Raw genomic sequence first — 40,741 nt, 5'->3', positions numbered from 1 at the left:
CAAAGCACACTTCTCGCTTAAACGATAATTCTAAATACAAACAAAAAGGCCACTGAAGAGTGGCCTTTTTTATTGGCATTAAAGAAGGCTAACTCAAAAAATATTGAAACTATAAAGCAAGTAGTTTTTTTCAAATTACATTTTTTTTGGATAAAAAGAGAAAGACTGTCGGGTTATGGTTTTTTGACTGTAAGTGTTTGATATGTAATGGTAAATAATTTCTTTTTTTGGAGATAAGTTTTTTTGGCTGTTATGATTGCAATCATAAGATTAAGGGAAACTATTACTGAAATTTGTATAAGAAATTCTAAACAAAAAATATCATGTACAAATTATCAGTATTACTTGTCGCTATGTTTTTATTCATTTCATGTGGCAAAAAAGAACAAACAGGAGGTGATTTTTCTAAACCAACTACTGAGGATGCTGCAAAACCTGCAGATGCATCTACCTATGATCCTAATCGTGGAGAAGGAAAATATGATAAAGTTGATTTGGGAGCAACTTTGGATCAGGCTATGGCTACTGAAGGACAAAAAGTAGCCGAAGTAAAATGCACGTCATGTCACAAACCTACAGATGAAAAACTTGTTGGTCCTGGTTGGAAAGGTGTTACATCACGTCACAGACCGGAATGGATTATGAATTTTATCACGAATCCTGATCCGATGATTACCAAAGACCCTAAAATGCAGGCTCAATTAGAAATTTGCTTGGTTCGTATGCCGAACCAAGGATTGAATGATACTGAGGCAAGAAACATTTTAGAGTATATGCGTAAAAATGATGGAGTTAAATAAGCCTAAAACTAATGACAATTGAAATTCAGCAACTTTTAAAATTGTCACTCTAAACCAAATAATATCATGAAAAATAAATTTTTAAAAGCAATTTTAACTATTGCTTTGGGAAGTGCTTTGCTCACTTCTTGCAAGCCAAAAAACTCAGGAGATGCCGTTAGTGGCGATGCTGCTCAAAAAGCTTACGTGGCTCCTGGGAAATATGATGAGTTCTATAATTTTGTTTCCGGTGGTTTCAGCGGACAGATGAGTGTTTACGGAGTTCCGAGCGGACGTTTATTCCGGGTGATTCCTGTATTTTCTGTTGATCCCGAAAAGGGATATGGGTATAATGAAGAGACCAAACCGATGTTGAATACTTCACACGGTTTCGTGCCTTGGGATGATTTACACCACACCGAAATGTCACAAACTAATGGTGAAGTAGATGGACGTTGGGTTTTTGGTAATGCTAACAATACACCGCGTATCGCCCGTATCGACCTGAAAACATTTTCGACCAAGGAAATTATTGAATTGCCGAACAGTGCCGGAAACCACTCTTCTCCTTTTATTACCGAAAACACAGAATATGTAGTTGCCGGAACACGTTTTAGTGTCCCTGCAGACAATTCTAACGGAGATGTGCCGATTAATACTTATAAAGAAAATTTCAAAGGACATTTAAGTTTTGTAAAAGTGGGCAAAGAAGGCGATATGAGTATTGCTTTCCAAATCCAATGTCCGGGAGTGAATTTTGACCTGTCACATGCCGGTAAAGGGAAATCACACGGTTGGTTCTTCTTCTCTTGTTACAATACGGAACAAGCCAACACCCTTTTAGAAGTAAATGCTTCTCAAAAAGACAAGGACTTCATTATGGCAGTAAACTGGAAAAAAGCAGAAGAATATGTTAAAGCCGGTAAAGGAAAATTGGTTCCAACCAAGTATGCTCACAATGTGTATGATGAAAAAACACATACGGCAAAATCTGAAATTGTCGACAAAGTGTTGATTTTAGATTCCAAAGAATTGAAAGATATCTGTTATATGATTCCGTGTCCTAAATCACCTCACGGTTGTGACGTAGATCCTACCGGAGAATACATTGTAGGTTCCGGTAAATTAGCAGCTTTGATTCCGGTATTTAGTTTTGATAAATTACAAAATGCCATCAAAAACAAACAATTTGAAGGTGATTACGACGGTATTCCGGTAATCAAATACGAAGCAGCATTACACGGCGAAGTTCAAAAACCGGGTCTTGGACCATTACACACAGAATTTGACGGAAAAGGTAATGCCTACACCACATTCTTTGTGTCATCTGAAGTGGTGAAATGGGACATCAAATCCTTGAAAGTTTTAGACAGAGTACCTACGTATTACTCCGTAGGTCACCTTTGTATCCCTGGTGGTGACAGTAAAAAACCATTTGGTAAATACTTGATTGCTTATAACAAAATTACCAAAGATCGTTACTTGCCAACAGGACCGGAGTTAGCTCAATCAGCACAGATTTATGATATTAGCGGTGATAAAATGCAACTGATATTGGATTTTCCAACCATTGGAGAACCACACTATGCTCAGGCAGCACCAGCGGATATAATACGAAACAACGGCCAATTGAAATTCTACAAACTCGAGGATAATCACCACCCATTTGTGACCAAAGGCGAGAAAGATGCTAAAGTAGTTCGCAACGGAAAACGTGTTGATGTGTACATGACTTGTATCCGTTCTCACTTTGCACCGGATAACATTGAAGGAATCAAATTAGGAGATGAAGTATATTTCCACGTAACCAACTTGGAACAAGATTGGGATGTACCTCACGGATTTGCCATCAAAGGCGCCAGCAATGCCGAATTGTTAATCATGCCGGGTGAAACAACTACCTTAAAATGGGTGCCGGATCGAGTGGGTATTTCTCCATTCTATTGTACCGATTTCTGTAGTGCACTCCACCAAGAAATGCAAGGATACATCAGAGTGTCACCGGCAGGAAGTTCAGTTCCGATTACTTTTAGTGTTGGAACCAACTTACCGAAACCAACTGCCAAATAAAATTAACCAAAGGGAACAAGTTTTATTTGTTCCCTTTTTTTCTCTTTCTCATGAAAAAATATAAAATTTCTATAGTATCAAAGGTGTTACTTTTGATAGTAGCAGCTTTGTTTGTGGGTTCATTGTTCGTCCCAATGTGGCAAATACAGCTTGAGGCTCCACAATATCCGGAAGGCTTGGTGTTGCAGTTGCATGCCAATAAAATAGGAGGAGATGTAGATATTATCAATGGACTGAATCATTACATCGGTATGGCAACCTTGCATACCGAAAACTTCATAGAATTCAGTGTGTTGCCCTATGTTTTCGGAGCTTTTGCAGTCATTAGTTTGCTCTTAATATTTAATGCCAAAAGAAAAGCTGTTTTGTGGTTTTTGATAAGCTATATGTTATTTATTGTTTTAGCGGCAGTCGATTTCTACCGTTGGAATTATGATTACGGACACAATCTCAACCCCGATGCTGCTATTAAAGTACCGGGTATGGCATATCAGCCTCCCTTAATCGGATATAAACAATTGCTGAACTTCGGGGCTTATTCCATCCCTGATACGGGAGGATGGATGCTTACAGCAGCCGGACTATTATTGTTTGTAATTGTACTGAAAGAATATAAATTTAACAAAGAAAAATAACCTATGAAAAAGTCAGTCTTGGCCTTAGTGTTGCTGTTTGTCTTAGTATCTTGTGGAAACCGTGAACCTCAACCTATTAAATTGAATGTTGATTCTTGTGATTTCTGCAAAATGACAATTGCGAATGCACAGTTTGCAGCCGAATTGATTACCGATAAAGGACGCATATACAAGTTTGACGATTTTACCTGCATGATACAGTACACCAAAGAAAATTCGACGGCAAATAATGCGAAACTATTTGTAAACGATTATCTTACCGCAAATAAATTTATTCCGGTAGAACAGGCTTTTTTTCTGAAAGGAGGTACCATTCATGCTCCTATGGGTGGAAAAGCGGTTGCTTTCAGCAACAAGGCTGATGCCCAACAATACCAACCTAAATTACAAGCCGAAGCGGTCAACTGGAAAACACTTTATAATCCAAATTAAATGAAAACCATCCTCAGTTGTATATTTTCCCTTTTAATATTTTCCTTGACTGAAGCCCATACTATTCCGGTAGGAGCACAGTATCCTGTTAAACGAATCAAACAGGCTTTAGCTATGGCGAAAGACCGTGATACCGTTGTTGTCTATGGCGGAATCTATAAAGAAGGAAATATTGTTGTTGCCAAGAAGATTATTTTTCTGGGAAAAAATAACCCCATACTTGACGGGCAACATAAAGGAGAGGTTCTATCGGTGAAGGCTGATAGTGTGCTTGTAAAAGGTTTCCGGTTAGTGCGTTCGGGCTTTGCGGCTTTAGATGATCCTTGCGGCATTAAAGTGTATAACAAGACGTTTGTGCGTATCGAAAACAATTACCTGGAAGACAATTTCTTTGGAATTTACATTCAAAACGGAAGCAACTGTATTATAAAAAACAATACGATTATCGCCCATGGCAAAGAAGAACAACTGATAGGCAACGGGATTCACTGTTGGAAAAGTGCCAATTTGCAGATTACAGCCAATACAATACAAGGTCATCGCGATGGTATTTACTTTGAATTTGTAACCAATTCGGTAATTTGGCGCAACATATCTACGCAAAATATTCGTTACGGGTTGCATTTTATGTTTTCAAATGATGATGCTTATATCTCCAACATCTTTAAAAATAACGGAGCTGGTGTAGCTGTGATGTTTACTCGTGATGTTAAAATGTTTAACAATACTTTTGAAGAAAATTGGGGCGATTCAGCTTACGGTTTATTACTCAAAGAAATCTCGGACAGTTATATTTTCAACAACCGTTTTATTAAAAATACTTCAGCCATTTACCTCGAAGGCGCTTCGCGAATCAAGCTTGAAAAAAATGTTTTTGAAGCCAATGGCTGGGCGATGAAGGTACAGGCCAGCTGCATGGATAATGAGTTGGTCAACAATAATTTTTTGGGCAACACCTTCGATATCAGCACCAATGGTAGCTTGGTTTTAAACACTTTCAACAGTAACTATTGGGACAAATACGAAGGTTATGATTTAGACAAAAACGGGATAGGTGATGTGCCGTATCATCCCTTGAGTTTGTTTGCGGTATTGACCGAAAAAAATCCGTCTTCCATGATTCTTTTCCGGAGTTTTATGATTACGCTTTTGGATAAATCGGAAAAAGTATTGCCCAGTATCACCCCCGATAATTTTATAGATAATTCCCCATTAATGAAGTCTTTGCCCCTATGATTGAAATAAAAAATTGCCAAAAGAAATTTGGGAAACTACAGGTACTGCAAGACGTTAGCCTTACCTTTAATCAAGGTGAATGTATTGCGCTGATAGGCCCGAACGGTTGCGGAAAAACAACCTTAATAAAATCCATACTGGGTATGGTGTTGCCCGATAGCGGTTCGATTGAATATAATGGAAAATCGGTTTTGGGAGATTACCAGTATCGGGAACATATTGGCTACATGCCCCAAATAGGACGTTATCCGGATAATATGACCATTGGTCAGATTATTGAAATGATTAAACAAATTCGTCAAAGTGATCAACCTTTGGATGAAGATTTACTCAAAGCCTTTGAATTGGAAAAGATGTTCAACAAACAAATGCGAACACTTTCCGGTGGAACCACTCAAAAAGTGAGCGCAGTATTAGCCTTTTTGTTCAATCCCGAAGTCTTGATTTTGGATGAGCCTACAGCAGGTTTGGATCCATTGGCTTCCGAAATCTTAAAGGAAAAAATTATTGCTGAGAAACAAAAAGGGAAACTCATCTTAATCACATCGCATTTGCTGAGTGAATTGGATGATTTGATTACCGAAATCATTTTTATGCAGGATGGACAAGTTCATTTCCATAAAAAAGTAGCTGATTTAAAACAGCAAACCCAGGAAGAAAAAATCTCGAAAGCGATTGCTCAAATATTAAAACAACGGTCATGAACAGAATCATTAAAATAATACTACTCGATATTCTCAAGAACAAAATTGTATTGGCCTACACTTTGATTTTGGCTGCTTTATCTTGGAGTTCTTTTGCCTTAGAAGACAATTCCGCTAAAGGTTTACTGACCATTTTAAATGTAATTCTTTTCACTGTCCCTTTGGTTTCCATTCTTTTTGCCACCATTTATCTGTACAACAGCGCCGAGTTTATTGAGTTGCTCTTAAGTCAACCCATCAAACGAAAAAAAATATGGATGAGCCTTTTTTTGGGAGTGTCTTTGTCGATGATTTTGGCTTTCATTGTGGGGGCCGGAATACCTTTGTTGTGCAATGCTCCCGATAATTTGGGACTCATGATGGTCGTGGTCGGTTGTCTGATTTCAGTCATTTTTGTAGCCTTAGCCTTTTTAAGTTCCATATTAACCCGTGACAAAGCCAAAGGAATTGGTATTTCTATCATGACTTGGCTCTATTTTGCATTGCTTTTTGACGGTATGGTGTTGTTTTTATTATTTCAATTTTCAGATTATCCTATCGAAAAAATGATGGTAGGAGTGACAGCTTTGAGTCCGATAGATTTGGCTCGTATTCAAATATTGTTGCACTTAGATGTATCGGCTATGATGGGGTATACCGGAGCCATTTTTAAGGATTTTTTCGGTACGGGAGTGGGTTTGATTGCCTCTTTTCTACTACTTTGTTTGTGGGCAGTTATTCCTTTTTTCATTTCATTAAACCGATTTAAAAACAAAGATTTGTAACCAATGAAAACCGATATTCGCAATAGAAAAGACATTGAAAAGCTGGTTAATGCTTTTTATGATACAGTCAAAAAAGATTCTGTTATTGGCTATTTGTTTACTGATGTGGCTCAGGTCAATTGGGAATTGCATTTGCCTAAGATGTATAATTTTTGGGAGAATATTCTTTTCTTTACTGCCAATTATGAAGGAAATCCGATGGCTCGACATAAAGAACTTCACCAAAAAAGCCCTATGACCAAAGTGCATTTTCAACATTGGAATGAATTGTTTACTCAAACAGTGGACAAACTTTTCGAAGGGAAAAAAGCGGAAGAAATCAAAAACCGGGCGTTGAATATTTCTGATGTTATGATGTATAAAACGCTGTCACAATGAAGCATCACATTTTTCTCGTTTTACACTTACTGGCCGCTACCGTTTGGGTAGGAGGCCATTTGTTTTTATCCCTTCGTTTTTTGCCCGAAGCCCTGAAAAAAAAGGATCCGGAAGTGCTCAAAAACTTTAAAGACAAATTTGAACCGGTAGGGATGCCCTCCCTAATAATACTTTTGATAACAGGAATTCTGATGGCTTATGATTTTGACGTGACGGTTACCAAATGGTTTTCGTTTTCCAATGCTATTGAAAAAGTGGTTTCGTTAAAATTGATTTTAATGTTCACTTCCCTACTCATGGCTATCAATGCGCAAATTTTCGTTTTTCCGAAAGTTACTTCAGAGCGTTTGAAGCCGGTCGCCATTCAGATTGTTCTCATTACACTGATAGGAATAGCCATGTTGGTTTTGGGAAGTTTAGTCAGAGTGGGAGGGTTGTAGTTTTTTTGTTTTTCACAAAACCACCTCGGTTTTCAGTCCGTTTCAAAGAATGATCTACAATTAACAGCCCTACTGTAATCATGTTTTTCAATTCGCAAAAAGCCTTATTTAAGGCAAAATTTTCTTCTAGTAATTGTAGTTCTAACTCCCAATACGTTAATTCCATTTGACTATCCAACAAATCGACATCATTTCGGATTATACCCGCATTTTGCTGCATGATTTTTTGCAAATGGTCGCGTATAGAAGCCAGATATTTTTGATTCATGGTGCCGGGTTTTGGAAGAAATTCATGATGATTCACGACTGCTGTTTTTGGATTAATTTTCTTTTTTTGAGAAAGATATGTGTAAATGTTGTTTGAATATACTATGGCTTCCAAAAGCGAGTTCGATGCTAATCGGTTGGCGCCATGCAAACCGGTACGCGAACATTCACCGCAAGCAAATAAATTTTCAACCGAAGTTTGACCGTTGGTGTTCACCACAATTCCACCACACAAATAGTGCTGTGCCGGAATAACCGGAATCCATTGAGTTTCTACTGGTATGCTCAGGGCTTTACATCGGTCATAAATCATTGGGAAATGATTTTTAAAAGCTTTTATGTCCAATTGTGTACAATCGAGATATACACATTCGTCTCCTGATTTTTTGAGCTCCTGCTCTATACTTTGGGATACAATATCTCGCGAAGCCAAGTCGGCACGGTCATCATATTCGGTCATAAAACGTCGTCCGTCTTTGGTTCGTAAAACGGCACCAAAACCCCGCACCGCTTCCGAAATTAAAAACGTAGGGTTAACGTCTTTGTGGTATAAAGCCGTGGGATGAAATTGTATGAATTCCATATCCGCAATGATGGCATTGGCTCTTTTGGCCATGGCTATACCGTCTCCGGTAGCCACCGTTGGATTTGTGGTATGACCGTACACCTGACCAATACCTCCTGTTGCCAATAGCGTATAGGTTGATTGAATGGTAATTATTTCATTGGTGAGCTCATTTAACACCTTGGCACCCAGACAACAGTTGTCTTTCGTAACCAAATCCAATGCAAAATGATATTCATAAAATTCTATGTTTGGTTGGCGGTGAGCCTCAGCCACAATGGCCTTTTCTATTTCGTAACCGGTTTGATCTTTATGATGCACCACACGGTTGTTTGAATGACCACCTTCTTTTCCCAAATCTAAAGTTCCGTTTGCGGTTAAGTCAAATTGTGCCCCCCAATTCATAAGTTCTTGCAAGCGTTCCGGGCCTTGGGAGACTACCATTTTCACCACATCAGAATCACACAAACCGTCTCCGCATATCAGGGTGTCCTGAATATGCTTTTCAAAAGAATCTTCAATTTTATCGATAACCACAGCAATTCCACCTTGGGCGTATTTGGTATTGCATTCTTCTTCCACCGTTTTGGTAATGATAATCACTTTTCTTTGAGGAAACCGCTGCGCTATTTTTATAGCAAAACTCAATCCTGCGATGCCCGAACCGATTACTAAGTAGTCACACTTTTTCATGATTTGGATAATTCAAGCATTCTTGTAATGGGGACCAAGGCTTTTTTGATAACGGATTCCGGTACTGTAATTTCCGGACTTTCATGTACCAGACAATCATATACTTTTTGCAATGTATTGACCTTCATAAAGGCACATTCACTGCAGGCACAGGTATTGTCTTCTTTGGAAGGAGCCGGAATTAAAAGCTTATCAGGTACTTCCTGTTGCATTTTGTATAAAATTCCTGCTTCGGTGCCCACAATAAATTCGGTTTTGGGACTGTTTTTTACATGAGTTATCATACCGGCAGTAGAACCAACATAAGCTGCGGTTTCCAGTATAACGGTTTCCGATTCGGGATGGGCAATGATTTCGGCTTTGGGATGTTGCTTATGTAAGGCTATCAATTTTTCTAATGAAAAAGCCTCATGTACAATGCATGAGCCATCCCACAATAACATGTTTCGCCCGGTTTGTTGGTTGATGTAATTCCCCAGGTTTTTATCGGGAGCAAAAATAATCGGAATGTTTTTGGGTACAGATTGTACTATTTTAACCGCATTTGACGAAGTACATACGATATCACTCATCGCCTTGATTTCTGCAGAACAATTAACGTAAGTGATAACCAAATGATCAGGATGCGCTTCTATAAATTTTTTGAATAGTGAGGGAGGACAAGAATCAGCTAATGAACATCCTGCAGTGAGATCGGGCAGAATTACTTTTTTATTCGGATTTAAAATCTTGGCAGTTTCGGCCATAAAGTGTACCCCGGCAAACAAGATAATCGAGGCAGCTGTTCTTTCCGCTTCCTGCGATAATCCCAAACTGTCACCCACATAATCGGCTATTTCCTGAATGGCAGGTTCCTGATAATAGTGTGCCAGAATAACAGCATTCTTTTCTTTTTTCAGAGCCAGAATTTTTTTCTTCAGTATTTCCATAACATTTTAATTGTGACCTTTAAGCGTTAAGTGTCCACAAAATAACTCACGAAAAACCGCATATTCTATGACTTTAATCATACAAGGGTATGGTGTTATCTTCTTAATATTGAGAATAAATTAATTACAAAAAAAAGATAGAATATGAATACATTAGAACACCCTACAGTAGGAGAATTAGTAGCACAGGACTTCAGAACGGCTGCAGTATTTTCTAAATATGGTATTGATTTTTGCTGTAAAGGGCATAAGACTTTAACTGAAGCTTGTGCCAAAAAAGGATTGGATGCCGACTTAATTCAGGATGAGATAGATGTGGTCTTGGCATCAAAATCAGATCTTGGCGTTGATTTTGTTTCCTGGCCGGTAGATTTGTTGATTGACTATATTGAAAAGACCCATCATCGATATGTGGAAGAAAAATCAACCAGTCTGCTTTTCTTTTTGGATAAGCTTTGTAAAGTACACGGACAAAGACATCCGGAGTTGTTTGAAATTGCCACTCATTTCAGAATTTGTGCCGGCGAATTGGCACAACACATGAAAAAAGAGGAATTAATTTTATTTCCTTTTGTCAAAAAAATGTATTACGCTTTGAAAGATAATTCATCAATGGAGCAGCCTCATTTTGGCACCGTCGACAATCCTATTGCAATGATGCGAGAAGAACATGAAAACGAAGGAGAACGTTTCAGAAAAATAGCGGCTTTAACCGACGAGTACACACCACCGGCTGATGCTTGTGAAACATATAGAGTAACTTTTGCCATGCTACAGGAATTTGAAAGAGACCTGCACAAACACATCCATTTGGAAAACAATATAGTGTTCCCGAAAGCGAAAGCCATGGAGGAACGCTTTTCTATAGTGTAAATAACTTTGCTGTAAAACCAACGATATGGAAAAATATGTTATCAAAAGAAATGGCGATTACAGGCTTTTTGAAGGATATAAAATAAAGGATGCTATTGCCAAAAGTTTTGCCAGTGTCTCCCTTCCTAATGATGCCTCTGTTTTCAGAGCAGTGATGGATACTGTTAAAAGCAAAGATACTTGGGCGGTTGAAGAACTTCAAGATTTGATTGAGAAAATCCTTTTTGACAAAAGTTATTTTACGGTGATGCGTTCGTTTATGCTCTATCGGCATACGCGTAAATTGCAACGGGAACACGTGCAGGGACTGAATGATGATACAACTTATGTCGACAGCACACAAACCATAGAAGAGTATATCAATCAAACGGATTGGCGTATCAATGCTAATGCCAATACTTCCTATTCCAATGCCGGATTGGTCAACAATGTAGCCGGAAAAATTATCGCCAACTATTGGTTGGATAAAGTATACACTAAAGAAGAAGGTTACGCACATAGAAACGGAGACATTCACATTCACGATTTAGACTGCCTGACGGGTTATTGTGCGGGTTGGAGTTTACGTGTGCTACTCAACGAAGGATTCAACGGCGTACGCGGTAGAGTGGAGAGTAGACCTCCCTCGCATTTCCGTGAAGCCTTGGGACAGATGGCTAATTTTTTAGGTATACTGCAAAGTGAATGGGCAGGAGCGCAAGCTTTCAGCTCGTTTGATACCTATTTGGCGCCTTATGTTTTTAAAGACGATTTGTCCTTTGAAGAGGTGCTTAAAGCGGTGCGAAGTTTTGTATACAATTTGAATGTGCCGGCACGTTGGGGACAATCGCCTTTTACCAATATTACCCTGGATTGGGTAGTTCCCGATGATTTGAAAGAACAAATTCCGACCCGAAATGACCATCATTTATTTGAAAAGAATGCGAGTGAGAAGTTATTGCAAAGAGCAAACGAAAGAGGCGTAGCAACTGTAACCGAATTGCGGTATGAGCATTTTCAAAAGGAAATGAACCTAATCAATAAAGCCTATTATACTGTGATGACTGAAGGCGATGCCAATGGTCAGCCTTTTACGTTTCCCATTCCAACGGTTAACATTACCGAAGACTTTGATTGGGAAGGTGAAAACACCGAGTTGCTTTTTGAAAATACCGCTAAAATAGGTTCTTCTTATTTTCAGAATTTTATTGGGAGCCAATATGTTTTGGACGAAAATGGGCAGCGTGTAGAAAATCCGAATGCTTATAAACCAAATGCTGTTCGCAGTATGTGTTGTCGTTTGCAATTGGATTTACGCGAATTACTCAAACGTGGCAACGGCTTGTTCGGCAGTGCTGAAATGACCGGAAGTATTGGTGTGGTTACCCTCAATATGGCACGACTAGGCTATTTGTATGAAGGTGATGAGGAAGAATTGTATATGGCTTTAGACCGGTTGTTATTTCTTTCAAAAGAAACCTTGGAAAAGAAACGGCAGTTTATTCAGGAACTGTATGACCGCGGATTGTTTCCGTATACCAAACGGTATTTACCACATTTCAGAAATCATTTTTCTACCATTGGCGTCAATGGCATGAACGAAATGATTCGCAATTTTACAGCGGATAAGCATGATATTACAACACCGTTTGGTTTTGAATTCTCGATGAAACTGTTAGACCACATTCGCAACAGGATGAAACAGTTTCAGGAAGCTACCGGAAATTTATACAATCTTGAAGCTACACCGGCCGAAGGTACCACGTATCGTTTTGCCAAAGAAGACAAAAAACGTTTTCCCAATATGCTGCAAGCGGGTATGGGAGAGAATATTTATTATACGAACAGTTCTCAAATTCCGGTTGATTTTACACAAGACCCATTTGAAGCTTTACTGTTGCAGGATCAGCTGCAGTGTCAATATACGGGAGGAACCGTGCTGCATTTGTATATGAACGAAAGAATCAGTTCTCCCGAAGCATGTAAGAACTTTGTCAAAACGGTCTTAACCAATTTCAAACTGCCTTACATTACGGTAACTCCGGTATTTAGTGTTTGTCCGGTGCACGGCTATTTGAACGGAGAACACGAATATTGTCCGAAATGTGATGACCAACTCATACAAACCTTAAATCATACAGCAGATGCAAACAACTAATCAAATTTTAGAAACGAACCAGCATTTGAGAACCAAATGTTTGGTCTACACTCGTGTTATGGGCTATCATCGCCCGGTAGAAAGTTTTAATATCGGGAAGAAAGGGGAGCACAAACAGCGCATTCATTTCAAGGAAGTGAAATGCTGAGTAAACCTATTGCCGATATTACTCCTTTCACATTATTGGATTATCCGCATCATTCAGCCTGCATTCTTTGGTATGCAGGCTGTAATATGCGTTGTCTGTATTGTTATAATCCCGAAATTGTTTTGGGTAAAGGCACAATCGATTTTTCAAGTGTGATTACCTTTCTTAATCACCGTAAAGGTTTATTGGATGCTGTGGTCTTTAGCGGAGGTGAATGTTTGATGCACAAAGCCATTTGTCATCACATAAATGAAATCAAAAAACTTGGATTTTTAGTTAAAATCGATACAAATGGATCCAAACCTCAACTATTGGAGCAATTGATAAAAGAGCAGCAGATTGATTATGTTGCTCTCGATTTTAAAGCCCCACAAGAAAAGTTTAAAACCATCACGCAGTCAAATCGCTATGCCGCTTTTGAACAATCATTGACACTGCTCTTGCAATCCGATATCCCATTTGAAGTTCGTACTACGGTCCACTCCCAATTGCTTTCTGAAAAAGACCTGCAGTATATGACGACATTTTTAGAGGCAAGAGGATATCAGGGTAACTATCATATTCAATCTTTCCGGAACAATGTTGATACTCTGGGACAATTGGGTTTCTCGCCGCAAATGCAGGAAAAACAGGTTGCTTCAACAACTTCAAAAATCAAGATAGTTTATCGATAGCTGATTTCCATTTCATTTTTCGGAATTACTATTTCGCTTAATTTGATTTTGTAGTCATCTAATTGTTCCAGAATTTCTTTTTTCTTTCCTGAAAAATAGGCAGAGGTTTGCATCAGGTTTTCATAATAGGTTATTCCTTCCGAAAGATTGCTTCTGAAGTTTTCCCATTTTTTTATCTGATTTGAAGCCACCTCACTGCTGAAATTTGAAATTTCTTTTTTCAGATAATCAACGTACATTTTTAGCTCCTTAATGATCACTACAGGTCGATTGATTTCAGTGATGATATTTGTATTGCCATAGATGTGTTTGACCATTTCCAATAAGGTTACTTCTTTGTCAAAGTAAGCCAGGTTTGGCCCGGGACAAATGACCACTCCTTGTTGTTGTCCTTTGATGGGGATACTGTTTTCCAGATAAGCCGAGTTTACCAAACCTACACACAGACACGATTTTTCAGTGATTTTATTCTTTTTATCTTCAAAATCTTTAGCGGTCAGATTGGATTTAATTTTTTCAAGTTCCTCTAATTTAATATCCTGATATTTTTTGGATGCTGTACAGGTTCCTTTTACATCGTATTCTTTGCTTAAAGCCAACAGTTTCTTCGGGCAGGAACTTCCTGCTTTATTTTGTTCAATACGAAGCTTTTTCCATGTGTCATTGGAAACTCCTTTTACGGAGTTAAAAGGAACACCCAAAGGGGAGATATTACTGAGATAAAAATCATCTTCTTTGGCATTGAGTAATAATTTTCGGGTTTCGCTGTCAACCGAGCTCGCTTCAGGAACCAATAAAAATGGGGACCCCCAACCTATGGAGTCTAATTGGTAATGTTCCAGCAAAAAAGCATGCTCTTCTGCAGTTCCTACACCTCCCTGAGCAGTTATTTTTAAAGGTAGCGGTTGCTCGGGGACTGACATCCCTTTTTGGCTTAAAGCTTTCACCAACAAGCTGTGGGCGGATTGAATTAATTCTTCTTTTTTTAGTCTGAATTCTTCTAATATTGGTCCCAACAGAAATCCGTCAGTGGCAAAGGCATGTCCTCCGCAATTTAGGCCTGATTCGATGCGGTATTCAGAGACCCACAATCCTTTTTTAGCTAAAAAATTACCTTGTATCATTGCCGAACGAAAATCACTTACTTTCAGAATGATTTTCTTTTTTAGATTGGAATAAGCATCAGGGAAAAAATCACTGAAATTTTCAAAATAGCTGTACAATCGTGGGTTCATACCGGCAGAAAGTACCACTGATGAGTCTAAATTACTATTGGCAAATCCTCTGAGTGAAGCATGAGCATCATTAAATTCAACGGGCAATTGCACATCGTTTTCAAAATTATCCTTGTCGACTTTGGTCATGATGTTGACATCAATATCACCGGGCACTAATTGTTCTTCGAGCAAGTTCTTGAGGTTAGTTTTCGAGTGAGAGTCTTCCTTAAGATAACTTTCTAATTTTTCTTTCAGCTCTGATTTATAAGGCAACATCGTAATAAAGTTTTCCAGAGTAGTTTTACTTTCTGTTAACTCACTTTTGAATTTTTCAAATTTTTCTTTTACTATACGGTCTACTAAATTCAAATAACTGGTAATTCTTGCTGCCCTGTAATCGTGCACTTTTTGAGATATTTCCTGATAAGGAACGGCAAATTTTTTGCTGTAAAAAGCTCTCATTTTTTCGATTAATTCATCATCTGTAATAGAGATTACAGATGAAATGCCATATTGTGCCACTCGAATCGGACTGTCAATGGTATAGGCTAACCCCATAACAGGAATATGAAAAGAATGAAGGGATGTTTTTTTCATAAGTTGAAAGTAAAAATATTAATTGGCGAAACTCATCAAATTAACTCAGGAATACGATGATAAATGTCATGTTATGATTTTCTCTTTTAATTTAATTAATAATGTATAGCTAATGAGGTATAAACCGGTTAGTAATCCCAATCCTGAGAGCACAAAGAACAAATAAATCAAATGCAGTGATTCCTGAAATGCACCAAAGGAAATCATTTCGCGACCCAATTGCCAATATCCTTTTTTTACTCCCATGACTAATAAAAGAATCCAAAACAGCAGGAAGGAAAAGTGAAAAATTTTCATCCCGATTTCAATGTTGTACCGATTTTTTTGAGTAATGTTTTTATTTTTTTCCAATATGTAAGTTATGGAGGCTAACAGAATCAAAGTGTTAATACCAATAGTGCTTCCCATAGAATGAGCCACGGTAATATGGGTGCCGTGTGTAAACAGATTAACAGCAGGAATTGAAATCAGTAAAGCTAAAATGATGTTGAGTAACACCCAGAAATCTGCCAGACGGATTAATCTTCGTGCCAAAGGAAAATCGACCAGATTTCTTTGTTTGGCACTTGTTTTCCAGTCATAAATGATAGAAAATAAAATAATCCACTCACTCATACTGATGGCGTATGCCAAATACCGTATCCAAGGAACAGACGGAACAATGTAGGTATGATGTGCCCAACCCAACATCAGATTGGTCAATCCCAGAAAGTAAAAGAAAAAAGCCTTTGAGGAAAACGCATAGCTGTTGTCTTCGTTTATCTTTGACATTACATACAATGCGGTACCATATACCAGCATATTCCAAGAGCCTACATAGGAACCGCCGGCTTTCCATTGCAACATTAGGTTTTGTACAAATTGGCCTTTGAAATAAGGCAGCATCCAAAGATGAGCTTCGGTGAAATGGTATATCATAAAAAAAATTCCGGTACCCCACATCCAGTAATAAACCGGCCACGATTTAAATTGAGGTAATACAGTTTTACAATATGTGATAGCCAACAATATCCAACCCAGCATAATAGGAAAATAAAAGTAGATCGGAAACTCCAAATATTCTTTTCCTCCAAAATGTTGTGTCAGATAGGCATAGGTTATCCCTATTCCGGAAAGGAAAAATATCCAAAAATGCCATCGAATGTGATTCCCCCCGAATCTTGACGATTGAGAAGAGAGAATGTAATAATACACCCCACCAATGGCTGAAAGTACAATCCAGGAGATGACAAATAAAGTGTGAAGAGGACGCATGGCGCTAAACGGAACTAACGATTTGATAAAATCGGGAATCAGATATTGTAAACCGGCTAAAAAACCACAGAGTAAGGCCAACATTAGGCAAATCAATCCTAAAGCCAAAAAGGATAAGGCATATTTTTGATTTTTCATGGTGTATTGGTTTTAATGGAAACCCAACCGTTGGATTCAACAACTGCTCCCCGGTTAGGATATTGGCCGGTTTGATCAACTTCTTTAAGAAAGGCTACCAGCGCCTCTTTTTCTGTTTCCGAAAAATGAAATAAAGGCATCGCTTTTACACCACTGTTGAGCATGGCTTTAATTTGCGGCGCTCCTTTACCTTGTTGGGAGTAGATATTGGTTAAATCGGGACCAAGATAACCACCCAGTCCGTATAGTTGATGACAACTGTTGCAATTGTACTGTTGCCACAATCGCTCTCCGGCCAATGCCTTTTGGGATAAATGAACCGTGCCAAAACAAGAAGTTTGTGTATAAATCCAGAAGTTGTAACACATAAAACCACCAACCAATAGCGATAAAATGAGTTGATAGCGAAACTGATTTTTCATGAAAATGCAATGCGGATAAAAAGAGTTGTTTAAATCATCACAAAAAAAGCGTGAACGACAACTTCACGCTTTTCCACTTTAAAAAAGAAAAACAACAGATGAATTAATAATTATTTCGCTTTTGGTAAAAGAACATCGCCAATCACATGAATGATACCATTTGAAGTAGGAATAGAGGCTACGATTTCGGAACCATTAACAAAGGTTTTGTCTCCTTTTTTAGTAATGGTAACCTTGCCGCCATAAACCATATCAAACTGTTGACCATCTTGCATGTATTCGGTTTTTAAAGCTCCTACATAAGTATGGTATCCCAAGATGTTAGCTAACTTTTCTTTGTTTTCTGGTTTTAGTAAATCTTCTACAGTGCCTTTGGGTAGTTTGTCAAAAGCTGCATTGGTTGGAGCAAATACAGTAAATGGTCCGGCATTGGAGAGCGCATCCACTAAATCAGCGGCTTTTACAGCAGTAACTAAAGTTGTGTGATCTTTACTGCCAATAGCAGTTTGTACAATATTAGGACTTGAGGTTTCATCTTTCACACCCGATTGTCCTGTGGCTTCGGTTGGAGTTGTGTTTTCTGAAGTTGTTTGAGCTGGTGCTTCATCGGTTTGTTTGCATCCGAAAGCCATAAAAAAGCCGGCTAATAACAAAAGTTTAATTGAATTTTTCATAATAATAAATACTTGGTTTATACCAACAAAGTACCTAATTATGAAATGGTTATTTTATGAGTCCAATCATAAAAGAGGTTGAAATTTTACTTTTTTTATAGAATAAAAAGTGGTAATCAAAATTCCCAATACCAAGAGTATGGCAATGCCAAAAAGCATTTGGTTGACAAACGGAATTACGGTATAACTGAACGAGGCTATTCCCTGAATTGCCAAAACAATTTCGTTTAACAGCACACCTACTGAAAAGAGAATGATACCGTATTTGATTTTTTGATTGCTGTGAAATAAGGAGTTTGCATAGATATAAAACAGTAAGAACAAAGAAATTATTGCCAAAAGGACCAAATGCAGATACGCAATAACAATAGGGCGAAATCCAAAAGCCAGTTGACTTACCGAAGGTATAGTAGAACCTAACTGCAGCAATAGTTTTACACTTAGTGCAAAAGCAACAAACAATAAAATATAACGCAAGAAAAACGGATAGTTTTCAAGCATTTCAAGTTTCCTTTTCGAAAGGATATAAAGTAACCGAAACCACGAATATACTTGGGTAAAAGCCGCAATAACGGTAATGATATAGAGCCATAAAGGTAAATTAAGCCAAAGCGTAGATAAGAAGTAAGCCGGGATACAGGATGCAAAAAACAATTTGAATGAAGTTTGGTAAAATGAGCTTTCTTCTTTTTTTAAGTTAAAAAAATCAAACAGCAATCCCATGCATCCAAAAAAGAACCAGCCGTTATATTGAAAATGCAGGTAATAATAAATGGATGCCAAATACTCATCCTGATAAACATTTTTAGTAGCCATCATATAGGCGAGATAAAAAGTTCCTGCAGAAGACAGTATATTAAAACCAACGGCAGATTTGAACCAGTTAACAGCCAACAGTTTTTGATTTAAGGGTTTCACGTCTTTAAAGAAGGAATAACCAAAAACGTAAGCTACTAAAATGGAAGCGGTTGAAAAAAAGATAGAATACAAACCATATCCCTGTAAAATAAAAGAAATGAGCATTCCGTAAGAACAAACCAAATTGGCTATAATAATTTTATTGTACTTGGTACTGTTAAATTCTTTTAGCCTTTTTTGTAAAAAATGAATCAGTAAAACCATCAAGGTATGACTAATCCAACCGCCAAAGGCAAAATGAGAATGCGAATGCTGTAAGCTTTTTTGATTGAAGTAAGGAAACTCAAATCCTATTTTATAACGCATCAATAATCCTAATGAGGCAACAATACAAAGATTGATTAGAGAAAATTTAAGCCAAAATTTTGTGGTAAACATTTTAAAAAAATATTTTGTGATTGATGATTTCCACCTTATTCGTTTTACTCATCTTAGTCAAAGCTCTGATGACGGTTTCCACTCGTAAACCGGTAAAATTAGCAATCTCCTGACGGGTAAACGGTACCAACTCTTTGGTGTTACAGTCATTCCTTTTGTTGGCATTCAAGAAAGCCAGAATTCTGAATTCGGGTTTTTGATTTACAATATCTTTAGTGGTCATCGATTTGGAATGAATTCGTCGTGCCATTAATTGTAAAAACTTTTTTTGAATGGATGGATATTCATCCAAAATTTTGAGAAATTTATCTTTAGAAAGCTTAATAATCTTACTATCCTGAAATGCTACTGCGGAAGCCGGGTAGGCTTGCTCTATCATCAGCGGAGGTTCACCAAAACTTTGGCCATCCGAAAAATAGCCTTGTGTAAATTCCTTGCCTTCGTCATTAGTGTTGAACATTTTGACACTCCCTTCTATGATTTGGAAATAAAAATTGGCCATGTCTTCTTCATAAAAAATTATCTCATTTTTTTTGTACTCTTTTGCTATGGCACCCCAAGTAAACAATAAATCGATGTCTATTTGCATGTTTGATTTATAGAGTTTTTAAGCTGAATTCCTTTAATGCAAAAAGGGAAAAGCTAAGGTTAGACAAAAATAATTTTTATAAAAATACTAAAATTATGACCTTAATCATATTAAAAGCTAAAATTTGAACTGTAAATTTGTAACATTAAAATTACAGAGTCTGAACTTTTGTTTGATTTTTCTAATGCATAGATTTTCAGAGCTTTCGTATTGATATGAGAAGAATAGTCGTCATAATTGCTTTAACCCTCTTTTTAAAACCGGTTTTTCCGGTGATAGAGTACATCGTAAATTATGACTATATAGCTAAGGTACTCTGTGTAAATAAAGACAAACCCATGATGCACTGTAACGGGAAATGTCATTTAATGAAACAATTGGCGAAGGAAGCCGAAAACGAAAAACCGATTGTTCCTAATAAAAAAGGAAGTGTACAGGAAACGGAAATGGTTTTCTGTTTGTATGGACCAACTTTTGAACTACCAAAAATATATTTTAATTCCATTCCGAAAATAAACACATATTATGCTGACTTTTATGATTATGCAGCTACACTAAGTGTGTTTCACCCTCCTGCCGTTTAAATCAATTGTATTCAGTGGTCAAATGACTTTTGATGTGATTTGACAGGACACTTGTGTCCAAAAACTCTCGGAACTATTTTCCGATAGGGAATGTATTAATTTAAATAAACAAAAAAAATGAAACGTTTACATACGATTATGGCTATTATAGCCACCGGAATTCTATTATCTCTAACTTCCTGCTCCAGCAGTACTGATGAAGCTGTCATTGATGAGCTGGCGAATATTTCTAAGTTTCAGGAAATAACAAATGCTACTCATACCTTGGAATTATATTCTCATTTGGGAAGCCTTGAACAAGGATATAATGAAATATCCATTCGCATTAAGGATAATGCAACCCACACTTATGTCAAAAATGCGGAGGTGAGCTGGATGCCTTTAATGCACATGTCTATGATGACTCATTCCTGTCCAAAATCAGCAGTTGAAAAAGTTACCGCTGACGGAACGCTTTATGAAGGTTATATAGTATTTCAAATGCCTCAAAATGATACTGAATATTGGGATTTGCAAATCAATTATACGATAGACGGTACTGACTATAGCACTACAGCTGTCATTGATGTTCCTGCTTCTGCTGAACGAAGAGTAAATACTTTTACCGGATCAGACGGGGTGAAATACATCGTAGCTTATGTCGAACCCCACCACCCAAAAGTAGCAGTGAACGACATGACAGTAGGGATTTTTAAAATGCAGGATATGATGCATTTCCCGGTGGTTGATGGCTATAGTTTACAAATTGACCCGAGGATGCCGAGTATGGGGAATCATGGTTCGCCTAATAATGTGGCAGCGACTCAAGCTGCACCGGGAGGATTGTATACGGGTAAAATGTCGTTGACCATGACCGGGTATTGGAAAATAAACCTGCAATTAATCAGCCCTGAAGGCACAGTGTTGAAAGGGGAAGCTGTTTCCGATGCTGTGACCGAAAGCAGTCTTTATTTTGACTTTGAATTTTAAACAACAGTAACTACTCATAAAAGGTCATTTGGGATTGACCATATGACCTTTTTAATTTTTTTTACAATGAAAAGATATTTGTTGTGTTTTCTTTTGGGTCCTATTGTGGCCGTTATGGCGCAGGAAACACCAAAAGATACCGTTAAGCCATTAGAGCTAAAAGAAATAATAGTTATTGGTAAAAAGACCCCTTTAGCCGAAAGACAATCAAAGACATTATCCTCTATTGATGAATACCTTCAAAAGTCAATGAAGGTTGGTATGATTAAAAGAGGCGCCTATGCCTGGGAACCCATCATCAACAGTATGGCTACCGAAAGAACTTTGGTTACTATTGACGGCATGCGCATTTTTGGTGCTTGTACTGATAAAATGGATCCGATAACATCGTATGTTGAGGTTTCAAATTTGTCTGAAGCAACCGTTTGTTCCGGACAGGAAGGCGCTTGTTATGGCAGTACCATAGGTGGTTCGGTGGATTTGAAAAGGAATCCGAATGCCTTTAGCAATAAGAAATGGGATTTTAATTTTAATTCAGGTTTTGAATCGAATAACAGACAAAAAATTATAGGAGCTTCTGTTACGTATGCCGACAGTTTGTTTTATTTTGACACCGATTTTATGTCGCGCAATGCCGATAATTACAAAGCAGGAAATGACAGGGAAATTTTGTTTTCTCAGTTTAAAAAAATCAACTTTTCCGGAACTTCCGGTTTTAAGTTGGCTAAAAATCATTTGGTTGAAGCCTCCGTTATTTATGATAAAGCTACCAATGTGGGCTATCCGGCTCTACCTATGGATGTGTCATTGGCCGAGGCACTCATTACTTCCTTAAAATGGGATTATGTTCCAATACAATCTATCGTGAACGATTGGGAAACCAAAATTTATTTTAATACCATAACCCACCGAATGGATGATACCCATCGTCCATCAGTTCCTATACACATGGACATGCCGGGTTGGAGCTCAACCTATGGTTATTATTCTAAAGTCAAAGCAGTAGCTGCCAATCATCATTGGGTATTCAACCTGAGTGCTTTTTACAACCAGTCTAAAGCCGAAATGACCATGTATCCGCAAGATCCGAACGAGAATCCGATGTTTATGTATACCTGGCCTGATGTGCGGACTTTTTACCAAGGTTTTTATGCGGAAGATGATTATGCTTTTACATGTCATTCAGGACTTAAGGTTTCGGGAGCTGTTGGTTTGCACAGCAACAAGGTGGCCAGCACGTTTGGATTGGAAAGCCTTCAGATTTTTTATCCCGATATGAAAGCAGAGCGACAACGCATACTGAAAAGTTTGGCCTTGAATTATCATTACGGTAAAGATATTGTTACCTATGGTTTAGGGATTGCTTATGGCGAAAGAGCGCCTTCGGTTTCTGAGGGCTACGGATTTTACTTGTACAACAGCTTTGATAATTATGACCAAATAGGAAATCCCAACCTGAAAAATGAAAAATCGGTTGAAGGAAATGGGTTTGTCGGATTCCAAAGCAAAAAAGGTTCTGTTAAAGTAACGGCTTCTTATTTTCATATTGTCAATTATATTATTGCCCAGCCTCATGCCGATTTGGTGCCGATGACTATAGGAGCAAATGGCGTAAAAGTCTACAATGCCGTGCCTTATGCTACTATTTGGAACGTTGGTTGGAATGCAGCATACAAACTTACTCCCGAACTCAAATGGAAGGGGCAGGTGCTTTACACTTATGGCAAAGATTCTAAAGAAGTTAATTTACCTTTTATCAGTCCACTTAGCTATACCACAGATTTGGTGTATCATACTAACAAATATTCAGCAGAACTCAGTCTGCAAGGCAATGCCACTCAAACCCGTTACAGTCCCTATTACGGAGAAGACAGAACACCGGATTATGCTTTGATTAACGCCGGTTTTGGATATAATTTTAAAATCGGTTCCTGTAGTTTTGGATTGCGAGCCGGTGTTGAGAATCTTTTGGACACGTATTACACCACGTATTCAGATTGGAACAATATTCCACGTATGGGGCGTAATTTTTATACCGATTTGGTTGTGAAATTTTAGTGTTTTGCGTGTTGCTTTATTGGGTTTGTTCGGGTGTTAAGGGCTAATTAAAGGAGCAAAACTATCCCTACAGGCGGGAAAACTATCAGTGCAGGTACGAAAACTATCCCTGCAGGTGGGAAAACTATCAGTGCAGGCGGGAAAACTATCAGTGCAGGTGCGAAAACTATCGGTGCAGGTGCGAAAACTATCGGTGCAGGTGCGAAAACTATCAGTGTAGGTGGGAAAACTATCCCTGCAGGTGGGAAAACTATCAGTGCGGGTGCGAAAACTATCCCTGCAGGTAGGAAAACTATCAGTGTAGGCGTGAAAACTATCGGGAAGGGTGCTTTTGTTTTGAAATTTGATAGTATTAAAAAAAGGAAAGCCTGTCAATCAAACGATTTACAGGCTTTTGATTTGTTCTAAAGTTTTTTTAGTGAAGTTGGGGAGGGTAGCTGCGTTCAGCTCCACCGTTCCATACCTGCAAATGCAATTGGCTGTCTTTGACAAGACAGGCGGCTATAAATGAAAAAATCCATTCAAGTAAACTTGATGGATTTTTATCATTTACATCCGCATTGCAATTGCGAGTGATGTGGAGTCGGGGAGAGTCGAACTCCCGTCCAAACAAGCAACTAAAGAGCTTTCTACACGTTTAGTCTCTGATTCAATTTTCGACATTAGGCTGTGCCAAAGACCGCGACCCAATGCTTAGCTCTATGAGTGTCAGAAAGGATTCAGAACATTACCTTTCCTAGGTTTACTTTTACGGTTCCCCTAAACCAGCCGCCATAAACCAAGGCTTCTGAGGAGAATCCAGCTTCTCGTCCTTGACGAGACTAGGCAAATCTTACTATGATTCAGATTAAGCAGCTAAAGCGTAATTATTTTCGCCGTTTATAAGTTTGTACCTTTGGATTTACGAGCCAAAAGTACAAGGCTCGACGTGCTTACTGTTCAATTCGACTTGCTGTCAAAACCAGTCGACCCCAATAACAGTTTTTGCTTTCGCAAAAATTATGCCGTAAAGGTAAGGCAAAAAATCAGCATTTGCTATTCTTCACCGTCCTGATTCAATTTAAAGGGATAGTCTCCGAATAATGCAGCCAGATTTTTAGTTTGGTATGTTTTTTTGGTGAACTTATTTGACAGGGCAATGATGGTTACTTTTTCTTTTCTCAAATTCAGGAAGGATGAGGTATTGCCGTGCCACCAGCCGTTGTGATAGTAAAAGGGTTCTCCTTTTTCAAAGCAGGTCATTCTTACGCCTAAGCCATAGTTTCGGATGCCTTTGCATTCATTGCTGTATCCGGTGTATATTTTTTTTATTAAATCAGGGTTCAGGAAGAACGGGGCGTAACGGGCTTTGTCAAATTTGAGTAAATCTCTCGGAGTGGAATAAATGTTTTTATCGCCATAAATTCCGTCTAAGTAATCTACCCCGATTTCTACGTTATTTCCTTTATATGATGGCGCTACATTCCCACGGTCTTTGGTAATGTCAAATACAAAAGTATGGGTCATCCCCAGCGGAGAGAAAATCATTTCTTTCATCGCTTCGGGGTATTTTAACCCGGTTACTTTTTCGATAATTAATGCCAACATGGCATAGTTGGTGTTGCAATAACTGAAGTGCGTATCTGTTTTGGTCTCCAATGGGATTTGTTTGTCGACCATAACTTTGACAATATCTTCATTGGTTAGTGTTTGTTTTTTGTCCCAATTCCCGTTTTCATAAGTGAAATAGGCATAGTTTTTCATCCCACTTCTGTGGTTCAGTAAGGTTTGCACCGTTACATCGGGATAAGGGAAATTTTTGATGATGGTATTTACTTTTTGATTCAGTGTGATTTTTTTGGTATCAACCAACATTAACACGGCGGTGGAAGTCAAAACTTTACTTACTGAGGCAATGTGCAAAGGAGTGTCTTTGGTGATTTTTTCATCGGTGCTTTTATTGGCATACCCCATGTAATTTTCATAAATAATCTGCCCGTTTTTGGCTACTAAAAAAGCAACGTTATCATTCTTTTCAGACCATATTTTTTCGAAGAAACGTTCTGCACCGTATTTTTTATCGGCGATATAATCAGCAGTAAGTTTGGGCATTTCTTCCTGTAAGGGTTGCATCACGGGAATCCCTTCTTTATTGACTTTAAGGATGCCTTCTTCTGTTTTTTCTTGTTTGGTACAGGAAATAAAAAGTAGTGTTGCGGTTAGTAAAACGGCTATATGTCGGGTTAAATTCAGCGTCATTTTTTAAATAATTGGATAACAAATATAAGTATTCAGTCTAAGGTTTGCATCGCTTTTTTTGAAAGCTATCAACAGGTTTTTCACAATTGCAAACGATGATTTTGTAAAGAGTTAATTGTCAACTTACGTTTTACAAAAAGAGAATGGTTATTTCTTGAAAAAAGTTTTGAAAACGTTTCGCATACTACTACTTTTGGCGGGAAATAAAATTTGCTACAATGAAATTTGGAATCATAAAAGAACGAAAAAATCCACCTGACAGAAGAGTTGTTTTTACCCCGGAAGAATTGGTACGTTTACAACAAGAGCATCCCGAAGCAGTGGTAAGGGTTGAGAGCTCGGATATTCGCGTTTTCAAAGATGAGGAATACAAAAATCTCGGTATTGAGGTGGCCGAAGATATATCGGATTGTGATGTGTTTTTTGGAGTAAAAGAAATTCCTGTGGATTATCTGATTCCAAATAAAAAGTATTTTTTCTTTTCACATACCATTAAAAAGCAAGCCCATAACCGAAAGTTGTTGCAGGCCATTTTGGCTAAAAACATTGAGCTCTATGATCATGAAACCATAGTGGATGCCAACAACAGAAGGTTGATTGGTTTTGGACGTTATGCCGGAATCGTGGGAGCGTATAATGGTTTCAGAGCTTTTGGAATTAAATATGAGTTATTCAATTTGCCAAAGGCGGAAACGTTGCACAGCCAAGCTGATTTGATTGAACGATTAAAACGCCCGGTGTTGCCTAACATTAAAATTGTTTTGACCGGTCACGGTAAAGTAGGCATGGGGGCTAAGGAAATGCTGGACGGAATGAAAATAAAACAGGTTTCGGTGGAGGATTTTTTAAACAAAATTTATACACAGCCCGTTTACACTCAAATTGACGTACTGGATTACAACAAGCGTTTGGACGGTCAGGTTTTAGACAATACTGATTTTTACAAAAATCCGCAGGAATACACTTCTGATTTTGAACGGTTCAGTAAAGTAGCTGATATATTTATAGCTGGTCATTTTCACGGAAACGGTTCGCCCGATATCTTAACCCGCGAAATGCTTCAGGCGGTAGATTGTAAAATTAAAGTAGTTGCCGATATTTCTTGTGATGTGGACGGTCCGATAGCCTGTACCATCAAAGCTTCTACTATTGCCGATCCATTCTTTGGGTATTTGCCAAGCGAAAATAAAGAAGTGCCTTATACCCACCCGGGCTCAGTTATGGTCATGTCGGTGGATAATTTGCCTTGCGAGTTGCCTAAAGATGCCAGTGAAGGATTTGGTGAGATGTTCATGCAACATGTGATTCCTGCCTTTTTTAATGGGGATAAGGACGGTATACTGCAACGGGCTAAAATTACCGAACAGGGTAAACTTACACCTCGTTTTGCTTATCTTCAGGATTATGTAGACGGTAAATAACAGATTAGTATCAAAAAGGAAATCTCGAGTAACATCGGGATTTTTTTTATGGAAATTGTTTTAAGAAATCGATTTCGTTAATAACTAATTAAAAGGAATAGTGAGCTAAAACTATTATAAATGTATTTTTAGACTCAAAAATTAAATAATAACTACATAAATCAAAAACGCTTTGATATGAAAAAGTTTCAACTTTTGGGACTGTTGTTTTTAGGAACGCTACTGAATGCCCAAAATGTACAATCTCCTTCGAAAAATATTTCGGTTGATTTTAAACTAATTGAGAACGGGCAACCCGCTTATAGTGTGTATTATAAAAACAAAGCGGTTGTCCTTTTAAGTTATTTAGGTATCAAGCTGAAAGGAGGGGGAGATTTGACGGCTGATTTTTCTTTGGACAATTCCTCTAGCCGAGCTGTTAATGAAACGTGGCAACCAGTTTTAGGAGAACAAGCGAATATAAAAAATAGTTATAATGAGTTAACCGTTTCGCTAAGTCAAAATAAATCAGGACGAAAAATGAATATCATTTTCCGGGTTTTTGATGAAGGTGTTGCTTTTCGTTATGATTTTCCGAAACAGGCCAACTTAAATTATTTTATTATTTCGGATGAGGTATCGGAGTTTAATTTGACCGGTGACCATACTGTTTTCTGGTTGCCGGGTGATTTTGACAGCCAGGAATACCCTTATGCAGAAACAAAGTTTTCTGAAATTAACACCGATAATATTGACAAAAATAACGGTATTGCTTTAAAATCAATAGCAGGGAAATATGTAGTGCAGTCACCCCTGATGATGAAAACCGCAGAGAAGCTTTATCTGAATATTTTTGAAGCGGCGGTAGTGAATTACCCGGTAATGCATTTGGATGCTGATGTGCAGAATTACGTTTTAAAATCGCATTTGGTTCCCAATGCTATCGGAGATAAAGCTTATTTGCAAACTCCTTGCGTATCGCCTTGGCGGACTGTAATGGTGAGTGATGATGCGCGTGATATTGTAGGGTCAAAGATGATTTTGAATTTAAATGAGCCATCTAAAATTGATGATACTTCCTGGATAAAGCCTATGAAATATGTTGGTGTTTGGTGGGAAATGCATGTAGGGAAGTCGACTTGGGATTATGCCGGTTCTCAAAATGCTCAAAACGCGGCTGATGGTCAACTGAAACCTTCCGGGAAGCATGGTGCTACCACCGAAAACACCAAAAGATATATTGATTTTGCTGCTAAAAACGGTTTTGACGGTGTCTTGGTGGAAGGCTGGAACACAGGCTGGGAGGATTGGTTTGGCAATTGGAAAGAAGAAGTGTTTGACTTTACGACGCCCTATCCGGATTTTGATTTGCAAGCGGTAAACGATTATGCCAAATTAAAAGGAATTAAAATGATTATGCACAACGAAACTTCGGGTTCGGTTGCCAATTATGAAAGACATTTGGACCGAGCTTTGGAATTGATGACTCAATATGGTTATCCGGCAGTAAAAACAGGTTATGTGGGACGCATCATACCACGTGGCGAATTTCATGACGGACAAACGATGGTCAATCATTTTAACTATGTAGCTCGCAGAGCTGCGGATTATAAAGTAATGGTGAACTCGCATGAAAGCTCACGTCCGACAGGCTATAGCAGAACTTATCCGAATTACATTGCTGCTGAAGCTGCCCGCGGAACAGAATTCAACGCCTGGAGTTCGGGCAATCCCCCGATGCATGAAACCATTTTACCTTTTACAAGATTATTGGGAGGACCGATGGATTATACACCAGGTATCTTTGAAATCAAAATGAATGTTTATGATTCCAAGAAAACAGAACAGGTTCATACCACATTGGCTAAACAATTGGCCTTATATGTTACGATGTACTCTCCTTTGCAGATGGCTGCGGATTTACCTGAAAATTATGAAAAATATCCCGATGCTTTTCAGTTTATCAAAGACGTTGCAGTAGATTGGCAAGAAAGTAACTATTTAGAGGCTGAGCCGGGAGATTATTTAACGGTTGTTCGAAAAGACAAAAAATCAGAAAATTGGTTTTTGGGTGCCATAACCGATGAAAATGCGCGTAACACAGAAATTAAATTGGACTTTTTAACCCCGAAGAAAAAGTATCAAGCCATTGTTTATCAGGATGGTCCAGATGCAGATTGGCAGAAAAATCCAAAATCCTATACTGTAAAAACAATACAAGTAACGTCAAAATCCAAAATAAAGTTACATTTGGCTAACGGAGGAGGGACGGCTATCAGTTTCAAACCGATTAATTAAACCAATCAAACTAACCAACCAACCAAACCAAAATTATGACATCCGAACAAACTAAAACCAATTGGGCCCAATTTATTCCCTTAGTGACTGTATTTTTCTTTTGGGGATTTGTAGCAGCCAGTAATGACATTTTAATTCCGGTTTTCAAAAAAGCTTTTGATTTAACCCAAGGACAAAGTCAGCTCGTATCGGTAGCATTTTATGTTGCTTATACTGTAGGTTCTATAATTTACATGATAATATCCTATTTGACCAAAGGAGATTTAATAAACCGAATCGGATATAAAAACTCTTTAGCTTTAGGACTTGTTATTTCTGCCTTGGGAACGCTGTTGTTCTATCCGGCAGCAAATTCAGGTTCTTTTCCGTTAATGCTTTCCGGATTGTTTATTGTGGCTTTGGGATTCTCATTACAACAAACTGTGGCCAATCCGTTAGCCATTGCTTTAGGACCTATCACTACCGGATCACAACGATTGACTTTGGCAGGCGGTGTGAATAACTTAGGTACGACCATCGGTCCGTTGATAGTGAGTTTTGCCATTTTTGGTTCAGCCACTTCAAGTAATACCGATATGAGTATAGAAAGTGTTAAGATACCTTATTTGGTGTTGGGAGGAGCATTCTTATTGGTGGCTGTTTTATTGAAGATGTCTTCATTGCCCGATAAACCACAAGCGGTTGTTGCAACCGAAGACAGTACAAGCAACAATAGAAGTTCAGCGTTAAAGTACCCACAATTGATTCTGGGAATGATAGGGATTTTTGTTTATGTTGGTGTTGAAGTCTCAACTGCCAGTAATTTACCGGCTTACATGGAAAAAGGTTTAGGCTATATGACTAAGGATATTGCCCCTTTTATTTCCCTGTATTGGGCAAGTTTGATGATTGGTCGTTGGACCGGTGCCATTGAAGCCTTTACTGATAATATGAACAAACAAAGGATATTACGCTTTATTGCGCCCTATTTAGCTTTTGGAGTTTTCTTAGGGGTTAATAAATTTATGGATCATGATTTGTCTCATTTTTATATTTATGCGTTAATTATTATTGTATTGATTATTGCGGATATGGCCAGTAAAGGGAGTCCTGCAAAAATGCTTTTGATTTTCTCTGTTTTGGGAATTTTGGCTTTGCTAATAGGGATGTCAACGTCTGGGATGACCAGTGTTTATGCCTTTACTTCAGTAGGATTGTTTTGCAGTACGTTATGGCCTTGTATTTTTACGTTAGCCATCAGTGGTTTAGGAAAACATACCAGTCAAGGCAGTAGTTTTTTGATTATGATGATTATGGGAGGTGGAATTATAAGCTGGTTGCAAGGTTATTTGGCTGATATGACTAATATTCATTCCAGTTATATTGTTGGTGTAATTTGTTTTGCCTATTTGGCATTTTACGCATGGAAAGTTACCGGTATTTTGAAAAATCAAGGGATTGATTTTGAGAATAAAATAGAAGGTGGACACTAAAGATATATAAATCAAAAATCCCGCTAGGTGTTACCACTTCGCGGGATTCTCGAACCCTAACCAAACATCTAAAACCAATCTAACCTTTTATTTTTGACCTTCAATTTTTGTTTTGGTACCATCTGCTTTATAGTAATAGTACTCATCACTGTTGTTTGAAGAAGTATTGTAATCGTCATTGTCTCTATCATCATTGTCATTGTGTTGGTAGTAATTATAAGTGTATCCTCGATTTCTTCCTTTCACACTTCCAATCATATCTACGATATCACCTCTTCGATTGTATATTAATTGCATCCCTCCAATTTGAGTCAATGACCAACGGTTGTATTTCATATAAACTGTACCAATTCGGCTTACTCGGTCTCGGCTATCATAGTTGATGAACGTGTTGCCAACTCTTCTGATTCTGCCAAAACTGTCGTGCTCAATCAAAACACCATAATTTACAGCTTTTCTTGAAGTTGCCGCAGTTGTCTGTTTTCCGGCAGTTTTATAATAGTAATCTCCTTGGCTGTCTTGTGGACGGGTATTAAAATCAAAGTCACCATTTGGGAAAACAAAAAACTCAATTCCTCTTTCTGTAAATGAGATTGGCTCATTAAGGTCAAATCTGTTTCTCCTATCTTCATCTGAATTTTTGATTACTGCTGATGCTTTCGCTGCACTTCCTGACAGTAAAATGACAGCTACTAAAAGTGTAATTTTTTTCATGATCAAACTAATTTTGAGTTTTTGCTTACTCTTTCGATTTTCAGCATCTTCGAACAAAATAATTTTGTTATGATGGGTATTTCAATCAGTGTGCCATAAATCGGTTTTCAATTCTTAAGATTTGATTAAGGATTGCTAATTAAAAGATAATCAGCGGTTTGTGTTTCTGTATAATCTTGTTTTTTTATCAAACAATATGAGGTAAAATTTATGGTAGCATTGTTTTTTTAGTACATTTGTTGCTGAATTTTGAATGAAACCTAAAAAACAATATTGATTATTCAATGAAAAACCTACTTCTTTCATTTGCCATTTTATTTATGGTCGGACAAAGTTTCGGTCAACAGTATATATCTTATTACGGCACCGTGGTAGAACAATGTTCCCAAACCAACGTCACTAATGATTTGACTGAATTTCAGGCTCTAGGTCTGAAGAAGCGCGGTACAACTGCACTCCAAAATACATTGACATGGTTAGAAAACAAATATTTAAGCTATGGATATACTGCTTCACAGATAGAAGAACAGTCTTATACCAACTCAGGTTACACTTGTAAAAATTTGATTGTGACCAAGGTTGGGACTGTTTATCCTAATACTTATGTGATTGTTTGCGGACATTACGATTCTACCGGAGGCACTGGGACCAATGACAATGGAAGTGGAGTGGCATGTATATTAGAAACAGCGCGTTTGTTGCAAAACATCCCCACGGAATATTCAATAAAATTCATTAATTTCAGCGGTGAGGAAGACGGGTTACTGGGCAGTCAAAGCTATGTAACCAATCGTGTTAATAATACGAATCCGAAAATGAATATACGTTTGGTATTGAATTTAGACGAAGTGGGTGGAGTAGCCGGTATGACAAATGATACGATTACTTGTGAGAGAGACACCAATAATAATCCCTCTACCAATAATGCGCAATCGAGCATTATGACCAACGAATTGATAACTTGTGTAGGATTGTATTCTCCTTTAAATACATATTTATCATATGCTTATGCATCCGATTATATGTCATTTCAAAGCAATAATGAAATCATTACCGGACTTTTCGAAACCAACGAAACCACTCATAAACACACCAATACCGATTTACTCATATACATGGATCCGGTTTATAACTATAATGTAGCCAAAGCCACTATAGGAGCGACCATGCATTTTGCGGTTGCCGCTACCAGTTTAGAAAGCAGCACATTTGAAAACGAAAATCAGGTCAGCTTTTATCCGAGTCCGGCTATGGATACGTTGCATATTAATCTGGGTACTCTGACCGATACACAATATTTGTTTTCATTAATTGATTTACAAGGAAAAGTGGTCTTACAAAAGCAAATAAACAATGCTCAGTTAATTGAAACAGTCACCTTGGAAAATATTACTAAAGGAATGTATCTGGCGATTTTGGAAACGTCTTCAAAAAGAATCACGAAGAAAATTATGATTGAATAATTTTATTTCAGAAGTAAAAAGCCTCTCATAACGAGAGGCTTTTTTATTTTTTATAATTTGTCTTTCAAGTAAAATCCAGTAATCGATTTTTTGTTTTTTACCAAATCTTCCGGAGTTCCAATTGCGAGGAGTTGTCCACCGTTTTCACCGCCTTCCGGTCCTAAATCGATTATCCAATCGGCACATTTTATCAAATCCAGATTGTGCTCGATAACGATGATGGAATGACCTTTTTCAATCAAAGCATCAAATGAAGCTAATAGCTTTTTAATGTCATGAAAATGTAAACCGGTTGTTGGCTCATCAAAAACAAATAAAGCTTTTTCTTTGGTAGCTCCCTTAACCAAAAATGATGCTAACTTGATGCGTTGTGCTTCACCACCGGAAAGAGTTGAGGAGGATTGTCCCAATTGTACATATCCTAACCCTACATCTTGTAAAGGTTGCAGCTTCTGAATGATTTTGGTTTGCTTATTTTCGGCAAAGAACATAATGGCATCATCAATAGTCATTGTTAGGATATCATCTATATTTTTACCTTCAAAAGTTACTTCCAGTACTTCTTTCTTAAAACGTTTGCCACCACAAGTATCACAAGGCAATGAAACGTCAGCCATAAACACCATTTCAACATTTATAGAGCCTTCTCCCTTACAGGTTTCACATCGACCGCCATCTACATTAAAAGAAAAATGTTTAGCCTGATAGCCACGTACTTTTGACAGCTTTTCTTTGGCATACAAATCTCGAATATCATCATAAGCTTTGATATAAGTTACCGGATTGGAACGGGAACTTCTTCCGATAGGGTTTTGATCCACATATTCAATGTGTTTGATATGCGAAAAACTTCCGGTTAATTCGGTGAACTGACCGGCTTTGTCTCCAATACCTTCTATCTTTTTTTGTACAGCAGGAAAAAGAATTTTCTTTACTAAGGTACTCTTTCCACTTCCCGAAACACCGGTAATAACGGTTAAACTTTCTAGTGGAAATGCCACGTCTATATTTTGCAGGTTATTTTCACGGGCGCCTTTGATTTCGATATAATTATTTGATTTTCTTCTTTTCTTCGGAATGGAAATTTCTAATTGTCCATTCAGATATTTTGCAGTTAAAGAATCCGATTTTAGGATTTCTGTAAAAGTACCTTCGGCTACCAATTCCCCTCCGAAAGTTCCCGCTTCAGGACCAATATCTATAATTCGGTCAGCTGCCTTCATAATATCCTCGTCATGTTCCACAACAATAACGGTATTCCCTAAATCGCGCAGGTTTTTCAGTACTTTTATCAAACGTTCCGTATCTTTTGGATGCAAACCAATACTGGGTTCGTCCAAGATATACATCGAACCCACCAAACTGCTTCCCAATGAAGTAGCCAGATTAATACGTTGTGATTCACCACCTGAAAGAGTGGCGGAATTGCGATTCAAAGTCAAGTAATCCAATCCTACATCGCTCAGAAAAGCCAACCGGTTATTGATTTCAATTAAAAGTCGTTTGGCCACTTTGGCATCGTATTCAGAAAGCGTCAATTCTTTAAAAAAAGGAATCAAACTTTTGATTGACATATCAACCAATTCTGAAATGGTTTTGCCGCCAACGGCAATATAGTTGGCTTCTTTGCGTAAACGTTTGCCTTTGCAAGTTGTACACTTGGTTTTACCTCGATAACGCGAGAGCATCACTCGGTTTTGAATTTTATAATTTTTCTCTTCGAGTTCTCTAAAAAAGTCATCCAATCCTGTGAAGTAGCTGTTGCCTTTCCAAATTAAATCCCGTTGCTCTTCGTTTAATTCAAAATACGGTTTATGAATAGGGAAGTCAAATTTGTAGGCATTGTTGACCAATTGGTCACGGTACCAACTCATGCTTTCACCACGCCAGGGAAATATAGCATTTTCATATACAGAAAGAGAGGTGTTAGGAATAACCAATTCTTCATCAACACCAATTATGTTGCCGTATCCTTCACAAGTAGGACAGGCGCCATAAGGATTGTTGAAACTGAAAAGATGAATGTTTGGCTCCAAAAAAGTCATACCGTCCAACTCAAAATTGGTACTGAATTCCAGACGTTTATTCGTTTGCAATTCCTGTAAATAACAAATCCCTTTGCCTTCAAAGAAAGCTGTCTGAACAGCATCTGCCAAACGGTTAAAAAACTCTTCCTCTTGTTTTACTACAATTCGGTCAATAATCAAAAGAATGTCTTTGTTATCTAACGAATGTTGCTCAATTTCATCTAAACGAACCATTTCATTATCAACCAAAATACGGGCAAACCCCTGTTGTAGTAAGACTTTCAGTTTGTCTTCGAGTTTTCTGCCTTCCTCTAAATGAATAGGAGCAAGCAGGAGCCACTTGCTGTCGGGGGTAAATGTTTTTACTTTGGAGGTAACATCGGTGACTGTATCTTTTTTGACTTCATTACCCGAAATCGGCGAATAGGTTTTTCCTACCCGGGCAAAAAGTAATTTTAAATAATCATAAATTTCAGTGGAAGTCCCAACGGTTGACCTCGCATTAGTGGTATTCACTTTTTGCTCAATGGCAATAGCCGGAGCAATGCCTTTGATGTATTCCACTTTTGGTTTGTCCAATCTTCCCAAAAACTGGCGAGCATATGAGGATAAGCTTTCCACATAGCGTCTTTGTCCTTCAGCATACAAGGTGTCAAAAGCCAAACTGGATTTTCCGGAACCTGAAAGTCCGGTAATGACAACCAATTCGTTACGTGGTATGACCACATTCAAATTTTTTAAATTGTGGATTTGAGCACCTTTGATTAAGATGTTTTTCTTGGGTTCCAATGTAGCTATTTCAGTACTTTTCATAGTAAAAAAGGGAATGAGCACAAAGATAATCAATTAGTAACTGGGATTAAAATTATATCTAAAACCATATAAAATTGAAGCTTGTGAGATCCAAATTGCGCTTATTTTGTTAATTTTTCAATATAAATTTGTTTATTTGTTTAAAATTATGTTAAATTTGATTCATAAATAATTCACAAACAAAAATTAGCCTATAGCAAAACATTACTTTTTAGATTAAAAACTCTCTTTTTTAACCCTTACTAAAAGGTAATATTATGGCTAAATCACAACTTCCAGATGCTTTATTGGTAGATAAGTATGTTGCCGGCGATGAAAATGCTTTGGCTATACTTGTTAACAGACATCAGTCAAAAATTTACGGATACATCTATTCGAAAGTGTCGGATAGAGATATAACTGAAGATATTTTTCAGGAAACCTTTTTTAAGGTAATCCATACTCTCAAAGCAAAAAAGTACTATAATGAAGAAGGAAAGTTTCTTTCTTGGGTATTGCGTATTGCCAGTAATCTCATTATCGACAAATTCAGAAGTGATAAAAAAATGCCTTTGAACAGAGATACTGAGGATATGTCAGTCTTTGCTACTATACGCGACAATTCTATGAATATTGAATCCCGCTTGATAAAAAATCAGGTTGAAATTGATTTGAAAAATATTATTGAGGAATTGCCTCATGATCAAAAAGAGGTGGTGATGATGCGTTATTATCTGGATATGAGTTTCAAAGAAATCTCAGATTTTACAGGAGTAAGTGTTAATACGACTTTGGGACGTATGCGTTATGCCATGACTAATTTGAGAAAGGTAATTGAAAAAAATAAAATTTATTTGCCTTCGTAAACAATAAAAAGTAATTTTTTGCGTTATGCTATTGTATCTAACCAATATTATAGTTTTTATGGCAAAACTTTACTCTAAACGAAAATTAGCAAACAAAACCATGTTGCCCAAAAAAGAAACCATTCGACTAATACTTCAATATTCTTGTGCATTGAGTATTATGAAGGTGGGTAACATGAACTTCGATACAATAGCTAATTAAACAAACCGCCTGGTATAAATTTACTGGGCGGTTTGTTTTTATTCTCAAAATCCCTCGAAAACACCCAATCCGAAAAGTGCAAAATCGTATTTTACGGGATCATCGGCATCTAGTTGACGCAGATTTTGGTCTAATTCATTTAAAGCTTTAGCATCATTTTGTTTGCGGGTCAATAAGCCAAGCTTTCGGGCTACATTTCCGGAATGAACATCCAGTGGACAGGAAAGGGCGGACATTGGAATGCTTTTCCAAATACCAAAATCTACTCCAGCATTATCTTTTCGGCACATCCAACGCAAATACATATTTAATCTCTTGGCTGCAGAACCTTGCAATGGGTCGGAAATATGTTTGGTCGTTCGGGTTCCATGCTCTATTTCAAAGAATATTTTTTTAAATGCAGCAATATTTTCCTGAGTAGAAGAGAGGTGTTTACTTGTTGTAAAAGCATCTTCTAATCCATTATAATTGTTGTAAATATGTTGCAACCCTTTTATAAATGTAACACAATCTTGCCCGTTAAATGTTCTGTGAACAAAGTTTTCCATCAGTTCTAAATGACGTTCTTCATGGTTTATCACAAAATCGTAGGGTGAATTTCCCATAAAAGTAATCAATTTTTGTGCATTGTTGATAATCATTTTCCGATTCCCCCAAGTTATAGTTGCGGTCAAAAATCCGGCAATTTCGATATCCTCCTTTAATGAAAATTGATGTGGAATCTGAATGGGATCACTTTCAATAAACCTTGGATTGTTGTAAAGTATTACTTTTTCATCCAAAAACTCTTTGAGTTCGCTTTTAGTCATGACCGGTTAGTTTTTGAGAGTAAAAACCATCAGCTAAGTTATTACTTCGTTGTTGTGGCATCAGATGAAAATTGGTTTCAAAATAAATTAATTGTACCGAATTGACACACGGTAATTTTCCATTTCCATTCATCCAAAACAAGGAAGAGTCGACAGGGGTATTAAATTTCATATTGCCTCGGCTATCGCCTTTAAATTCTAATTGATACTTGGTATTCGGCTCAGGAATTAAAATGTTTTTGAAATGGAAAACACTGTTGTTTGCTAAAAAAGGATTTACGGTTAAAGCCTTGAATGAGACCGGTAAAAATAACAATATACCAATGACTGCAATACTCAAAATTTCTAAAAGTATGATGTGACGAACCTTTTTTAATAACAAGGCTAGTAAGAGTAAACCAAAAAATAATGTGAAGTAAACATAAAAACGATATTGAGGGGAACTGCAACAAAGTAATCCCAACAGAATTATAAATGCAGCATAAATGGTCCAAATTGTTTTTGGAAGTCGGTACTTGTAAATGAGAATCGGTCCCAATATAACAAAAACTACTGTGGTTATGGCAATGATACTATTGATACCATTATTGAAAAAATACAGTCCTATAAAATCCCAAAAAGAGGCATTTTCAAACCTGCTGTTCGGGAGGTAAAATGAATGCATCATACTTTTGCTAAAAAAGAAATCCATAATTTCCGTTGGAATTTTATAATTCAAATCAGGAAATGGTTGAAAAGCCAATGGAAATAAAGGATAACCGGTCAGCGTAATATTTTTGATCACTGCAATTAAAACGGTAACCGTTGTAATCAACTTAATTTGGACAGAACGTTGATTGACGGTTTTATAGTTGCTAAAGAAAATAGACAACGGGAAAAGCAATAGTATTACCGCCGTAATTTTAATAAATGAAGCGAATACAGCTAAAACAACTATCTTATTAAATACTTCCCGTTTGTTGCTTTCATTCTTTTCCAGAAAAAGGGAAAAAATAAGAAAGCTCAGTACATAAACAGGAAAATCAGGGGAAGGGGCATTGACGAATTGAAATAAAAAAACATAAGTCAACGGAAATAGACCAAAAAGTAGATCTGTTTTATTCCGATGCATGATAAATTGTTGCAACTTTCGAAAGGCAAAAAAATTCGCCAGCAACAAACAAAAGCCATTCAAATCATTGAATCGATCGTAAAGAAATGAAAAATTATAAACACTTTGTGCAATATGCCAAGCGCTCGTTTGACCAAAAAATAAATGCAGGTTGGCTAACCCTTTTACAAAACCATATTCATTTAACCATTTGATAGTCTGTATGTAATAAGTTTCATTGTCTATGATGTAGGGAAGTGTCGCACTTTGAGCCAATATCAAAAAACTACTGCTGATAAAAAGCCATTTAATTGATTTAGAAAATGAATGGAATTCTGTTAAGGCTATTTGAAACAGATACTTAAGTTCGGTTTTGTTTTGGTACCCAAAAAAAACTGAAATCAAGAATAATACAATGTGGAAGGTGAGCGAAATAGGTCCAAAGAATGCCCAGCTACTCGCCAAAAGTGTTACCCCGAACAACCCCAATATCGGGGTAAAAACAACATCAGCGGTAGAAATTTTTAACCATTTCGAAAGACCACTCCCTAAACTGACACAGGTCAAAAAAATGTAAACCCAGCTTAACAGAATTAGCAGCATGATATCATATAATTTGCCCGTCTTTCATAACCAGCTTTCGATCGGCCATATTAGCCAATTCCTCATTATGGGTTACTATGACAAAAGTTTGACCAAATTCTTCCCGGAGTTTAAAAAACAATTGGTGTAAATTTTCAGCCGAAGCTGTGTCTAAATTACCGGAAGGTTCATCTGCAAAAATCACGGCAGGTTTGTTAATTAAAGCACGCGCTACCGCAACACGTTGCTGTTCTCCTCCTGATAGTTCGTTTGGTTTGTGATGACATCTTTCGGCCAAGCCTAAGTAATCCAACAAACGTTTGGCCTCTTTTTCAGTTTCTGCCTTTTCCTTTCCCGCTATGTAAGCCGGTATACAAACGTTTTCCAAAGCGGTGAATTCAGGTAGTAATTGATGAAATTGAAAAATAAACCCCAAATGCAGGTTTCTGAATTTTGACAAGGCTTTGTCACTCAAACTCAATATATCTTCATCATTGATTTTCAGTATGGTTTCTTTTGATTTTGCAGCATTGTCCAAAGTGCCCAGAATTTGTAACAAAGTAGTTTTTCCTGCGCCTGAAGCACCTACTATAGAAACAATTTCTCCTTTTTTTATGTGTAAATCAACGCCTTTTAAAACGTGTAAAGTATCGTAATATTTGTGAATATTTTTGGCAATTATCATTCAATTCAATTTTTCACAAAGTAACAAAGTATTTTGTTTTGTTATACGGAATAGGAATTATTTATAGTTGAATAGTTTATAAATTGGTGTTAAATTAATTTATTTGTTTAATAAAAGTGTAAATTTGTTAAACAAAAAAATTAATTCTTATGAACACTACCATTGAAAAAGAATTATTTGAACTGATAGGCGACAATCATCAAATGACTTCTGCGGAAACGCCACTTAGACCCGATGCTTTTATAAAATCAGATGAAGAAAAGATGTTTAATATAGAAAACCATTTTTACGCTATAATGGAAGAAATGGGATTAGACATGACTGATGATAGTTTAAAAGGAACGCCACACAGAGTAGCTAAAATGTTTATTCAGGAAATTTTCTCCGGACTTAACCCTGCCAATAAACCTAAAGTTTCGGTTTTTGAAAATTCGTATCACTATGATAAAATGCTGGTGGAAGCCAATATTAGTTTTAATTCTACTTGTGAACATCATTTTTTACCCATCATAGGGAAAGCGCATATTGGCTATGTTTCCAGCGGAAAAGTGATTGGTTTATCCAAACTAAACCGAATCGTC

At 37.4% G+C, this 40,741-nt stretch carries 36 protein-coding genes and 1 other RNA gene (1 of these 37 running past the window's edge); 22 read left to right on the top strand and 15 right to left on the bottom strand.

Features of this window, described 5'->3' with window-relative positions; all coding sequences use genetic code 11:
* Nucleotides 1-323 precede the first annotated feature (323 nt).
* The 9 genes from ACSVH6_RS11510 to ACSVH6_RS11470 all read left to right on the top strand — a co-directional run bounded on the left by ACSVH6_RS11510 (nt 324) and on the right by ACSVH6_RS11470 (nt 7,438).
* A complete protein-coding gene (locus ACSVH6_RS11510; protein WP_438078627.1) occupies nt 324-800 on the top strand; it encodes a c-type cytochrome in 477 nt (158 codons plus the stop codon).
* 66 nt (nt 801-866) lie between these two features.
* On the top strand, nt 867-2,849 hold the full coding sequence (gene nosZ / locus ACSVH6_RS11505) for a Sec-dependent nitrous-oxide reductase (RefSeq protein ID WP_438078626.1): 1,983 nt from the start codon (nt 867-869) through the stop codon (nt 2,847-2,849).
* Between the two features lie 50 nt (nt 2,850-2,899).
* Nucleotides 2,900-3,484: a hypothetical protein gene (locus ACSVH6_RS11500; protein WP_438078624.1), complete on the top strand. Its 585-nt coding sequence runs from the start codon at nt 2,900-2,902 to the stop codon at nt 3,482-3,484.
* 3 nt (nt 3,485-3,487) lie between these two features.
* Complete coding sequence (locus ACSVH6_RS11495; RefSeq protein WP_438078622.1) at nt 3,488-3,916, top strand: nitrous oxide reductase accessory protein NosL; 429 nt, start codon at nt 3,488-3,490, stop codon at nt 3,914-3,916.
* Entirely contained in the window at nt 3,917-5,152 is a 1,236-nt protein-coding gene (locus ACSVH6_RS11490) for a nitrous oxide reductase family maturation protein NosD (RefSeq protein ID WP_438078620.1), read from the top strand. It abuts the gene before it with no gap.
* Nucleotides 5,149-5,856, top strand: a complete 708-nt coding sequence (locus ACSVH6_RS11485) for an ABC transporter ATP-binding protein (protein ID WP_438078618.1) — start codon at nt 5,149-5,151, stop codon at nt 5,854-5,856. Before ACSVH6_RS11490 ends, ACSVH6_RS11485 begins: the two co-directional genes overlap by 4 nt.
* Nucleotides 5,853-6,620 (top strand): ABC transporter permease subunit, encoded by a 768-nt coding sequence (locus ACSVH6_RS11480; protein ID WP_438078616.1) that lies wholly within the window; start codon nt 5,853-5,855, stop codon nt 6,618-6,620. The genes ACSVH6_RS11485 and ACSVH6_RS11480 overlap by 4 nt, the downstream gene beginning before the upstream one ends.
* Nucleotides 6,621-6,623: 3 nt before the next feature.
* Entirely contained in the window at nt 6,624-6,998 is a 375-nt protein-coding gene (locus ACSVH6_RS11475) for a group III truncated hemoglobin (protein WP_438078614.1), read from the top strand.
* On the top strand, nt 6,995-7,438 hold the full coding sequence (locus tag ACSVH6_RS11470) for a copper resistance protein CopD (RefSeq protein WP_438078613.1): 444 nt from the start codon (nt 6,995-6,997) through the stop codon (nt 7,436-7,438). The genes ACSVH6_RS11475 and ACSVH6_RS11470 overlap by 4 nt, the downstream gene beginning before the upstream one ends.
* Here ACSVH6_RS11470 and nadB read toward each other — a convergent pair.
* On the bottom strand, nt 7,419-8,963 hold the full coding sequence (nadB, locus tag ACSVH6_RS11465) for an L-aspartate oxidase (protein ID WP_438078611.1): 1,545 nt from the start codon (nt 8,961-8,963) through the stop codon (nt 7,419-7,421). The two genes, ACSVH6_RS11470 and nadB, sit on opposite strands and share 20 nt — an antisense overlap.
* A complete protein-coding gene (nadA, locus tag ACSVH6_RS11460) occupies nt 8,960-9,892 on the bottom strand; it encodes a quinolinate synthase NadA (protein WP_438078609.1) in 933 nt (310 codons plus the stop codon). The genes nadB and nadA overlap by 4 nt, the downstream gene beginning before the upstream one ends.
* Nucleotides 9,893-10,036: 144 nt before the next feature.
* On the opposite strand from nadA, the gene ric reads away from it, so the two are divergent.
* From ric to ACSVH6_RS11440, 4 genes are read left to right on the top strand one after another with little or no spacing between them, the layout of a single operon-like run.
* The gene (gene ric, locus ACSVH6_RS11455) at nt 10,037-10,765 is read left to right on the top strand and encodes an iron-sulfur cluster repair di-iron protein (RefSeq protein WP_438078607.1); all 729 of its coding nucleotides are present in this window, start codon (nt 10,037-10,039) and stop codon (nt 10,763-10,765) included.
* A gap of 25 nt (nt 10,766-10,790) precedes the next feature.
* Entirely contained in the window at nt 10,791-12,902 is a 2,112-nt protein-coding gene (locus ACSVH6_RS11450; RefSeq protein WP_438078605.1) for a ribonucleoside triphosphate reductase, read from the top strand.
* Nucleotides 12,889-13,050, top strand: a complete 162-nt coding sequence (gene nrdD, locus ACSVH6_RS11445) for an anaerobic ribonucleoside-triphosphate reductase (RefSeq protein ID WP_438078603.1) — start codon at nt 12,889-12,891, stop codon at nt 13,048-13,050. The genes ACSVH6_RS11450 and nrdD overlap by 14 nt, the downstream gene beginning before the upstream one ends.
* Nucleotides 13,044-13,724, top strand: a complete 681-nt coding sequence (locus ACSVH6_RS11440) for an anaerobic ribonucleoside-triphosphate reductase activating protein (protein ID WP_438078601.1) — start codon at nt 13,044-13,046, stop codon at nt 13,722-13,724. The genes nrdD and ACSVH6_RS11440 overlap by 7 nt, the downstream gene beginning before the upstream one ends.
* On the opposite strand, the gene ACSVH6_RS11435 is transcribed toward ACSVH6_RS11440, so the two are convergent.
* From ACSVH6_RS11435 to ACSVH6_RS11410, 6 genes are all read right to left on the bottom strand, one after another.
* Nucleotides 13,715-15,538, bottom strand: a complete 1,824-nt coding sequence (locus ACSVH6_RS11435) for a hypothetical protein (protein ID WP_438078599.1) — start codon at nt 15,536-15,538, stop codon at nt 13,715-13,717. The two genes, ACSVH6_RS11440 and ACSVH6_RS11435, sit on opposite strands and share 10 nt — an antisense overlap.
* 66 nt (nt 15,539-15,604) lie before the next feature.
* Entirely contained in the window at nt 15,605-16,930 is a 1,326-nt protein-coding gene (locus tag ACSVH6_RS11430) for a cbb3-type cytochrome c oxidase subunit I (protein ID WP_438078597.1), read from the bottom strand.
* Nucleotides 16,927-17,352, bottom strand: a complete 426-nt coding sequence (locus tag ACSVH6_RS11425; RefSeq protein ID WP_438078595.1) for a c-type cytochrome — start codon at nt 17,350-17,352, stop codon at nt 16,927-16,929. Before ACSVH6_RS11425 ends, ACSVH6_RS11430 begins: the two co-directional genes overlap by 4 nt.
* Nucleotides 17,353-17,462: 110 nt before the next feature.
* The gene (locus ACSVH6_RS11420; RefSeq protein WP_438078593.1) at nt 17,463-18,026 is read right to left on the bottom strand and encodes a fasciclin domain-containing protein; all 564 of its coding nucleotides are present in this window, start codon (nt 18,024-18,026) and stop codon (nt 17,463-17,465) included.
* Between the two features lie 66 nt (nt 18,027-18,092).
* Nucleotides 18,093-19,322 carry a hypothetical protein gene (locus ACSVH6_RS11415; RefSeq protein ID WP_438078591.1) on the bottom strand — a complete coding sequence of 410 codons (1,230 nt, stop codon included), beginning with the start codon at nt 19,320-19,322 and terminating at the stop codon, nt 18,093-18,095.
* Nucleotide 19,323: 1 nt separating this feature from the next.
* Complete coding sequence (locus ACSVH6_RS11410) at nt 19,324-19,911, bottom strand: Crp/Fnr family transcriptional regulator (RefSeq protein WP_438078589.1); 588 nt, start codon at nt 19,909-19,911, stop codon at nt 19,324-19,326.
* Nucleotides 19,912-20,126: 215 nt separating this feature from the next.
* Between ACSVH6_RS11410 and ACSVH6_RS11405 the strand changes: the two genes are divergently transcribed.
* The 3 genes from ACSVH6_RS11405 to ACSVH6_RS11395 all read left to right on the top strand — a co-directional run bounded on the left by ACSVH6_RS11405 (nt 20,127) and on the right by ACSVH6_RS11395 (nt 23,522).
* Nucleotides 20,127-20,495, top strand: a complete 369-nt coding sequence (locus ACSVH6_RS11405; RefSeq protein WP_438078587.1) for a hypothetical protein — start codon at nt 20,127-20,129, stop codon at nt 20,493-20,495.
* A 117-nt stretch (nt 20,496-20,612) separates the two neighbouring features.
* Nucleotides 20,613-21,464, top strand: coding sequence for a hypothetical protein (locus ACSVH6_RS11400; RefSeq protein WP_438078585.1), 852 nt, complete (start codon nt 20,613-20,615; stop codon nt 21,462-21,464).
* A gap of 66 nt (nt 21,465-21,530) precedes the next feature.
* Nucleotides 21,531-23,522, top strand: coding sequence for a TonB-dependent receptor (locus ACSVH6_RS11395; protein WP_438078583.1), 1,992 nt, complete (start codon nt 21,531-21,533; stop codon nt 23,520-23,522).
* 575 nt (nt 23,523-24,097) lie between these two features.
* On the opposite strand, the gene ssrA is transcribed toward ACSVH6_RS11395, so the two are convergent.
* Nucleotides 24,098-24,495, bottom strand: a transfer-messenger RNA (tmRNA) gene (gene ssrA, locus ACSVH6_RS11390).
* 62 nt (nt 24,496-24,557) lie between these two features.
* Nucleotides 24,558-25,760 (bottom strand): serine hydrolase domain-containing protein, encoded by a 1,203-nt coding sequence (locus tag ACSVH6_RS11385; protein WP_438078581.1) that lies wholly within the window; start codon nt 25,758-25,760, stop codon nt 24,558-24,560.
* Nucleotides 25,761-25,978: 218 nt separating this feature from the next.
* Here ACSVH6_RS11385 and ACSVH6_RS11380 point away from each other — a divergent pair, with 218 nt between their 5' ends.
* The 3 genes from ACSVH6_RS11380 (at nt 25,979) to ACSVH6_RS11370 (ending at nt 30,930) form a co-directional block, all read left to right on the top strand.
* Nucleotides 25,979-27,181, top strand: coding sequence for an NAD(P)-dependent oxidoreductase (locus ACSVH6_RS11380; RefSeq protein ID WP_438078580.1), 1,203 nt, complete (start codon nt 25,979-25,981; stop codon nt 27,179-27,181).
* A gap of 177 nt (nt 27,182-27,358) precedes the next feature.
* The gene (locus ACSVH6_RS11375; protein ID WP_438078578.1) at nt 27,359-29,458 is read left to right on the top strand and encodes a glycoside hydrolase family 97 protein; all 2,100 of its coding nucleotides are present in this window, start codon (nt 27,359-27,361) and stop codon (nt 29,456-29,458) included.
* A 35-nt stretch (nt 29,459-29,493) separates the two neighbouring features.
* Entirely contained in the window at nt 29,494-30,930 is a 1,437-nt protein-coding gene (locus ACSVH6_RS11370) for an MFS transporter (protein WP_438078576.1), read from the top strand.
* 87 nt (nt 30,931-31,017) lie between these two features.
* Here ACSVH6_RS11370 and ACSVH6_RS11365 read toward each other — a convergent pair whose 3' ends face one another.
* Nucleotides 31,018-31,644: a hypothetical protein gene (locus tag ACSVH6_RS11365; protein WP_438078574.1), complete on the bottom strand. Its 627-nt coding sequence runs from the start codon at nt 31,642-31,644 to the stop codon at nt 31,018-31,020.
* A gap of 284 nt (nt 31,645-31,928) precedes the next feature.
* Between ACSVH6_RS11365 and ACSVH6_RS11360 the strand changes: the two genes are divergently transcribed.
* Nucleotides 31,929-33,107: a M28 family peptidase gene (locus ACSVH6_RS11360; RefSeq protein WP_438078572.1), complete on the top strand. Its 1,179-nt coding sequence runs from the start codon at nt 31,929-31,931 to the stop codon at nt 33,105-33,107.
* A 50-nt stretch (nt 33,108-33,157) separates the two neighbouring features.
* Here the strand turns inward: ACSVH6_RS11360 and uvrA are convergent, their stop codons facing one another.
* Nucleotides 33,158-35,947 carry an excinuclease ABC subunit UvrA gene (gene uvrA, locus ACSVH6_RS11355; protein ID WP_438078570.1) on the bottom strand — a complete coding sequence of 930 codons (2,790 nt, stop codon included), beginning with the start codon at nt 35,945-35,947 and terminating at the stop codon, nt 33,158-33,160.
* 257 nt (nt 35,948-36,204) lie between these two features.
* On the opposite strand from uvrA, the gene ACSVH6_RS11350 reads away from it, so the two are divergent.
* Nucleotides 36,205-36,792, top strand: a complete 588-nt coding sequence (locus ACSVH6_RS11350; protein WP_438078568.1) for an RNA polymerase sigma factor — start codon at nt 36,205-36,207, stop codon at nt 36,790-36,792.
* A 246-nt stretch (nt 36,793-37,038) separates the two neighbouring features.
* On the opposite strand, the gene ACSVH6_RS11345 is transcribed toward ACSVH6_RS11350, so the two are convergent.
* The 3 genes from ACSVH6_RS11345 to ACSVH6_RS11335 are packed head-to-tail and all read right to left on the bottom strand — an operon-like array spanning nt 37,039 to nt 40,160.
* Nucleotides 37,039-37,803, bottom strand: a complete 765-nt coding sequence (locus ACSVH6_RS11345) for a TIGR02757 family protein (protein ID WP_438078567.1) — start codon at nt 37,801-37,803, stop codon at nt 37,039-37,041.
* Nucleotides 37,796-39,496, bottom strand: coding sequence for an LIC_10190 family membrane protein (locus tag ACSVH6_RS11340; protein ID WP_438078565.1), 1,701 nt, complete (start codon nt 39,494-39,496; stop codon nt 37,796-37,798). The genes ACSVH6_RS11345 and ACSVH6_RS11340 overlap by 8 nt, the downstream gene beginning before the upstream one ends.
* Before the next feature lie 4 nt (nt 39,497-39,500).
* The gene (locus tag ACSVH6_RS11335) at nt 39,501-40,160 is read right to left on the bottom strand and encodes an ABC transporter ATP-binding protein (protein WP_438078563.1); all 660 of its coding nucleotides are present in this window, start codon (nt 40,158-40,160) and stop codon (nt 39,501-39,503) included.
* A gap of 149 nt (nt 40,161-40,309) precedes the next feature.
* Between ACSVH6_RS11335 and folE the strand changes: the two genes are divergently transcribed.
* On the top strand, nt 40,310-40,741 hold the 5' portion of the coding sequence (folE, locus tag ACSVH6_RS11330) for a GTP cyclohydrolase I FolE (protein WP_438078561.1). It continues 240 nt past the right edge of the window; 432 of the gene's 672 nt are visible here — the first part of the coding sequence; its start codon is at nt 40,310-40,312; its stop codon lies beyond the right edge, outside the window.

The organism is Flavobacterium sp. XGLA_31 (assembly GCF_051547105.1).
Taxonomy (GTDB): domain Bacteria; phylum Bacteroidota; class Bacteroidia; order Flavobacteriales; family Flavobacteriaceae; genus Flavobacterium.
The sequence above is the reverse complement of the archived record's forward strand: the minus strand, read 5'-3'. Positions and strand labels throughout refer to the sequence as shown.

What these genes read in the sequence shown, in the direction of transcription:
- ACSVH6_RS11365 (WP_438078574.1), bottom strand. Translation starts at nt 31,644, where the DNA reads ATGAAAAAAATTACACTTTTAGTAGCTGTCATTTTACTGTCAGGAAGT.
- ACSVH6_RS11495 (WP_438078622.1), top strand. Translation starts at nt 3,488, where the DNA reads ATGAAAAAGTCAGTCTTGGCCTTAGTGTTGCTGTTTGTCTTAGTATCT.
- nadB (WP_438078611.1), bottom strand. Translation starts at nt 8,963, where the DNA reads ATGAAAAAGTGTGACTACTTAGTAATCGGTTCGGGCATCGCAGGATTG.
- ACSVH6_RS11420 (WP_438078593.1), bottom strand. Translation starts at nt 18,026, where the DNA reads ATGAAAAATTCAATTAAACTTTTGTTATTAGCCGGCTTTTTTATGGCT.
- ACSVH6_RS11485 (WP_438078618.1), top strand. Translation starts at nt 5,149, where the DNA reads ATGATTGAAATAAAAAATTGCCAAAAGAAATTTGGGAAACTACAGGTA.
- nadA (WP_438078609.1), bottom strand. Translation starts at nt 9,892, where the DNA reads ATGGAAATACTGAAGAAAAAAATTCTGGCTCTGAAAAAAGAAAAGAAT.
- ric (WP_438078607.1), top strand. Translation starts at nt 10,037, where the DNA reads ATGAATACATTAGAACACCCTACAGTAGGAGAATTAGTAGCACAGGAC.
- ACSVH6_RS11395 (WP_438078583.1), top strand. Translation starts at nt 21,531, where the DNA reads ATGAAAAGATATTTGTTGTGTTTTCTTTTGGGTCCTATTGTGGCCGTT.
- ACSVH6_RS11480 (WP_438078616.1), top strand. Translation starts at nt 5,853, where the DNA reads ATGAACAGAATCATTAAAATAATACTACTCGATATTCTCAAGAACAAA.
- ACSVH6_RS11440 (WP_438078601.1), top strand. Translation starts at nt 13,044, where the DNA reads ATGCTGAGTAAACCTATTGCCGATATTACTCCTTTCACATTATTGGAT.
- ACSVH6_RS11335 (WP_438078563.1), bottom strand. Translation starts at nt 40,160, where the DNA reads ATGATAATTGCCAAAAATATTCACAAATATTACGATACTTTACACGTT.
- ACSVH6_RS11360 (WP_438078572.1), top strand. Translation starts at nt 31,929, where the DNA reads ATGAAAAACCTACTTCTTTCATTTGCCATTTTATTTATGGTCGGACAA.
- ACSVH6_RS11500 (WP_438078624.1), top strand. Translation starts at nt 2,900, where the DNA reads ATGAAAAAATATAAAATTTCTATAGTATCAAAGGTGTTACTTTTGATA.
- ACSVH6_RS11410 (WP_438078589.1), bottom strand. Translation starts at nt 19,911, where the DNA reads ATGCAAATAGACATCGATTTATTGTTTACTTGGGGTGCCATAGCAAAA.
- ACSVH6_RS11405 (WP_438078587.1), top strand. Translation starts at nt 20,127, where the DNA reads ATGAGAAGAATAGTCGTCATAATTGCTTTAACCCTCTTTTTAAAACCG.
- ACSVH6_RS11370 (WP_438078576.1), top strand. Translation starts at nt 29,494, where the DNA reads ATGACATCCGAACAAACTAAAACCAATTGGGCCCAATTTATTCCCTTA.
- uvrA (WP_438078570.1), bottom strand. Translation starts at nt 35,947, where the DNA reads ATGAAAAGTACTGAAATAGCTACATTGGAACCCAAGAAAAACATCTTA.
- ACSVH6_RS11345 (WP_438078567.1), bottom strand. Translation starts at nt 37,803, where the DNA reads ATGACTAAAAGCGAACTCAAAGAGTTTTTGGATGAAAAAGTAATACTT.
- ACSVH6_RS11350 (WP_438078568.1), top strand. Translation starts at nt 36,205, where the DNA reads ATGGCTAAATCACAACTTCCAGATGCTTTATTGGTAGATAAGTATGTT.
- ACSVH6_RS11475 (WP_438078614.1), top strand. Translation starts at nt 6,624, where the DNA reads ATGAAAACCGATATTCGCAATAGAAAAGACATTGAAAAGCTGGTTAAT.
- nosZ (WP_438078626.1), top strand. Translation starts at nt 867, where the DNA reads ATGAAAAATAAATTTTTAAAAGCAATTTTAACTATTGCTTTGGGAAGT.
- ACSVH6_RS11415 (WP_438078591.1), bottom strand. Translation starts at nt 19,322, where the DNA reads ATGTTTACCACAAAATTTTGGCTTAAATTTTCTCTAATCAATCTTTGT.
- ACSVH6_RS11385 (WP_438078581.1), bottom strand. Translation starts at nt 25,760, where the DNA reads ATGACGCTGAATTTAACCCGACATATAGCCGTTTTACTAACCGCAACA.
- ACSVH6_RS11380 (WP_438078580.1), top strand. Translation starts at nt 25,979, where the DNA reads ATGAAATTTGGAATCATAAAAGAACGAAAAAATCCACCTGACAGAAGA.
- ACSVH6_RS11430 (WP_438078597.1), bottom strand. Translation starts at nt 16,930, where the DNA reads ATGAAAAATCAAAAATATGCCTTATCCTTTTTGGCTTTAGGATTGATT.
- ACSVH6_RS11425 (WP_438078595.1), bottom strand. Translation starts at nt 17,352, where the DNA reads ATGAAAAATCAGTTTCGCTATCAACTCATTTTATCGCTATTGGTTGGT.
- ACSVH6_RS11450 (WP_438078605.1), top strand. Translation starts at nt 10,791, where the DNA reads ATGGAAAAATATGTTATCAAAAGAAATGGCGATTACAGGCTTTTTGAA.
- ACSVH6_RS11400 (WP_438078585.1), top strand. Translation starts at nt 20,613, where the DNA reads ATGAAACGTTTACATACGATTATGGCTATTATAGCCACCGGAATTCTA.
- nrdD (WP_438078603.1), top strand. Translation starts at nt 12,889, where the DNA reads ATGCAAACAACTAATCAAATTTTAGAAACGAACCAGCATTTGAGAACC.
- ACSVH6_RS11435 (WP_438078599.1), bottom strand. Translation starts at nt 15,538, where the DNA reads ATGAAAAAAACATCCCTTCATTCTTTTCATATTCCTGTTATGGGGTTA.
- ACSVH6_RS11470 (WP_438078613.1), top strand. Translation starts at nt 6,995, where the DNA reads ATGAAGCATCACATTTTTCTCGTTTTACACTTACTGGCCGCTACCGTT.
- ACSVH6_RS11510 (WP_438078627.1), top strand. Translation starts at nt 324, where the DNA reads ATGTACAAATTATCAGTATTACTTGTCGCTATGTTTTTATTCATTTCA.
- ACSVH6_RS11375 (WP_438078578.1), top strand. Translation starts at nt 27,359, where the DNA reads ATGAAAAAGTTTCAACTTTTGGGACTGTTGTTTTTAGGAACGCTACTG.
- ACSVH6_RS11490 (WP_438078620.1), top strand. Translation starts at nt 3,917, where the DNA reads ATGAAAACCATCCTCAGTTGTATATTTTCCCTTTTAATATTTTCCTTG.
- ACSVH6_RS11340 (WP_438078565.1), bottom strand. Translation starts at nt 39,496, where the DNA reads ATGCTGCTAATTCTGTTAAGCTGGGTTTACATTTTTTTGACCTGTGTC.